The organism is Flavobacteriales bacterium (genome assembly GCA_025210805.1).
In the GTDB taxonomy this organism is placed as follows: Bacteria; Bacteroidota; Bacteroidia; order Flavobacteriales; family CAJXXR01; genus JAOAQX01.
In genome coordinates, this window is record JAOAQX010000016.1 from 1 (window position 1) to 57,671 (window position 57,671).

Genomic DNA, 57,671 nt, shown 5'->3' on the forward strand with positions numbered 1-57,671 from the left:
CATCCGTTTATATTTGAATTTGTATCAGCGTACATTCCAGAAGTCGTAATATTCATTCCACCAAAACTATAAGAAGCATCACAAGTAGAAATATTCATTGTATCTGATGATCCGGTGTTAAACACGATGTTCAATACTTCGATAGAATCACATCCGTTTACATTTGAATTTGTATCAGCATACATTCCTGCCGTAGTGATATTCATTCCACCGAAACTATAAGAAGCATCACAAGTAGATATATTCATCGTATCTGATGATCCGGTGTTAAACACAATGTTTAGAACTTCTATTGAATCACATCCGTTTACATTTGAATTTGTATCAGCGTACATTCCTGCCGTAGTGATATTCATTCCACCGAAGCTATAAGTAGCATCACAAGTAGAAACATTCATCGTATCTGATGATCCGGTGTTTATTGTTAAATTTAAAGTTACCACAGAATCACAACCTGCTATAGAAAGTAATGAATCAACATATATGGTATCATTCATAAAAGTAGTAGAACCATATATATACGACTCACAAGAAACAACTGTTAGTGTTGTATCTACTGTAGCACAAGGGCTAACTGCAGTGGCACACTCTGAAGTATGATTTCCTAAAGAATCGGTAAAATTCGCTCCTAAACTATTCCAATCTCCCACAGAATAAGTTAGCGAACCAATTTTTATAGCTGATTTACGCTGCAAAGTTACATCCTCGATATGATCAGATGAATTTCCAATTTCTCCAACAATATCTACAAGGATATTATTTTTATAGATTCCGACAGGATCATTTCCATTAAAGGTCATCGCTGAGCTTGATGTAACGGTGTCAGAAACAGCTTGTACAGCCGAAGGAGCTTGGTTATAACTAATCAGATAAACATCATGAGCGTTAATGGTTCCCTTAAGATTTAAAGAATTGGTATTCGATTGCGAACCAGAATTATGCTTTTTTAATACATAATCATTCAAATCAATCGCAGAAGAAGTTGGATTATAAAGCTCAATGGCTTTCGTATTTCCTTTTTCTGCATATTCAGAGATAAAGATTTCTGAACAATCTGGAGCAGGTAAAATAACGGTAACACTTGTTGTCACCACAGAATCACATCCCAAGAAACTCGATAGTGTATCTACTGCTGTGGTATCTGTAAAATAGGTTGTTCCGTGTACGATTACCGAATCACTTCCACTTTTTGAATCCGTAATTGTATAACTTGGGTGAACAATAATTTCATTAATTACGATACTATCGCAACCTCCCCCAAGTGGGAAAGTATCCAAAATGGTAGTATTCGTAAGGTAATACACACCGTTAAATTGCGTAGAATCACAATCTGAGAAAGTTAGGGTTGTATCCACATCACAGCTTGGTGGCTCACAAACTGAGTTATGCATTCCTAAACTATCGATATTGTTTACTGAAAGAGAATACCAATCACTAGCATCATAAGTTAGCTTACCTAGCTGTACATTATTTTTTCTAACCAACGTTTTATTTTGAGCAAAATTCGTTGTAGTTCCCACTGAACCTACGATATCCACTAATGCATTTCCTTTGAACAAACCAATAGCATCATTTCCTGAGAATGAAAGAACTGAATTAGTTGTTGTTGCGTCGGCTAAGTTTTTTGTAGTGTTAAATGCTGAATTATGTGCAACCGTATAAGTTCCATAAGCAGGAATTGAAGCGGTTGACCAAGACGAATAAATTGTACTATTGGGTGTGGTATTACTACCATCATATTTTCTTAATGAATAATTTGCTAAAGAAATTGCTGAAGCAGTTGGATTATATATTTCAATAGCACGGTTACTTGAATAACCTTCTAGATATTCTGTAATAAACAGTTCTGTACAAGGATTTGGTGATATATAAACTTCAATACTCGTAGAAATAACACTATCACAACCAAAAATGGAAGCCAGAGTATCTACAACAGTCGTATCTGCATAATAAGTAGTTCCATTAAATATTAAAGAATCTACTCCGTTTTCAGATTCCGAGACAGCATAACTCGGGTGAACAATGATTTGATTATAAATCAAACTATCACAACCCGCAGCGTTTGTTAAAGTATCAGTAATAGTTGTATTCGCTGTATAATACACTCCGTTAAACTGAGTACTATCACAATCAGAAAAAGTAAATGTCGTATCTGTAGCACATGCTGGCAAAGATGATTCACAGTCTGAGGTATGTTGATCTACATCCGAAAGACTCACGACTTCCCATTCAAGAGATGGATTAAATGTTGTTGGATTGGTAGTAACACCTTTTTTGACCGTACTTTTTCGTCTTAGTGTTTTATTAGCCGTTGATACTCCCCCTGAAGACCAAGAACTTCCTGGGTCATACCCTACTTCTCCTATTAAGTCAATCATGGTTGTCCCATTATACAAAGCAATAGCATCATCACCATTCCAAGATGCTCCACCACCAATATTGGTACCAGAACTTCCGTTTCCTACTTGGTGAACTCCATAAGAGGCTATCGTTCCAGAGAGTGCATAATCAACTCCTTCATTAAAGTCATCACCATTTACAAATTTGGTGATTTTATAACCCGAAAGGCTGATTGAGTTCCCTGTTGGGTTATACACCACAACAAATTTAGAACCACTTCCTGGTTCATTATAACCCGAAAAAAACAACTCTGAACAATCAGAGTTTGAATTTGAAGCCATATTCATTGCATCAGCAATAGAGACTTGATTCTCCTGGGCATTTATTTGACATAAAACTGTCTCTTGCCCAAAATCTCCTAAATAACCCTTGCTTGCATATCCTTCGTATGCATAGGAGGAGAAACTAAACGTGGTGAACGCCAACACAATGGCAAACATCTTTTTCATAATTCTGCTTAAATAATATCCGACAAATTTAATTTCTTTGATTCCAATACATTCACTTTGAAAATTAAGTAAAAGTTAATAAACAAAATGGTCTTGTAAATTCCAAATAATCACATCATGAACCCTAATATAGCTTTTAAATATTTTTTTTGTCCAAAAAAAAATGCCCACTGTTGTGGACATTCGTTTGTTCGTATATTTTAATAGATAATTCACCGATAATCAATGATAAACAACTGGAGTTTTCACTCGATCCTTGATCCATTCTCTTACCCCACCATGATCTACACAGTTGTTTCTTTCGATAGTCATCACTTTATGGCCGTCTCTACAATAAGCTCCAACTCTACTGGTTTGTAATTCAAACTTTATATGCCCTTTGGCTATAAAATTTTTCTTTACATACCCTTCTTTATTTCCCACTTTAATTTTAATCCAATTATCATTTGTGCTACCAATAGCATAGACATTTGCATATTTTTTTTGGGTGGACAATACTTCGGTACCCATATCGCTAGGCTCTGCATAAACTTTGGCACTTTCTACAATAATATGGCACTTGGTTTGTGCTTGAACAGAAACCGATAAAACCATAAAAAACAAGAGACTAAATAAGTATTTCATAACAACTCCAATTATTTTTTCTAAAATTTCTTCTATCTGATGATTTTTCAAATTTACCTATAAAATATAAGCTTTTCAAACAAGAAATCAATTTCGAAATTAAATAGTATCATTTTTGAACTAATTTGCTTATCTATATTAAAATTTGATCATGAGCATTTCAATTCCCATTTTGTTTTTTTCCCAGCTTGGATGTTTTTATTTATCTTGGACTAAAAAAACTACCAAATGAATATCGTTCACTATTTTCTACTTTTATTTTGCTTCCAAATACTTCAGTTGAATGCTCAAAATATTAAACAAGCTAAAGAAGATCTTAAAGTTCTTTGTTCAAAGGAAATGAACGGTAGAGGGTATTCTTTTGATGGTGTTCAAAAAGCTGAATTCTTCCTTAGTTCAAGAATTAAAAATATGGGATTGACTGTTCAAAAACATGCATTTGAACTTGATGCCAATGTGTTTGAGTCGAAAGTAAAGTTATCAATAGACGGGAAATGTCAAGTTGCAGGTAAGGATTTTATAGTAAATGCCTCGTCTCCTTCTCTAAAAGGGAAATATTATTTAAAAAAAATTGAGATCCAACAAGGGAAATCTGAGGTCGTTCGCCAAATTCAAAAATTGAAATCAAGCGAGATTGCTATTTTCGATCAAGAAGAAATTAACAGTAGTCCTCATAAAAATGATATTCAAGAAATTCTAAGAGCATTACCTTGGGTTCAAGACATAAAACCCGCTGGAGTGATTCTCTATAATCAATCAAAGCTTACTTTTTCGAGCAGTACAAAACAAGCACTGAGACCGCTTTTTTATACCACAAAAAATATTTCTAAGAATAAAAAAGCAAAAATAAATTTACACGCTAAATTGCTTAAAGATTATCCTACCAATAATATTCTTGTAGAAATTCCAGGAAAAAATACAGACAGTACGTACCTCATTACGGCACACTATGATCATATTGGAAACTTAGGGAAAAAAGTTTATTTCCCTGGTGCCAATGATAATGCTAGTGGTGTTGTTTTTCTATTAAATTTAATGGAGCATTTCTCTAAAAATAAACCTAAATATTCCCTTAAATTCATTCTCTTTTCGGGAGAAGAAATCGGACTTTTAGGTTCTCATGCTTTAGTTGAAGATCAAATTATTGATTTAAACTCGGTAAAATTCTTACTTAATTTTGATATTTTCGGTACAGGAGATGAAGGCGTACAAATTGTCAATTCATCTTTATATAAAAAAGAATATCAACTATTTAAAGAAATCAATAAAGAAAAACAACTAATACCTGCTATAAAAGAAAGAGGCTATGCTTGTAATTCTGATCATTGTGCTTTTGAAAAAGAAGGAGTTAAAACATTTTTCTTTTACACCCTAGGCGGGATAAGAGCCTATCATGATATTTACGATAAATCTGAAACACTACCTCTCACGGAGTTCGAAGATTTACACAAATTAGTAGTCAGTTTTATCGAACGAAATTAAGGGGTAAAAAATCCTTTTAATTCAGATTCCCATTCTTCAATGGTTTTTTGCTCGTATGCTTTATAAAAACTAAACCATTCTCTTGTTCCTTCGTTATAGTAAACAACTGCTTTATAAAAACCCTCGTCTAAAGAATGAACATCAATTTTTAGATCTGTACCCTGTTCTCCCTCTTGTGATATCAAAGAATATTCCTTGATGTCTGTATCTAAATAAGAAAAACGAGAATTTTCAAACTCGATACTTTCAAACATATTCGTGGTTTCTCCAGGTAAAATAAAAACCTTTTCAATAGATACTTCAGGATTCCAAGTATAGATATTCAATTCTCCTATACTAGGATTTGGATAATACTGAGTTAAGTAACCATAATTATTAGGATTTCCTACAGTTGTATGACCATCAGATTGTTTTGGTCTTAACTCTGTTCCTGTTACCATTTTCTCTCCTTGAGAATAACTAAACTGGTCTCCACATGAAATAAGAGACCAGCTAAATAACAATATGATTAAATAGTTTTTTTTCACAAATATCTTTTTATACCGTTTACGTTGTTAATTTACCTATATATTTTGTTTCTTTTTCGAAGTTTTTCGTTGTAGAACATCTCTTAATCCTCCCGAAAAGTCAGAACAAGCTCTGGAATTCAAATCCCTCCCGAAAAGTCGGGACAAACTATTTGAAGGAGGTAAGGGGATGTTGCATATTGTTTCATAATCGAATAGCATTTCTTTAGTTTCTTTTTATAGGGGGTGTTTACTTTGTGTAACATCCCCCTTCCCCTCCCGAAAAATCGGGACAAGCTATTCAAAGGGGCTTATGACAGTGAGTAAATTAACACCATAAATGGTATTACTTGTTTGCATCAATCAATATTTGTAAAATTTCAATAGCGGCTTTGGCAATCACTGTTCCTGGGCCAAAAACACCAGCAACACCAGCTTCATATAAATACTCATAATCTTGCGGAGGAATCACTCCTCCTGCTATTACCATGATATCTTCTCTTCCTAGGTTTTCTAACTCCTCTATCACTTTAGGAACTAAAGTTTTATGACCTGCTGCTAAAGAAGAAACCCCCAGAATATGAACATCATTTTCAACAGCCTGTTTCGCTGCCTCTTGAGGTGTTTGAAAAAGTGGACCTATATCTACATCAAAACCTAAATCTGCAAAAGCTGTGGAGATTACTTTGGCTCCTCTATCATGACCGTCTTGTCCCATTTTGGCAACCATAATTCTCGGTCTTCTTCCGTCAATTTCTGCAAATTCGTCACTCAATTGTAGGGCTTTTTGAAAATACTCATCTCCCTTAGCTTCTTTCATATACACACCTTTTATGGATCTTGTTACGGCTTTAAATCTCCCAAAATGTTTCTCTAAAGCGTCTGATATTTCACCTAAACTAGCCCTTTTTCTTGCAGCATCTACAGACAATGCCAGTAGGTTCCCATCACCTGTTTTGGCAGATTCACTCAGTTTGTTTAGCGCATCTTGCACTTCTTTTTCGTTTCTTTCTGCTCTTAGTTTTGTGAGTCTTTCTATTTGTGCAATCCTTACGGCAGTGTTATCAACTTCAAGGGTATCTATTGCCGTTTCTTTTTCAAGGCGATACGCATTTACTCCTACAATGATATCTTTACCACTATCTATTCTTGCTTGCTTTTTGGCAGCAGCTTCTTCTATTCTCATTTTGGGGAGTCCGGTCTCAATTGCTTTAGACATCCCTCCTAGTTCTTCTATTTCTTGAATGAGTTTCCAAGCTTTATCAGCAATTTCTTTAGTCAGATTTTCTACAAAATAAGAGCCACCCCATGGATCCACCGTTCTACAAGTTTCTGTTTCTTTTTGAATAAAAATTTGAGTGTTTCTCGCTATTCTTGCCGAAAAATCTGTGGGTAATGCAATTGCCTCATCCAATGCATTGGTATGTAGTGATTGTGTTCCTCCAAAAGAGGCTGCCATGGCTTCAAATAGCGTTCTTCCTACATTGTTAAAAGGATCTTGCTCCGTAAGACTCCACCCACTTGTTTGACAATGCGTTCTAAGAGACATCGATTTAGGATTTTTTGGTTTGAATTGACTCATCAATTTTGCCCAAAGCATTCTGGCGGCACGCATTTTGGCAATTTCCATAAAATGATTCATCCCTATTGCCCAAAAGAAAGAAAGTCTTGGAGCAAAGCTATCAATATCCATTCCTGCTGCAATTCCTGTTTTTACATATTCTAAACCATCAGCAAGGGTGTAAGCCAGCTCAATATCAGCTGTTGCACCAGCCTCTTGCATGTGATATCCCGAAATAGAAATAGAATTAAATTTCGGCATATTTTGAGAAGTATATTCAAAAATATCTGCAATGATTTTCATAGAATGCTTTGGAGGATAGATATAGGTATTTCTCACCATAAACTCCTTCAAAATGTCATTCTGAATAGTACCACTGAGTTTTTCTTGAGGTACGCCTTGTTCTTCTGCCGCAACAATATAAAATGCCAAAATAGGTAAAACGGCTCCATTCATAGTCATTGAAACAGACATCTTATCCAAAGGAATTCCATCAAAAAGAATTTTCATATCCAAAATGGAATCGATGGCTACACCTGCTTTTCCTACATCACCCACCACTCTATCGTGATCACTATCATATCCTCTGTGTGTGGCTAAATCAAAGGCTACCGAAAGTCCTTTTTGACCTGCTGCTAGGTTTCTTTTATAAAATGCGTTGGATTCTTCTGCGGTTGAAAAACCTGCATATTGCCTAATCGTCCAAGGTCTTCTCACATACATAGTTGAATAGGGTCCTCTAAGATTTGGAGCAATTCCTGCCACAAAATCAATATGAGAAAGACCTTCTTCATCCTCTTTATCATAGGCGTTTTGATAGGTGATTTCTTCGGGACTTTCCCAAGATTCTTCCTTTTTGAAAGATTTTGATTCTTGAGTTTGATAAGGTATTTGGCTAAAATCTTTTTTCATTTGGCTATTATTTTTCAGAATCCAATCTTTTTTGTTCGTCCTGCCAAGCAATTCGCATCGCTGGAATATGGTAATTTGCAAAAGGAGCAAGTTCTTTTTCCAATTCTTCTTTTAATGAATCATTTGGATTTGGGTAAAGATTCGTCCCTAACAAAGGTTTTTCTTGACACTCGTATCTTTCCACATCTTTGAGATGATGATCGGCTAGCTTGGATTTTAATTTCCCAGAATTACAATATTCTTTTAGACTTTCTTGCTCTAATTCTTGAAAAAATTGATACGCTTTCTTTTCAAGCTCCGATGTTATTGTTTCTATATAATAAGCTCCATTCCCAGCATCTGCAACTTGATGTATATTAGATTCCTCCTTGAGCATTATTTGCTGATTTCTTGAAATATGCGCTGAAAACTCATTAGGATTCTTATACACAATATCGTAAGGCATAGAAACTATTGCTTGAGCTCCACCTAATGCCGCAGATAAAATTTCGGACCCGATTCTTAGCATATTCACATTTGGATCATACAAAGTTTTATTTCTTAAACTATTCTCGACACTAAAAAATGTTTGAGCAGTAGTATCATACTCTTTGGCAAGAAAATGAATCATATTTCTGAATGCACGCTGTTTGGAGATTTCAAAGAAAAAGTTTCCTCCATTGGCAAGTTTTATATGCAAAGAATTGAAAACTTCTTTTCCAAATTCTTCCACATATTCTTGTATCAATGAAGCTCCAATTGCAATTTGCTCAAACATTCTTGCTCCAGAATTCTGTAAATAAGTAAGATCTATACAATAAGTAAAGTTTGCCTTTTCTACTCGTTTAATCCCCTCAAAATACGCCCCAAGATCCATTCTTCCAGATTGAAAAAATGAAGATAAAATATCATAATCTAATCGCAATACAACCGTTTCTTTTTCTTCAGAAGAAAGACCTTGGTAAAAATCGTTTACTAAATGAAAATTATGGGACTTTAATACGAAAGTTAAACCGATGTTTTGCACATAAACATTCTGAAAAAGCAAAGAAAAATCCACATTTGAAGCTCCTCCAAAATCTATTCTTAATCCCGAAACTCCTTTGTTTAAAAGAGATAAAATAAGTCCATTTGTATCGGCCTCATTCTGATAATGAATATTTTCAACAATTTCCCAATTCCCTAATTCAAAATTGAGTCCATTGCTCGTTCTATCTTCTTTAGTGTATGCCGGATTTACTGATATACCTTCATCAGATTGCCAAATAAGAGTTTCCTCAAAATCAGCACCCTTGAGGTCTGTAATAATCTTCTCATGCCAGCTCTTTGCGCTTTGTTTTTCAAAAGTTTCGAACATTTTATCTATTTTGTGGATAATTAGAGAGCTAAAATACTTATTTTTGAGCATTAAAATATTGGTGACTTACCGATTATTCTATAAACTTTACAGAAATACAATGAAAAAAGGACTCATTACACTGCTATTGTTTTTTGTTTCAATCTCTTCTTTTGCTCAATATGAGATCAGACATCATATTACTGCTGGGATTAGTTATTCCAATTTATTTGCTTGGAATAAAGATACTTTTGAATTGGCGGCAAATGAATTTGTTCACGAACACGCAGTCAGTAATCCTAATATAAAACAAAATTATCGCAAGAATGATTTAGCTTTTAAATCAGTGGGGAAAATGAATGGTTTCATCGGTTATAGAATGACTATGGATTTCAACAAAAGATTTAGCTTAGATTTTGGAGCTACCTTAATCAGAAAATCTTATGATACAGAAGTCAATAGGGAAATTTATAATTACGACACACACCGAGACATGTATAGACTCATTCCAGAATTCTGGTTTCCGAGTAAACAGTTAATGGATTATGATGAAGGTTTTGAAGCATATTTCTTAGAATTCCCTGTAAAGTATAAACAAAATATTAATAGTATTATTTCTCTTTACGGAGGAGTCACTTTTGGTGTACTCATGTATAGCAATAACAAAAACAAAGTTTTAGGTGTTAATAGAATAGACAGGACAGTATCTGAAGGAAAAACAAGCTATGTAATCTATCAGTATAACACAAATTTAGCTACAGATATTTCTTCTTCTGTGGGAATCGATTTTAACTTCTATGACAATGTTGCTGTTTTCCTACAGTTAGATTATGGTTTAATGTCTATAGACAATCATAGAGATAGTAGAATCAAATTTGTGGGTCTCCGCTTAGGAACAGCAATTACTTTTGCAAAGGTTCACTAAAAAAATGTGAGAAATATTGCTTTTAATAGGCGAAAATATCTCCCTCTTTTTCCATCAATATAGACTGTAACCCACATCACGGGTTATAACATTTATTTGAGCTAACTTGGATTGATTTTTAACAAAAACACAGAGTTATGCACAGTCAAATATTAATAATTGGTGGTGGTACAGGTGGAATAATGACCGCTACCAAACTAAAAAAGGAATATCCGAAAGCAGAAATTGCAATCATAGAACCTTCTGATAAACATTATTATCAGCCTGCATGGACATTGGTGGGTGCCAATGCTTATTCTTATGACAAAACCGTGCGACCTGAAGCTTCTGTAATGCCCAAATGGGCAAACTGGATTAAGGATTATGCCGAGTCATTTGCCCCAGAAAATAATACCTGTACACTTCGTTCTGGAAAAACTATTACTTATGATTTCCTTATTCTCAGCCCTGGAATCCAAATAGATTTAGATGGGATTGAAGGTTTGGCAGAAACTATGGGAAAAAATGGGGTTTGTTCAAACTATGTTGACCCTAACTATACTTGGGAAGTTCTGAAAAATTTCAAAGGTGGAAATGCCATTTTCACTTTACCCATTACGCCAATAAAATGCGGAGGAGCTCCTCAAAAAATCATGTATTTAGCAGATGATTATTTTGTAAAATCTGGTGTAAAAGAACAAACCGATGTTATTTTTGCCACTCCTGGTGGTGTAATCTTTGGAGTAACACCTTTTAAGGAAGAACTTGAGAGAATTATTGACAAAAGAAAAATACACACTCAATATAATCATGCCCCAATAAAAATTGATGGTGAGAAAAAAGAAATTACTTTCAGGCTCACCGCCGAAGAAGAAGGTGGTTGTATTATTACCTCAGATGGAAAAGAGGTATTTGCCAATACCGAAGGTAATTTTGAAGTAACCGAAAAATTTGACATGCTTCACTTGGCTCCGCCACAATCGGCTCCCGATTTTATTAAAAATTCCCCCTTTGCAAACGAAACAGGATGGATCGATGTAGATATAAACACGCTGCAACACAATAAATATCCGAATGTTTTTGCTCTTGGAGATGCCGCAGCACTACCTACTGCAAAAACAGGGGCAGCAATAAGAAAGCAAGCTCCAGTTGTTGCGGGAAACATCAAACATTTAATAGAATCTGGAAAATTAGGAGAGAAAAAATACTATGGATATTCTTCTTGTCCATTAGTAACTGGATATGGTAAAATGTTATTAGCAGAATTTAAGTATGATAATGTTCGAGACTCAGACCCCATGTTAAGCAAACTAATGGACACAGGTAAAGAATCTTGGTTTATGTGGGTACTTAAAAAATACGGACTTCCATATTTGTACTGGAACCAAATGATGAAAGGTAAAATGATGGACTAATCCATTATGAGTCATCCTTATCCTAGAGCTTTCATTTTCTTGAAGGCTCTTTTTTATTGGTATCTATTTCTCCAATTTATTCTATGTTAAAATATTTTTATTCTTTTTAACCAAAACTACCTAAAAGGAAAGCATATTTTCACTTAATATTAATTATTTTTGGATACCAAAATTATGCCTTGACAGGCCTGCACTGTAAAACGCATAAATCAAGAAAATTAAAATCAAACTATATGAATTGGACTTCTAAAGTTGTTGCATTTTCCCTACTAATGGGAAGCTCAGTAGCCATGGCTCAACATGGAAATACTGAAGTTGACAAAGACATCCTAAACTGGTATAACAACAGTAAAACAGGGGTAAGAACAGACAAGGCTTATGCCGAACTATTGAAAGGAAGAAAATCTAAGCCAACAGTAGTTGGAGTAATTGACTCTGGAGTAGATATTGAGCACGAAGACCTTAAAGGGAAAATTTGGGTAAACAAAGGAGAAATCCCAAATAACGGTATTGACGATGACAAAAATGGATATATTGATGATATTCATGGATGGAATTTCTTAGGAAATGCAGACGGAAGAAATGCCAATGATGCACAGCTTGAAGTAACGAGAATTTATGCTCGTTTGATGAAAAAATTCGATGGTAAAGAAGAATCGGAAATTGCTAAAGCTGATTTGAAAGACTACAAATATTACCTTAAGGTAAAAGAAGTAGTTACCAGTAAAAGAGAAAGTGCAAAAGCAGGAATGGATCGTATGAAATCTATCCAGTCTTCAATAGAAAAAGCACATAGCAAAATGGTAGAAAAATATGGTGAAGACTATACTGCCAAAGATATTACCAAAGAAATGGAAGAGACAAAAATGTCTGATCCTAAACAAAAAATGGCTTTTGCCTCTTTGGAAAACAAAGATGCAATGCTAGAAAGACTCAAAGGTGGTCTAGACTATTTCTCTGGTCAATATAATTACTACTACAACCCAGATTTTACAGGTGATAGAGATATCATCGGTGATAAACCTTCAGATTTCTCTGATACACAATATGGAAATGGCGACGTAGAAGGTCCTGATGCTGGACACGGAACGCACTGTGCGGGAATCATTGGAGCAAACAGAGGAAACGGAATTGGGAATGATGGAGTTGCTGATAATGCAATCATCATGTCTCTAAGAGCCGTTCCTAATGGTGATGAAAGAGATAAAGACATCGCTTTAGCTATTCGTTATGCCGTAGATAACGGAGCGCAAGTTGTAAGTATGAGTTTCGGGAAAGACTACCCAGAAAATAGTGCTGAAGTGATCAAAGCAATTCGTTATGCTGAGAAAAAAGGTGTTTTACTAGTGCATGCTGCTGGTAATGATGGAAAAGATGTAGATGTTGAACCTAAATTCCCAACATCAATGTATCCAAGTATGTCAGAAAGATTTACTAACTGGTTAGACATAGGTGCTGCAACAAGATTTGAAAAACCACAATACAAAAAAATGAAAAGAGATAAGTGGTGGAAAATCTGGAAGAAACGCAAAAAAGTAAAAACATACAACGGTCGTGCAGCTTCTTTCTCAAACTATGGAGATAAAAAAGTAGATATTTTTGCACCAGGAAAAGAGATTTACTCAACAATTCCTCAATCAGATTACGCTACATTCCAAGGAACTTCAATGGCTTGTCCTATGGTGTCTGGTCTTGCAGCTCTTTTGAAATCATATTTCCCTGAGTTAACCATGTTTGAAATTCGTGATATTATCTTAAAATCTGCTAATCGTGATGATTTTAAAGTAATCAAACCAGGAAAAGGAAAAAAAGGTCCTGAAACAGTGAAATTCTCAAGTTTATCAAGAGAAGGTGGAATTATTGATGTTTACAATGCAGTAAAAATGGCTATTGAAAAAACTTCAAAATAGTATCCCTACCATAAAATAAGATTTACCCATTCTCAAAATAATATTGAGAATGGGTATTTTTTTTTCGTCACAAATTTGTTATTTATACCATACGTTTTAGTAAGTAATCAAGTTTTATATTTATCCTACGATATAGTCGTCTTCTAAAATCTTGAACATTCATTAACGAAAAGAACAATTTATATTAACACTTTCTGTATAATTTTATCGAAATAATAAAAACACATGAACCTGATAGTATTTGATATAGACGGAACCCTTACTGATACAAAAAAAGCAGATGATAATTGCTTGGAAGAAACCATGAAAAAGCTTTTTGGAATTTCTTTAGATGGAATTTCTTGGGAAGATTTCCCCCATGCTACAGACTGGTGTATTAGCCAAGAAATTTTCAAAAAACACTTTAATAGGCTACCTTCTGAAGAAGAATACCAAGAAATCAAATCTGTATTTTTAACTTTACTTCATCAACAATTACAAGAAAAACCTTGGCGATTTAAAGAAATACCTGGTGCCAAAAAGTTTTTAGAGATTCTTCAAATGTTGCCCGATTTCCATATTGCATTTGCAACTGGCTCTTGGGAACAGTCCGGTTTACTCAAACTACAAGGGAGTAATATATTAGATAAAAAAACGAGTAGTAATTATGTAATCTCCAATAGTGATTTGTTTATTAGCAGAGAAAATATTGTGTTGAATGCGATTCACCAAATGGAGTATACTCATAAAACAAGATATCAAAACGTATTGTATTTTGGCGATGGATCTTGGGATTTAAAAACCTGTAAAAACCTTTGTATTCCAATAATTGGTGTTGATTTTCATAAAGATAATCAGTTATTAAATTTGGGATTAAGTGAAATCATTCACGATTATATTAATATTGAGATGGTTATGAATACGATTTATCGTAATCTATCAAATCCCGTTATTTGTCATAAAAATTCCAAACAATACCAAATCTAAAAGTTTGATGTTTCCACACATGGTGTGGAGCAATATAGTTTCCATCCTTTTTGACAAATCTGGTTAAGTTTTCATATAGAATATACCCAGTAAAGGATTCTACTTTCATCGTTAAAAAGAAATCTAACATTGGGTAATTTCCTACTTTTATATCATTTTGGATATAAAACTGACTCGTAGAAGGCATGAATTGATTGGCATAATAAGAACTAAAATATTCCAACTGAAAGCCTGCTGTAAAATGAGCTGCTCCAAGCCATTGAAACTTAACTCCTCCTAAAAGTGTTCCATGAAATTTTGGGTATCTTATATAGTTTCCTTCAACCTGCTGAAACCTCAACATACCTTTAGTGACCCAGCGTTTGTTTTCTTTAATATAATTAGCCTCTAGACCTAATATATGTTGATTTTCTGAGGTTTGCTCTGGTCTTTTTGCAGAATTAATAAAGATAAAATCATTAAAAGAATTGAAAAAACCAGTTACCTTCAAGTCTCTAATGGGCTGATAATGCAATATGATATCTGTCCTTTTAGTGGTCTTTAATTTTTGATTCCACTCATAGAAATTTGAACGATATCTGGTGTGAAACCAGCTGGGGTAAGACTCTTTATAAGCCAAAGAAGCAGAAAGATAATCCGTTAAATCATACTGTATATTTCCTTGTAAAATACTTGATTCATTTTCTCTTTGCCGAATTTCCATTTGTCCTGAAATTCTATTTTTCCATCTATAGTCAGCATTTAAGCCATATTCCGTATAAGTTGTTGAAAAATCATTATTAAGATAACGACTTCTTTGTATGAAAAAACCACCCTTGAGCTGCCAGTTTTCATTCTGATAAAAAAGTTTTATATCTTGTGAGAGAACAGAAGTATTGACTGAATCAATTGCGTTCCCTGTACTGTCTTTTACCGTTTCATAAAACGGTTTAGAAATATGTGCACCATAAAAAACACTGGGTTGAAACATTGGATCTCTATCCTGAAATTTTTCATTTGAAGAGCGAATTTTGGTATGCGCTTCTACCCCACTCTTCACCAGACTATCTTTTTTCAAATAGATTCTATTCTCCCACATCCACAAGTTAAAAGTTTGTGTATTTTGTGCTTGATCTGAAAGTAAAACAGGGATTGCTCGTTCGTTTGATTCTAAATCTTCGTTATAAACTGTGTCGTTAGCCAAACCTCCGTTTTCTAACAAAAGTGATTTACGATGTGTGTAAGATAATTTAGATTCATATTTCTTTTGGTATGGATGTAATTTCACTTCCGCCTTTAAAAAGGTATGTTCTTTTGATTCATTTTGAAAGAAACCTTGTGAAGAAATTCTATGATAAAAAACTCCGAAAGAAAAATCTCGAAATAACTGGGTATGGGTTGCTTCAATATTCTGACTTCTTTTATTGGTCTTTTTATAGTGGAATCTTAAAAATTTATAAGTAGGAGAATAAGGTAATGAGTCTTTAGACATCCTGTATAAATCATAAGCACTTTCTTTAAATGGATTCTGATACAGTTTGATTTCCAAAGGTCTTAAAGACTGATATGCACCCCCTATATTTGACATGGCATAATGCCCTTGAAGATTTACATTTCCCACATCACTTTTAAGCAATCCTGCATAGTTTATTGCATTATTTCTCTCCTTAAACTCTAAGCTATCTTGCTGAGCAAAAGCAATATTTGATATTACGATAAGAAATAAAAGTATGACTTTACGGATCATCCAGCTATGACGATTTTTAAGTTTCCTAAAAATAATTTGACCGCTATTGCCATCAAAATAATTCCAAAGATACGCCTCATCACATCAATTCCACCTTTTCCTAATAATCTTTCTAGCTTTTTAGTCGTTTTTAAAACTAAATAAACAAATGCAAGATTGATGAGTACGCCAAAAATAATATTAATCATGTCGAACTCGGCTCTCAATGAAATTAATGTAGTTAAAGTTCCAGAACCTGCTATTAAGGGAAAAGCTATAGGTACAATTTCTCCTGTTCTAGATTCTCCATCTTCCTTAAATATTTCGATATTAAGAATCATCTCTAAGGCAAGAAAAAACATTACAATAGCACCAGCAATGGCAAAAGAAGGAATATCAAGATGAATCAGCTTGAGTATTTTTTCACCCAAAAAAAGGAAGGCAATCATAATTCCACCTGAAACTAAAGTCGCTTTTTCAGATTGAATATGCCCCATTTTGGTTCGTAGATCAATAATAATGGGAACGGAACCCAGAATATCAATAACGGCAAACAAAGTAAGTGAGATCGTAATAATTTCGGAAAAATTCATAGTTTCATGTTTTTAAGACTTAAAATCTCATTCAAAAAAATGGCGTTTTCACCGAGAATCAACAACAAAATAAATAGCTTATTTCGTTTATTAAAGTACTCTAAAATATATCGTTTTTTCGGCTCCAATTTCACCGTCAATTTCTTGTCTCAGAATAAGCTTAAAAGTATTATTTTTCCACTTAACTGCTGTAGGCAAATGTCCTAATAATGTTTGAGCAAAGTATGATCCTTTTTGCTCGGCAACAACCTTAAGTCCAGGAATACCTTTTACTTCTATTGGTGAAGGTACAATTGGGTCCCAAACACCAGTGGGTAATTCTCTGTAAACTAAAGCATCCGTTTTTCCTTCCTTAAGCCCATAATATGAGTGAACTGTTATGGGAAAAACGAAATCGGAACCACTACCTGGAAGTTTAATAACAGAGATCAACTCCCCTTTGTAGGAATTATTATTATAAAATACTTCAATCCTTTTTTCAACAGGTATATCCTTCTCACAAGAAAAGTTTATCGTTAACAAAGAAAATAGAAATACTATGGTGATATATTTTGAGATCGAACGCATGCTTTTTTTTTTTAGATATTTACAAACAACCCTAGAGTGAATCTTCTTTGAGCCAGAGCCCCAAATTCATTATTGACTTCTAATTGTATTTTAAGCCAATCTTTCAAATAATATTCTCCTCCAAAACTCAAGAAAGAATATGCCCATCCTGAAGATTCAAAAGATTTCTGTTCCAATACTCTAGCTCCTATAGTATTTGTATATTCATAATAAATATCTGTACTAATTTGTTTTCTAGATAATTTTATAGGTAAATAAAGTCTAAACTTATAATTTTCTACTTGTGAAGTAGAATACTGTGTTCTAAATCGTAGAAAAGAAGGGGAATATTTTATCCCCGCAGAGATTTCTGACATAGATGCAAATACTTGTTCAAATGTCACAATTCCCTGATTATTTATCGTACCAGCTATCCATTCTGTTGCACCTGTATTCTTGTAACCTTTATACATTGCAAATTCTCCAAGAGCAGAAAAACTAGACGATATATGAGCTTCGGTTTTAGCCCCAGCTCCATACAGATCTATATTTGACGTACCAATAACTTTAAGAAGAACACCTCCTAAAACCTGTTTTTTGGTTGTGAAAATGGCAGGATCTCTAAAGTGCATATAATTCCCTGTAATACCTACAGAAATCATTTTTTTCTTGGGATGGATAGGCTGTGCATTTCCAAAACCAATTCCTAAGCATAGAATAATTAAAACCGAAACAATAAACCGCATAAATCTATTTTTACAATAAAATCAAGTAAAAATCTGCAAAATTATTGACTACACAAAAAATACTGAGGAAAAAATACTTTTGAATTTATATTTATTACTTTTGGTGGTACTAAATTTTAGCTATGTTAAAGATAGGTGTATTGGGTGCTGGTCACCTTGGAAAAATTCACATCAGAATACTCAAAGAGCTCAAAAACTACGAATTAGTAGGTTTTTATGATCCTAATCCTGAAACGTGTATAACCACAGAAAAAGAATTTGGCATCAAGGCATATTCTTCTATGGAAGAACTCATCGAAAAGATTGATGTAGTGGACATTGTAACCTCTACGATCTCTCATTTTGAATGTGCTAAAAAAAGTTTAGCACAAGGAAAACACGTTTTTATAGAAAAACCCGTTACACATACGATAAAAGAAGCTCGTGAATTATCAAATTTAAGAGAACAAGCAGGTACCCGAATTCAAATTGGACATGTAGAACGATTTAACCCTGCTTTTTTGGCTGCTCAAGAGCATATCAAACAACCGATGTTTATTGAATGTCATAGATTAGCAGAATTTAACCCAAGAGGAACCGATGTTTCTGTAATTTTGGATTTAATGATTCATGATCTCGATATACTTTTGCACACCGTAAAATCTGACATCAAGAATGTGTATGCTAATGGCGTTTGTGTGGTTTCTGAAACTCCAGATATTTGCAATGCACGGATAGAATTTGAAAACGGCTGTGTGGCAAATCTTACAGCAAGTAGAATTTCTATGAAAAACATGAGAAAAACACGTTTTTTTCAAGGTGATGCCTATATTTCTGTAGATTATTTGGATAAAAAGGCGGAAATTGTCACTATGAACGAAGTAGATAAAACAGAAGAACACCCGTTTAAAGTCTATTTTGAAAACGACAAAACCAAAAAAGAAATCAACTTTCATCAACCAGAATGTGCACCAAACAATGCCATTCTTGAAGAACTTAAAGCCTTTGCCAACTCTATAGAAAACAACACAACACCTGTAGTTAGCCTTACAGATGGAACTAAAGCTTTAGAACTTGCTTATCAAATTACAGAACAAATAAGCCATATACATGTATAAAAACATTTTTACTTTACTTTTTATTATTGGAGGAATTATTTCTTGTAACAAAGAAGCTGAAATTCCTGCTTATATTTATATAGAAGACATTAAACTAGAAACCACTAGTGAACAAGGATCTGACAGAGATAATATGGTAGATATCTATCTTTCTGCAAATGATCAAATAATTGGAGGTTTTGAATTTCCTTGTACGATTCCTGTACATCATTTTGGAGATGAAGTGGAACTCTCGGCAAGAGGTGGAATAAAGCTTAATGGTCAAGCAGGAACAAGAGCTCCTTATGATTGTTTTGATATTGCAGAACTCTATAATTCAAAGGGTGAAAAAACCAATAAATTTTCATTAAAACCAGGGGAAGTTACTACGGTAAAAGTGACTCAAAAATACAAAGAGAATCTAGACTTTATAGAATTAGAAGATTTTGAAGGACCGGGAATCTCTCTCGAAAGTATAGAACTTAAAGACACCACAAAAACTCCAGCTATTTATAATGCAGAAGTAAAAAAAACCGAAAATGATGTATTCGAAGGAGATTTTTCGGGAACTGTAACGCTTACAAAGGAAAAAAGTGGAATTTTCTTAGCGACTTCAAAAGAATTTGAAATCCCTGAGCTAAACAGTAGAAATTATTTAGAATTGGACTATAAATCGGATATACAAATTGCATTTGGAATTTGGTACAACACTGGTAGCGGTTCCCAAACTTTTATTATGGGAGGAGTAAATGCAAAAGAGGATTGGAACAAGATCATCTTTAGAATAATTCCCGAAAAACAAAAAGATCCGAATGCGGGATTACCTGCGGCAGATAAATACAAGTTTTTTATATCCGCATCTCTACCCGATGGAAAAGATCAAGCGAGTTTCTCTATAGACAACCTTAAACTAATTCACTCTAAGTAATGAACAAAACCCTTCAGGTTTTAAAATATCTTGGTTTAGACTACCTTGGCTCAGCTGTGGCTTGGGGGCTGTTTTTTATTTATAGAAAGGTTTGTATAGAAAAAATGAACCTTTTGATGAGTGAATATATTTCTGATGAAAATTTCATTAAAGGTATTCTAGGGGTTTCAGGAATATGGATACTTATTTATGCACTTTTAGGAAATTATCGTCATATCTACAAGAGATCTCGTCTTATTGAGTTTGGAAAAACGATTGCACAGCATTTTGTTGGGGTTATTATTATCTTTTTTCTTTTCTTAATTGATGATCAGGTTGAAAAAACCAGTCAGTACTACTCTGCTGTTTTTATTTACTTTTTACTTCAAACATTCTTTGTGTTTCTTTTTAGATACCTTCTTCTTAGAAGTACCAATAAAAAAATACATACAAAAAAAATAGGCTACCCTACACTTCTTGTAGGCGGTGGAGACGAAGCTGTAGATCTCTACGTTAAAATGGAAAATAACTTTCGCTCTTCAGGAAATATTTTTAAAGGCTATCTTTCTGCAAAAGAAGGAGAAGAACAAAGACTTTCAAATTATCTTCCTAATCTAGGTAATATTTCAGACCTTTTTCACGTTATCAAAGAGAAGAATATTCAAGAAGTCATTGTGGCAACTGCTGAAAAAGATCATAAAATAGCACTCAATATCATTGAAAAGCTAGAGGATACCCCCGTGGAAATTAAAACAATTCCTACGATGTATGATATCTTGAGCGGTTCTGTGAGAATGTCTTCTATGTTTGCCGTTCCTCTAATCACAATAGAAACAAAGCTCATGCCCGTATGGCAATCTGTGGTTAAAAGAATTCTTGATATCATTATTTCAGCTTCCGTTTTACTACTTCTTTCACCTTTCTATATTTTTACAGCTATTTTAGTAAGAATGTCTTCCAAAGGACCGATCTTTTATAAACAAAAAAGAATTGGAATTCATGGAAAACCTTTTAATATCATCAAATTTAGATCCATGTATGTGGATGCCGAAGCTTGTGGACCACAACTTAGTAAAGATGATGACCCCAGAATAACTCCTTGGGGAAAAATCATGCGAAAATATCGCATAGACGAAATGCCCCAGTTTTTCAATGTTTTAATTGGAGAAATGAGTATCGTGGGACCTAGACCAGAAAGGGATTTCTATATCCAACAATTGGTAAAAAAAGCACCCTATTATCGTCAACTTCATCGAGTAAGACCTGGAATCACCTCTTGGGGAATGGTGAAATTTGGCTATGCCGAAAATTTAGAAGAAATGCTTGAAAGGTTAAAATTTGACCTTATTTACATAGAAAATTTATCTTTGCTGAATGATTTTAAGGTTTTGGTCTATACCATCCTTATTGTCTTGCAAGGACGTGGAAAATAAAAACACAACAAAAATGAAGAATATTAGCGTTATTGGAGCAGGAACCATGGGAAATGGAATCGCTCATACTTTTGCGCAGTTTGGGTATCAAGTTTCATTGATTGATATCTCACAAGATGCTTTGGATAAAGCAGTAGCAACTATTGGTAAAAACCTTGACAGAATGGTTGCTAAAGAAAAAATTAGCGAAGCAGATAAAAATGCAACTCTCGGAAATATTACCACTTTTACAGCCCTAAAAGATGGAGTTGTAGATGCCGATTTAGTAGTAGAAGCAGCAACAGAAAATATCGATTTAAAATTGAATATTTTCCGTCAAATGGATGAATTTGCTCCTGAAAAAGCCATCCTTTCTACCAACACTTCTTCGATTTCTATTACAAAAATTGCTTCGGTTACCAATAGACCTGAAAAAGTGATCGGAATGCACTTTATGAACCCTGTACCGATTATGAAATTGGTAGAAGTAATTAAAGGATATTCTACTTCTCAAGAGGTATGCAATCAAGTTTTTGAAATGTCTAAAAACTTGAAAAAAGTTCCTGTAGAAGTAAATGACTATCCAGGATTTATCGCAAACCGTATCCTAATGCCTATGATCAACGAAGCTATTTATAGTTTGTATGAAGGTGTAGCGGGTGTTCAAGAAATAGATACTGTAATGAAGCTTGGAATGGCACACCCAATGGGACCACTTCAACTAGCTGACTTTATTGGATTGGATGTTTGTCTTTCTATCCTAAATGTACTTCATGAAGGATTCGGAAACCCAAAATATGCTCCATGTCCATTATTAGTAAATATGGTAACAGCTGGTAAAAACGGAGTAAAATCTGGTGAAGGATTCTATGATTATAGTGAAAGCCGTAAAGCTGAAAAAGTGAGTAAGCAGTTTGCTTAATCCTTTCTAAAACGGAGGAATTGCTCCAAAATAATGAAACGCAAAAAGTCTTTCTTTGACTTTTTGCGTTTTTTATCTAGATAATAGTAAATTAGAACAAAAAATAAATTATAATGAAGATAATCTTACACCTTTTAATTATAGGTCTGTTATTTCCCTTTGCTCTCAAAGCCCAAAAAGACACTTTAGAAGTAAATTCTAAAATAGAATCTGTTGTTGTATTTCCCAATGGAGCACAGATTACGAGAAAAGCCCAAAAATTTATTCCTGCTGGTAAATCACATTTAATAATTAAAGGCTTACCCCTACAAACAAATTTAAAAACACTTCAAATTCAATTTCCAAAAGGACTTGAACTGGTTTCCTTAACACCACAAGTTGATATTGGAAACAATTTACTGATACTCAACAAATCTAAAAAGCTGAGGGAAAAAATCGAAAATATAAAAACCGAAATTTCCAAACAAAACAGCAAGCTAGTTGTTTTGAAAGACAAAAAGGAAGTTCTGAAGAAAAACAATAAAATTGAAACTGGTGAAAAAGGTCTGAGTTTAACTCAGCTGCAATCTATTGTAGATTATTACGAAAAACAAATAACAGGTATTGAAAATAGTAAAATCATTATTAGAGAGAAAATCAAACAACAAGAGAAAGAGATCTTTGATTTAAAACAACAACTACATACAAATACCACAAAAAAGAGCCTACAAACTTTAAATCTTATTTTAAAAGTCAATACATCTAAAGCATTAAAAAGGCATTTTTCTTTGACTTATACAAACCCAAAAGCAGGATGGATACCTAGTTATGATTTCGTGGTGAAATCTACATTCAAACCCTTAGAAATAAAATATAAAGCTACCGTTTTTCAATCTACACAAGAAGACTGGAACAATATAAAAATGACCTTATCGACTTCTGATTTGTACAGAGACAAAAGTATCAGAAAGCTAACGCCTTGGTTATTTGAAAGAGGAAATAGTAATCATCCATTAGACAAGGAAAAAATATCTTATGGGAGTTTGAATGTAAAAGTTATTGATAGTAAATACCAAGAACCTATTTCTAATGCAAAAGTTTCTATTTTTCATGGTTCAAAACTCGTACACCAATGTTTTACAGATAATTTAGGGAAATTCAAGGTTCATCCACTATTAGACAACAGTATTTATACCGTAAAAGTGGAATCTCATGGATACCAAACTAACTCAAAAAAGATGTATTCCAATGGGGAACTCAACTCTGTTCAGCTGAGTAAAGAAAACCATTATGCCCAAGTAAAAGCAGAAATCATTGAGAGTGAATACAAAGAAGAGTTCATGGCTGATGAAATGGAGCTAAAAGAAATTGTACCAAGTATAGATAATGGTCTGAGCGTAAGAGGTGGAAGAGGTGGCGAAGTAGTCTATTATGTGGACGGAGTAAAGGTAAATGGAAATTCTTATAATCAAGCAAAATCCACAAACACCATCTCACTCTCAGCCCTAGAACATAATGACAAAATAGAAAGTGATTTCACCTATTCATTAAAACAGAAAATGACTGTTTTAAGTAACGGAGAGGCTCATAATTTTGATTTACAAACCACCAAGGCCGTAACAGATTATGAATACATAGTAGTACCAGAGCTCAAAAAAATCGCTAACCTACAAGTGTTATTACCCGATTGGGAAAGTTTAAGACTTCAAGATGCTCCCGTGCATTACTATTACGAAAACAGATTAGTGAATCAGGCTGATTTTGTAAATGAAAACTTCCAAGATACACTAGCCTTAGATTTCACTGAGGATAATGGAATCATTACAAGAAAGAAAAACATTAAACTACAAGAATCCAAAAAGTTCTTTAGTGGAAAAATCAAAGAATTCCGATCAATAGAATTGGAAGTAAAAAACAATAAAAATACCCCTGTTCAAATCAAATTACAAGATGTGCTTCCTATTTCAGAATTTGAAGATATCGTGATAGAAATTGAAGAAATGACTCTGGAACCGAACGAAAAAAGCGATCAAGGAATCTATACTTGGAAATTTTTGCTACAGCCAAAAGCAAAGAAAACAATCACTTACAAATACTCTGTAAGATATCCTAAAAAAATGCTCAGGTAACTCCTTTTTAGGTAGAATATAAAAATTTCTTGATAATCTTGCAGAGAATTATCTAAAACTATGAAACCTAAAAAAATACAAACTACTGGTAGAAAAGTGTTTTCTACCAGTAGTTTTTCATCCTTTGTTTAGCTTTAACCTTATCTGCAACAGCTCAAGAACAGGAAGTGGTGAACCCCAAAATACCCAGAAGTGGCGCTCTTTAGGAATTGTGTATAATTTTAATAGCAATTAAAAAACTTTACAAATTCTGTTGGCTTTCAACACCTAATAACTAGAGAAGTATACAAATTCTGCAAACTCATCTCTGTGAATTTATTTTTTTATAGACAAAATATAGCAATTAGTAGATTTTCATTATCCAAAATTAACAGAACACAATGTCAAATTGACTAAATAGTGTACTTTTGCACCAATTATCTAAAAAAACCTTGGATGGATTTATTCGAAAAATTAAAGGGAAATAGAGGTCCCCTAGGACAGCATGCTAAAGATGCACATGGGTACTTTACTTTTCCAAAATTAGAAGGACCAATTTCTAATAGAATGCACTTTAGGGGAAAAGAGGTTCTAACTTGGAGTATTAACAATTACTTGGGATTTGCGAATCATCCAGAAATAAGACAAGTAGATGCTGAGGCATCAAAAGAATGGGGATTATCTACTCCTATGGGATCTAGAATGATGTCTGGAAATACAGCCATTCATGAAAAACTAGAAAGAGAACTAGCAGATTTTGTTCAAAAAGAAGATGCTATCCTCCTGAACTTTGGATACCAAGGAATGCATTCAGCAATAGATGCTTTGGTTGACAGAAATGACGTAATTGTTTACGACAGTGATTCGCATGCTTGTATTATTGATGGAGTACGCCTACATCAAGGAAAAAGATTTGTTTTTCCTCATAATGACATCGAAAACTTAAAAAAACAACTCGAAAGAGCCACAAAACTTGCTGAAAAACAAAATGGAGCAATCCTATTAGTTACAGAAGGAGTTTTTGGAATGAGAGGAGATCTTGGAAAGCTTAAAGAAATAGTTGCATTAAAAGAACAGTATAATTTCCGTCTTTTTGTGGATGACGCTCATGGTGTAGGAACTATGGGAGCCGAAGGAAGAGGAACAGGAGAACATTTAGGAGTTCAAGATGGAGTGGATATCTATTTTGGAACATTTGCTAAGAGTTTTGCCAGTATCGGAGCATTTATTGCATCTACAGAAGATGTTGTAGAATTTTTGAGATACAATACCCGTTCTCAAATATTTGCAAAATCACTCCCAATGCCACTTGTTGTGGGCGCTAGAAAAAGATTAGAAATGATGAGAGATGACCTTTCTCACAAAGAAAATCTTTGGAATATAGCCTCAAGCCTACAAAATGGACTTGAAGAAGCTGGATTCAATATCGGAAACACAGAGTCTTGTGTGACACCTGTTTACCTACAAGGAGGACTCGGAGAAGCTACAAACCTTACGGTTGATTTGAGAGAAAACTTTGGTATATTCTGCTCAATAGTAACATATCCAGTAGTGCCAAAAGGAGTTATCTTATTAAGATTAATCCCTACTGCCATTCATACAGAAGAGGATGTAAAATATACTATAGAATCTTTTACCAAAATAAAAGACAAACTAGAAAATGGAGAATATGTCTCTGATTCTATTGCAAATATCAGTGAGTAACACTACCCACCTATAACCATAAAAAGACCATTCAAAAATAAAATTTTGAATGGTCTTTTTTTTGATTCTTTATGAGCGATCAACTATTCACTGTCGTGGTAAAAATGGTAGATATTTTTTTTAATAACATCACTTCAACAATTCTGGAAATAATTTAATTGCCTTCTCATACCTTGGGATAGAAACAGCCTTTACATAAGAATGATTTGGATGTTTCTTTACATAATCCTGATGATATTCCTCTGCTCGATAGAACTTCCCCTCTTTTTGGACTTCTACTGCTAGTGGCTTTGAATAATTTCCAGAATTGTTCAGTTGTTCAATCCATTTATAGATGCGCTTCTTTTGTTTTCTATTTTTGTAGAATATCATAGAACGATATTGTCTTCCCCGATCATTACCTTGTCCATTAACCTGTGTAATATCTCCCGAATGGAAATAAACACGAAGTAAATCCTCATAAGAAATTTCTTTAGGATTATAGTACACCTGAACCGCCTCTGCATGATTTGTTTTTCCTGCTCCTACTTCTTGATACGTCGGATTTGCTCTTTCGCCCCCACTATAACCTGATATCACAGCTTTCACACCTTTGATAGATTCAAAAATTTCTTCTACACACCAAAAACAACCTTGTGCAAAAACGGCGGTTTGAATATTGGATTTCTCTACAAAATAAAGACTTTCACCGTTAATACAATAGCGTAATCCTGTGGGTTCTGGTCCATCATGAAAAACATGACCCAAATGGCCATTACATCTTTGACAAACAACCTCATCACGAGTCATTCCATGAGAAAAATCGGCACCTACTTCAATACTTTTTTTCGTCATCGGTTGCCAAAAACTTGGCCAACCTGAACCCGAATCAAATTTATGACGAGAAGAAAACAACGCATTATTACAAGCCGCGCAAATATAAGTACCACTACCTTTGTTATCGTTATAAGAATGTGAAAATGGTCTTTCTGTACCTTTTTTTCTTAGTATATGAAACTGGGCAGGGCTCAATTCTTTCTTCCATTGCTCTTCAGATTTGAATACGGGATTCGACCAATCTTTGACAATTTCAATTTTCTGAGAGTTAACGGTTTCTTTCTGATGCTTCTTCACTTCTTGGGCACAGCCAACCATTACATATACAGAAGACAGCAAAATAAGTACGATATTTTTCATTCTACTTATGAGTTTTAAAATTACCCTTTTGTAATCTACAATTAGGTTTCCTTACCAAAAAAAGTAGTTATTTTTAATAAATATCTATCAAACTAGATTCTTCAAAATGCTTTCGTAGAAAAGTATCACTTAATTCAGAAAAGCTATAAACAGCTAAATTTCGATGATTCTCTTAGGAATTTCTGTTTCATTTCACTTTATAATGAGTATTGAAGTGTCTTTGATAAATGAAGTGCAGTCAGAAAATTTATCAAAATCGACATGTGTTAATACAGTAAAACTACTATTTCCAAATTATCTCATTCAAAGCTAACAAAATATCAATAAAAATATTAAATTTGCAGACTATTTTAAGTGTAATGCGCCCATTGGCGTTTTAACAAACTAAAAATCAGATATTGTGGATACATTAAGTTACAAGACAATTTCTGCTAATAAGAATACCGTTTCAAAAAAATGGGTTCTTGTAGATGCAGAAGGACAGACTCTAGGACGTATGGCATCAAAAGTAGCCAAGATCCTAAGAGGAAAGCACAAGGTGGATTTTACACCTCACGTGGACTGTGGAGATAATGTTGTTATTATCAATGCAGAGAAGATTGTGCTTTCTGGGAACAAAATGGAAGAGAAGGTTTACCTTCGCCATACAGGTTACCCTGGAGGACAAAGAGAAAGAACTGCCAGAGAGATTATGGATAAATTCCCTACTCGATTGGTAGAAATGGCAGTAAAAAACATGTTGCCAAAAAACAAATTAGGAGCGCAAATGTACCGTAACCTAAAAGTTTATGCAGGAACAGAGCACAATCAAGAAGCTCAAAAACCTGAAATGATTAACCTAAACGACTACTAAAAAAAGATGGAAAGAATTCACACAATCGGTAGAAGAAAAAAGGCTATTGCCAGAGTGTACCTTTCACAAGGAACAGGAGCAATCACTGTAAATGGAAGAGATTTTAAAGAATACTTCCCAACAGGTACTTTACAATACAAACTTGAGCAAGCTCAAGCTTTGGCCGGTGTTGCAGGACAATTCGACGTAACAGTAAATGTTATCGGAGGAGGATTAACAGGGCAAGCTGAAGCAATCCGCCTTGGTATTGCTAGAGCACTTTGTGAAGTGAATGAAGAAAATAGAGCAATGCTCAAGCCTTATGGATTACTTACTAGAGACCCAAGAATGGTTGAACGTAAGAAATTCGGACAAAAGAAAGCGAGAAAGAAATTCCAATTCTCGAAACGTTAATTCGGTGTTTAGCATCCAAATTGTCGAGACCTTATTATTTAAGCTACTAGGCAATTGGCAAATTATGTTAACAGGAAAGTAAACCCAAAAAGAAATTATGTCAGTAGAAATCAAAAAATTACTAGATGCAGGTGTACACTTTGGACACCTTACCAGAAAATGGCATCCTAATATGGCGCCATATATCTTCATGGAGCGAAATGGTATCCACATTATCGACTTAAACAAAACAGCAGTAAAACTAGAAGAAGCAATTAATGCACTTCAAGTTATTGCACGCTCTGGAAGAAGAGTTCTTTTCGTAGCAACGAAAAAGCAAGCAAAAGAATTGATTGCAAACAATGCCAACGAAATGAACATGCCATATATTACAGAAAGATGGCCAGGTGGTTTGTTGACAAACTTCGTAACTATCCGTAAAACCGTTAAGAAAATGACGGCTATTGATAGAATGAAGACCAACGGAACTTTTGAAACTCTTTCTAAAAAAGAAAGACTTCACGTAACTCGTCAAAGAGAAAAACTAGAGAAAAACTTCGGGTCAATTAAAGATATGAACCGCTTACCAGGTGCAATCTTCGTAATTGACATTAAAAAAGAGCATATCGCTGTTGCCGAAGCAAAAAAATTGGGTATTAAAATCTTCGGAATCGTAGATACAAACTCAAACCCTCTAGATGTTGATTACGTAATCCCAGGAAACGACGATGCTTCTAAGTCTATCGGAGTAATTATGGAATACGTGAAAAACGGAATCCTTGAAGGTTTAGCAGAAAGAAAAGCTGAAAACGAAGCCAAAGAGCAAGCGAAAGCTAAAGCTGAAAAAGCCGAAAAAGAAGCAACTGAAGCGAAAGCTGAGGAACCAAAAGCAGAAGAAAACAAATAATTAATCTTAAAAAAATAACCATTTAATCTCGAATGGTTATTTTTTTAAGCAATTCAAAAAAACAAACAAAATGGCAAAAATTACTGCAGCAGAAGTAAATAAGCTAAGAAAGCAAACAGGAGCTGGAATGATGGATTGTAAGAAAGCTCTTGTAGAAGCAGAAGGAGATTTCGAACAAGCAATTGATATCCTTAGAAAAAAAGGACAAAAAGTAGCCGCTAAGAGAGCTGACCGTGAAACAATGGAAGGTGCTGTTTTAGCAGGAACTACTGAGGACAATTCTAAAGGATTTGTAATCTCTTTGAACTGTGAAACAGATTTCGTTGCTAAAAATGATTCTTATGTTGCTCTTGCAAAATCTATTCTAGATGTAGCAATCGCAAATGACCCAAAAAGTTCTGAAGAACTATTGGCTATGAACATCAACGGAATGACTATCGCTGATAAACTTATTGAACAAACAGGGGTTATCGGAGAAAAACTTGAAGTGAAGTTCTTCGAGCGTATTGAAGCTGGTTTCGTAGGATCTTATATCCACGCTGGAAACAAAATTGCAACAATCGTTGGACTTAACAAATCTGTTGACAATGCAGCTGAGTTAGCAAAAGATGTAGCGATGCAAGCTGCCGCTATGAACCCAGTAGCATTGAACAAAGATGGTGTAGATCAAGCAACAATTGACCGTGAACTAGAAGTAGGTAAAGATTTGGCTCGTCAAGAAGGGAAACCTGAAGCGATGTTAGACAAAATCGCAATGGGACGTCTAAACAAATTCTTTAAAGAGAATACTTTGGTTGCTCAAGCATTCATCAAAGACAGTAAAGTAACTGTTGAACAATATCTAAAATCAGCTGACAAAGAATTGGTAGCTGTAGATTTCAAAAGATGTAGCTTGGTATAATTTAAACCAAAAAACACAATTTATAAAAAGCCTTTTCAGTTTCTGAAAAGGCTTTTTTTTTATCTTATAATTGGAGGATTCAAAGTTTATCAATAGTGCTATTGCTATTGAGCTTCGTTACGCATTAGGTTTTCTCGACATCATTAATCTCATTGAAGCTTAGTGTTAAGCCATCTTTAAAATAGCTTATTTCAGAACAATATGAAATGTTAAATTTAGTGTTATACAAATTATAATACTCAACATGAATCTTAAAACTTGGAAAATCACTGGATATTTCTGAAGCAATCTGTACTACACAACTTAAATAGGCGAGTATCTGTTTGTTCATAGGTACTGTTCTACTTTCCCTTAGAGGAATAACTTGAGAAGTTCTTACTCCATTAAGTTTTTCAATATTATTGTGTATTTTAGAAAGAGTTATTTCAGTAGAGCTTTCTCCAAGTAATGCTTTAGTGATTATTAATTTTTCCGTATCATTTAATTCTGTTTTATAAATTTTAGTTTGTAGCATTTTATCTTTATCTATTTTTTTTAAAAAATCATCCAATTCCAACTTTTCGTATTCAAACCATAATTTGATTTTTTTTGCATTTCCATTTCCGATATTATGTAACTCTAAAAAGAAGTACCTACCTTCATCATCAAGCCATTCAAGTTTATTATGTTTCTTTTCAAGATGCATGAAATATTCATCAGAAAGCACAAGTTCTGGTCGATGAGAATCCTCCATTAATGCAGTTTGTCTTTTCATAACTTTGTAACTCATGAAAGCTACTATAGTTGTCAAAACCGCAATCAATAGATTTATCCAAGTACTCAAATCTACAGAGGCGAATTGAGGGAATATTATCACTATATTTTCAAAAATTGAATCAAAATTCATAAAATGTTACGTTTTTTAGAACTCAATATCTAGGAATCTTCTTAATTCTCATTTAAAAGATTTTTGAGTTTTATGTATATAATGTCCACTTATTATTATCCTTTTTCTTCCATGATTAATGAAAGAAAATCGATATCAAATCTGTTATAGCAACACAGTTGATAGATATCTTAAACGAAACTTCGTTAAAGAGCAACCATTTTTTAGTGTTTCAAACTATTCTTGATAAATCAACTCTATATTATTGATTTTCAACAATAATCCTATGTCTTTTCTTGATTTTTTTAAATCGATTTTTTGAATTGATTATCTGTTTTACTATTCAAATACAATATCTTACTTGATATGTTTACAAAATTACAACATTGCAAATAAAATTGTATGCTCAAGAAAATATTATAGAAAAGCTTTTTAATTTTTGGGATATTTCAAAAGAAATATCCGTAGAAACCTACCTTAATCAAAGAAATAAAATAGAACAAAGCATTGATGATCTAAGAAACGAATTGGCTCAAATAAAATATAGCAAAAACTATCATGAAATAACAAGGGACTTAAAAAATGACATAAATTCTTCAATAGGATTTCATTACTATGAAAGATTAAAAAATTAATAGAATCGTAATTTCAAACAGTTAAAGTAATAAACCACACTCAGAAAAAAGTCTATTTGGATTGAAAATTGTATAACTTTATCTTTCAAAACTTATTTCTGGACTATGAAACCATTTCTTATTTTAGCATTTTTCTTTTTGTCATTTCTCGGTATTCAAGCACAACCCTATTTCGGACAAAGATTTTACCCAGATATAGAAGTAAATAATCAAGATAAATACATTCCTTGGACAGGTGGTTTAAATGCGCCCCAGTTCAATGAAATGGATCTTAACAAAGATGGAATCAAAGATCTTGTGATATTCGACAGAGCCGATAATCAAGTCATCTGTATGCTTTATAATCCATGGAATCCAAACAGCCCATATAGTAGAAAACCTGAATTTGAAAAAAACTTTCCAAAGTTAGAAAGCTGGATGCTTACCGCAGATTTTAATAATGATGGTTTAATGGATTTGTTTACCAATTATTCAGGAAGAGTACTCTACTATCGTCAATTGGCTACAAATCCCATTACATGGTCTGATCCCGATACTTTAAGAACCAAAAGAGGTCCTACAACAACCAGTAAGCTCTTCGTTTCGGCAATTGATGTACCTGCTATTGAAGATGCCGATGCAGATGGTGATTTAGACCTCTTAACATTTGGCGTGTTAGGTACAAAGCTAGAATTCCATGAAAACATAGGAACAGCCAGTAATTATGAACTCAAACTAACAGATAGATGTTATGGAAGGTTTACAGAAAACTTCTCAGACAATAGTGTTACCTTACATGACTGCGATGACGGAAATGCAGCCCCTCCCCTCGCCTCAAGACACTCGGGTTCTACCGTTACTATTTTTGATATAGATGGCGATAATGACAAAGATATGTTTCTAGGCGATGTTTCTTTTAACAATATTGTTATGCTAAAAAACACCCCAAATGCTGGTGTGGCAACCATGACTGAACAAATTTTCACTTTTCCGAATAACAAACCTATAGATGTTCAACTTTTTCCATTAGTAAAATTCATTGACCTTGATAAAGATGGAGATCAAGATATGCTTGTTACACCCAATAGTTCAAATAATTCTGTAACCAAAAACAGTGTTTGGCACTATAAAAATACAGGGAATGAGATCGTACCACAGTTTGATTTTCAAGAGGAAAATTACCTTCAAAAAGATATGATCGATATAGGAAAATTCTCTATTGTTAGATTATTTGATTTTGATCAAGACGGAGATAAAGACCTTTTTGTAAGCAGTGGTGAACGTTTTGATGCTTCCAAAAATTTTATTTCCTCAATATATTATTATAAAAATATAGGAAATAATATAACTCCTAAATTCAAACAGATTTCTAATGATTTTGGAGGATTTTTATCAAAAAACATTGGTTTACAACTTGCCCCAAGCTTTGGAGATCTAGATTCTGATGGGGATTTTGACATTATCATGGGAAATAAAAATGGGCAAGTCATTTATTTTGAAAATACCACTAACAATGCTGCACCCAGCTATATTTACAATAATTCACTGTTCAACTCTGTAAATGTAGGGGTTTCTTCAAAGCCTTTTCTCTATGACTTAGATGGGGATTTTGATTTAGACTTACTCGTGGGAGAAAAAGATGGGAATATCAATTATTATGAAAATACAGGAACGCAATCAAATCCACAGTTTTCACTAAACCCAGATACAAATAAATTTGGCGGTATAGATCTAGTGGACAACTTTGGAAACGGATATACAGATCCTACAATTGTTGAGATGAATAATAAAATGCACCTTATTATTGGAACAGCAGAAAGAGGAATCCATGTTTTTGATAGTTTAGAAAACAATCTCAAAGGCAATTTTAGAAATAAAACACTTACTGAAAATCTTCAAAAGTTTGACAATAAAAGATATCTAAGTCCAACAATTGCGGATATAAACCAAGATGGGAAAATGGATATGATTCTAGGGAATATCAAAGGCGGATTGGAGTATTTTGTTGGAATTGACAAGAATCAAATCAGTGTAGTAGAAATAGATAACCCACAAGAAGTTATCATATATCCTAACCCTGCAAAAACTCATTTATCTATCCAGAGTAATCATTCATTTGAAAGTTTTCTGATCTATTCTATTTCAGGAAACTTGATTCAAAAAGGAAACTATCAAAAAGAAATTTCTGTAGAAAACTTATCTCCTGGATCTTATCTCATAGAATTAAGAAACAATTCAAAAAGAGCACTTCTAAAATTTATCAAGATCTAATTAAGAAACAATTCAAAAAGAGCACTTCTAAAATTTATCAAGATCTAGTAAGTTCTTCTTCTACGCCGTCTTGTTTTTTTGATTCCAAGAACGCCCATAATTCCACGAGTAAATTCTCTAACAATAATTGTAGTTGCTTTACTTAGGAGGCTTTCGCCAAGAGATTGTCTTTTTCTTCCTCCAGATCGCCTTCTAGAACTCGCAGCTTTCTCTTTTTCCTTTTGTTTTTTGAGTGCTGCTTTGCGTTCTTCTTCTTGTGCTTTTTCTATTTTTTCTGAAAGAATTTCATACGCACTTTCTCTGTCAATATCCTCGGCATATTCTTCTACCAGTTCAGAATGATCAATGATTTTATCTATTTCCTTTTCGGTAAGAATATCCATTCTAGAAATCGGAGCTCTCAAAAGCGTATGTACCAAAGGTGTAGGGATTCCTTTTTCGTTTAGACAAGTAATCATTGCCTCTCCAATTCCCATTGAAGTCAAGAGTTCATCGGTAGTATAAAAAGTAGTTTCGGGATAATTTTCAGCTGTTTTCTTAATCGCTTTACGATCTTTTGCCGTAAATGCCCTAAGCGCATGTTGAACCTTTAGCCCTAGTTGACTCAGAACTTCTTCAGGAACATCTGTGGGCAATTGAGTACAGAAAAATACACCCACCCCTTTTGATCGGATAAGCTTAATGATAATTTCGATTTGATCGAGCAATTCATTTGTAGCTTCCTTAAAAACAAGGTGTGCTTCATCTATAAATAAACAAAGTTTAGGTTGATCGTCGTCCCCAGATTCTGGAAGGGTTTCATATATTTCTGCTAACAGACTCAACATGAATGTTGAAAATAATTTTGGTTTATTTTGGATATCTGTTAGACGGATAATAGAAATCTGTCCTTGTCCATTTCTTTCCTGTAACAAATCTTCAATATCAAAAGATTTCTCTCCAAAAAACTTCTCTCCTCCTTGTTCTTCTAGCTCTACTATTTTTCTTAGAATGGCGCTTACAGATCTCCCTGAAATATATCCATATTCTTTTTCTATTTCCTTTTTCCCTTCAGAAGTGAGGTATTGGAGTGTTTTCCTAAGATCTTTTAGATCCAAGAGTGGTATTTTTTGGTCATCGCAGTATTTAAACATTATACTCACAATACCCATTTGAGTTTCATTTAAGCCCAATATTTTGGATAGTAAAATGGGACCAAACTCTGATACGGTAGCTCTTAGCTTCACGCCTTTTTCATCAGAAATACTCATGAGTTCCACAGGTAATCCTTGGGGTTCATAAGGTTCTCCGATCGCTCCGTGTCGCCAAACAATATGATCATTAGAACTACCAGGTTGTGCTAAACCGCTCAAATCACCCTTGATATCCATTAATAAACTAGGAATCCCTTTTAAAGAAAGTTGCTCTGCAAGTACTTGAACAGTTTTTGTTTTCCCTGTACCAGTAGCCCCAGCTATTAAACCGTGTCTATTAAGTGTTTTTAGGGGAATTTTCACTTTGGTTTCAGCTACAGGCTCTCCATTGAGCATTCCACCACCAATAGTAATAAAATCTTTCTTATAGGTATATTTAGTTTGAATTTCTTTTTGAAATTCAAGGGTGATTTGATCCTTCTTTTCCACGAAATTATTTTAGGGTTTTGAACACTTTATTCAGTTCTTCAATATTCTTTGCTTGGCTAATGATTTCATTCTTTTTGTTTAGAATAAAAATAGCAGGTGTACCTGTTACAAAGTAATTTTTGACATTTTCAGATTCCCATTTTTTAAACTCCGAAGTATGTTTAAAATTTGGAAAACTTATGATGGTGTTTTTATAAGAAGTAGGATCTGTATCTAAGCTTACGGCTATTGCCTTGGCATTTGGATGCCAGTCAAACCATTTATTTAACTCAGGCATCATTTGCATACAATGTGGACACCAAGACGCCCAGAAAACAACAATTTTATAATCAGAATCTAAGGAATTTAACATATTTTCTTGCCCTTCACCTGTAATGGCAGGAGCTATATTTCCTTTTTTCATTCTTTTATATCCTTCAATTCTTCGTTCTCTTTTGTGCTTTATTTCATCGTTATCACATGATCCCTCTTCTCCATAGACAAGGTCGATATGTCTAACTACAATATCAAAACCAGATGGAATAAACAATTGGGTAAGCAAATTTACGGCTTTACCTTTTACCTCTGTATCGGTAATTTGATCCATTATTTCATCTACTCCAGTCACCATTTCAAGTTCTAAATCTTCTCTCTGTAGATGCTTATTCTTATTATAAACCATCCCTAAATACCTATTAAATAGGTTTTGGTAAGCAGGAGAATTCCATAATTCTGGCTGATTTAAATCATACATTTTAAGACTGTTTAAAAACAATAAACTATCTTGATGTTCTCTTTTAGCAGAAATATCTACATACAATTTTGGCTTCATGCTCAATAATGCACCCAAAAATTCATGATCTGCTTTTGCTCTTTCGATAATTTGATCATTTCTTTTAGATAGAACTTTGAGTTGTTTTTTGATTTGTTTCAAAAATTTCTCGTCTCCTTCTAGCGGATAAGTCAACCATGTGTTTCTAAGCAAACTAAGTGCCTCAGAATTTTTCAAATTTTCATCTGAATATGATTTCCATTTTAAATTAATGGGATCTTTTGTCTCAAAAACTTTATTTGGTTCTATTCTTCTAGCATTCACATCTCGTTTATGAATAAACAATTCTACATCGTTTTCTCCCGTAATAATTACATCAAAAACTAGCTCTACACCATGTTCTTCTTTTAGATACAATTGGTACATTCCTTTTTTGCAATTATTTGGAATGGCTGTTTTAAATTTATTATTATCGACTTTGATCTCTGTAACCACATCATTTGTAACACCGTATTTCTTCAATGACAATTCCTTTATGGTGTATCCTTTTTCTACAGCTCCTTCAATAAAATGTTGTTTTTGCCCACAGGCGACATTAAATAGTAAAAATAGTAATGAAGTGATCCAAACACTTTTTTTCATTTCTCCGATTTTATTAGTTGTTTATAATTTTTTTTATACCAAATAAAAATCAAGACAAGGGACTTAAAATTAATTAATGGTTTCTTATCTCTTATTCAAGAATTTATTTAGCAATAGTTTCAATAGTTTATTTTTCTTTTTGTAGCGTCAAATAAAGTTTCTTAGATTCTTGATCGACTCCTTCAAACCTCAAGACTGTATCTCCTTGAGCAATTGTGTCTAAGTATATTCTTCCTTCTTGGTATGAGTTTGTGAAATCTAAACGGTAATATCCAAAATCAAATTTTTCGTCCTGCCCATGCATTTCAAGATAGTCTCCTGGAAGTCTTTCTAATTTTCCTGAGTATGTTTTTATTTTATTGCAATTTGGCAAATCTTCCAAGGCTTCGATTAAAGTTATACTTCCATTTTTATTGAAAATATATCCTGATTTTTTCAAATCACAAACATGATAAATAAGAGGTTGACCATCATAAAAACCTGCACTTACAATCCATTTATTATAGATTCGTGTATCGGGTTCTAATGTTGGGATTTGTTTTTCGCAAGAAAGTACCCCCACAAAAACTAAAAATGTCACTAAAAAAGCTGAAATATATCTCATGATGTATTTTTTTGTAAAAATAATAATTTCTACGGATTTTTCGGTTTTGATATTACTTGCATGTTCTCTATTTTCCCTTGATCTATAGAAAATTTAAGCATTGTTCTTTCTTGGTGAAAACCACTTTTGCCAAAAGCCCCTGGATTGATATGTAAAACAGAAAAATTGTTATCATACATAACTTTCAGAATGTGTGAATGTCCACAAATAAAAATATCGGGTTGAATTTGCTTGAGTAGCATCTGTATTTTGGTATTAAACTTAGGTGGATAGGCTCCTATATGTCGGATCCAAATTTTTTTACCTTCACAAAAGAAAATTTGATCTTCTGGACAACGAACACGAATATCCTGTCCATCAATATTCCCATAAACAGCTTTTACAGGTGCAAAAGTTTCCAAATAATCTAACACTTCTTGACTACCGATATCACCTGCATGCCAAATTTCGTCTGCGTTTTGATAATGTGCTGCCGCCTCTTTATCTATAAAGGCATGAGTATCCGAAAGAAGAAGAATTTGCTTCAAGACTATTTAATATCTGATGAGATCAGTTGATACGTTTTCTCCGCTAATAAATCATTGTGATAAACCATCCCTATTCCAACGCTATACGCATTTTCATATCGCAACATTTTAACAGACTGAATAACCACATCCTCTCCAGAGGTAACAAGTTTCACATTATAAGGCGTACCCTGGAAATTGTTTAAAAAGCCCCCTACATCATAAGCATAAATAACGTCTCCATGGAATGCGTTATTATCAGCATTATAACTGCTATAAGTGGGTCCTTCTATTTTTGAATAATACGTTCCAAATTTACTTTCTACTTTATATACTCGAAGATCTTTTTTCTCAATTGGCAATTTATTTCCACTATCGTCAATATAGAAATTAGACTCTAAATAAGTGAAATTTTCATCCGTAATCGTTCTTGTAAAAAATTCATTTTCATGATAATCAAAATACGTTTCGGTTCTTTTCTTTACCCGATTTTTACCATCTTTACTCTCTACTATCTCTGTCTTAATATCTTGTAATTCTATCCTAACAGTATAAGGAACTAGAGCAATTGTATCTGAGACCTTATAAGTCCAACTAGAACCAATATCAAAAAGCATATATCTTTTCATATCAGAATCAAAATCCTCAAGAGGAAGAGTCTCTTCATCTTTATAACACGAGGTCAAAATCAAAAAAACTAAAAACGATAAAACGACTTTTATTTTCATAATACATAACTATTTTCGCTAATTTACAACAAAATTTAATACTGCTACAAATTTTATAAAGTGATTCAGAAAAGGATATTTTGATGCAAAAAAAACAATTTTTGATGATTTTTCCCACAATATTTCGACTAAAAATACGATAAACAATATAGTTTCGTAAAATCACAAGCAAGCTTGGTTCAAGTCTGTTTTGGTTTATGAGTGGTATTAGTTATCTTGCATGATATTTTGTAGGAATTGTGATCTAAAGAATGAAAAAACGTTTTTTCCCTTTTATACTCTTAGTACTTTTATTTATTTCTAATGGATGTTCGGTAAAAAAGAATAAATTTTTAAACCGTAATTATCATTGGGTTACAGCTCGATATAATAAATGTTATAACGCTCAAGTCTTGTTTGATAAAACGATGGAATCTTATCAGAATCAAATTAAAGAGGACTACGGAAGCACCTTACCTATTAGAAAATTAGGAAGTGAAGAGGAAGCAAAAACGCTACATACCCCTTTTGAAACAGTCATAAAAAAAACGAGTGAGGTTGTTCAACGTCATTCTATGGTTATAAGAGGAGAAGAAAGAAATAACTGGATGGATGAGACATTTTTACTCCTCGGAAAAGCTTATTTCTATCGTCAAGAGTATGAAAATGCAGCTCAAATATTTAATCACGGAAAAAAATACAAGAATCTAAGTGAATATGTAAGTCTGAAGATATGGGCTGCGGAAACTCAAGTTATGCTTGGAAATTATGGAATTGCAGAAAGGCAATTGCAAGAAATTGTGGAAACAGACGATCTTAAAAAGAAACACAAAATACATATTTTAGAGACTCGAGCGGAGCTTTTTTATCGTGATGATCAAATTAAGAAAGCGATAACGGCACTGGAGAAGACCATTAAGTATTTACCAAACTCTGGAGATCACATCGGAAGAAATTTCTATATTTTAGGGCAATATGCTTTAGAAAATGACCAATTAGAAGAGGCAACAACTTTTCTTTTTGAAGCCGAAAAAAGAGGAAAAGATCCTATTTTGGTCTTTAATTCTGTGCTTGCTCAAACAAAAAGCTTTAATCCCGAAACTCATTCAGCTTCAGAACTTTTTGCAAGTATTAAAAAACTTGAAAACAACAGCGTTTATAAAACACTGATGGATCAAGTATATTATGCAAAAGGTGTGCTGCATGAAAAAATTGAAAATTATGACCTTGCTCTAGAAAACTATCAAAATTCTTTGGATACCAATTTTGACAACGGAATTCAATTAGCAAGAACACACCTAGCCAAAGGAGACCTTGAATTTCAATTAAAAAATTATAATCAGGCACAAGAACACTACGATGCCGTTATGAATATAATAGATGAAAAATTCAAGAATTACGAACAAATTGAACAAAAGTGGAAATCCCTTTCGGATCTAGCAAAGCATTATCAGACCATTGATCTCAATGATTCTTTACTTATCGTAAGTGCCTGGAATGAAGATCAACAATATTTGTGGGCAAAAAATAGAGCCTTGAGGGAACTGAATGCACAAAAGGAAAAAGAAGCCGAGAAACTGGCAACTTTAGAGAAAATAAAATCGAAAATAAACCTTGAAAACGGTAAGAAAAATATTAATTGGTATTTTGATGATAAAACCCTTATAGAGAATGGGAAAAAGCTTTTTAGCAATGTTTGGGGTATCAGAAAACTAGAAGATAATTGGCGAAGAAAAAACAAAGGAACCATAAATCCAGACGAAGAAACAGAAATTACTGAACAAGAGGAAAACGACCTTAGTACAACTACTGAGGAAAACGCACTGATGCAAAAAGATAGTCTCACCGAAGAAGAAGCGATAGCAATAGGTGATTTAATGGCGAAAATTCCAAACTCAACTAAAAGGAAATTCAAATTGCAAGACGAAATTGTGGAAGCTCATTTTGCCTTAGGAATGATTTATAAAGAATACTTAAAAGATATTCCAGAATCAGTAAATCAGTTTAGAATTATTGTAGACAAATATCCTAATTCTAAACATAAGCCTGCCTCCTATTATCATTTAGTCCGACTGCATGAAGCGGATCATAAAATGGAATTTGCCAATAAATACCGCTTAAAAGTTGCTCAAGAATATCCTGAAAGTATTTACCATAACTTATTAGAAGGAAAAATGGTGAAAGAACAAGAAGACCCAGCACTGACATTGTACAAAAAAGCATACAAAAATCTGAAGAAAGAAAAGTTTGTAACAGTTTTTTCTCTTTATGATGAATTTTCAAAACAATTTGAAGACCACAAGCTACATCCTAAATTCAAATTAGCTGTAGCAGAAGCACATGCGGGTAATGGCAGTAAAGATTTCTATATAAATAGCTTGAAAGACCTTGTGAAGACTTACCCAGAAACTACAGAAGGAAACGTTGCGAAAAAGAGATTAAATTTATTCTTAAAGAACAAGCAAAAAAATGATCAGAAAAAAAGTATTTATAATGAAAGTACTGATGATGTTTTCTTTGCTCTTTTTCTCTGTGAAACCAGTAATGCTCAAGCACTACAAAGTTTTTTATCTGACTTTAGTTCACGTGCCTATCAACAAAAAAATATTGTGGTAAGTGCTATCATTTTTAAAGATGGAAAAAGTTTAGTGAGTGCCAAAGTATTTAGTGGACCAAAAGATGCTAAAAAGTTTATTGAACTCATGGAACTTGATCAAGATTATGCCAGTGTTCAAGGATTTATTGCTCAACCAATGACCATGGCTGCCAAGAATTACCCCATATTTTACAAAAGAAAAAATATCCAAGAATATTTGGATTTCGAAAAACAATATTTTAACAACTAATAGATGTTCTCAAAAGTAGGTTTAAGAACCAAAATCCTTTTGGCAAACTTGAGTTTGCTTCTTTTCTCTTTTCTCTTTATTGGGATATTTACTTATCTAAATTTCAACAAACAAAATGACACTTACCACAGAAAAAGGTTGAAAAGAAAAGAACTCTCTCTTGTAAAACAAGTAGAATATCATCTGGCGAAAATCTCTCAATTTGTTAATCAAAAAAACTTTGTTCTTCATTTTGAAAATCACACAAAAGAACTCACAGACATCAATAATATAGATGTCAATTATTATAATTTGAAAGGGGAAGTCATTATACAATCTGATCCTGAAATTTTCACAGAAAAAAGACTTCCTAAAAAACTTCCGACCAAAATTTTAAAACAAGTTTTAGAGAAAAATGATTATACCTTAGAGCATTCAGAAGGAGTTCGTTTTTTCTCCTCCTATTTTCTTATAAAGAATAAAAAAGGTGAAAATATTGCTATATTAAACATTCCATATTTCGATTTTGACAAAACCAAAAGTAACGACATAGAAACCTATCTTGGAGAATTATCTATAATCTATCTGTTTCTGCTGATTCTGGCTGTAGTAATGGTCTATATTTTGGCAAAATACATTACAGAACCGCTTAGAACCTTATCTGAAGACATCAAAAAAATGGAATTAGATAAAGATGCTCCACCACTTGAATGGAATGTAAATGATGAAGTAGGCTTATTGATAAAAGAGTATAATAAAACAAGAGAAAAGCTAAAAGCAAGTGCCGAACTCCTCGCTCAAAAACAAAAAGAAGAAGCTTGGAAAGAAATGGCAAAACAAGTAGCCCATGAAGTAAAGAATCCGCTTACTCCTATGAAACTTCAGGTACAGTTTCTTCAAAAAAATCTAGATCCAACAGACGAAAATTTTAAAGAAGAGCTCGATGAATTTTGTCTTTCTATGGTAGAACAAATTGATAATATGACCAATATTGCCAATGCTTTTTCTGATTTTGCTTCTTTACCCAAATTAGCCATTGAAAAAATTGAGATTCACAATATTCTTCATCCCGTTGCAAAATTATACCAAAGTCAAAATCTAGATTTCACAACTTACAAACAAGAAATCTGTGTAATGGCAGATAAAAATCAGCTTCATCAAGTTTTTATCAATCTTATAAAAAATGCCTACCAATCGATCCCTAATAATAAAGAACCAAAAGTGGTGATGAGTTATGAATCGGTGAATGATTTCTTGTATATTTACATCAAAGATAATGGTAGTGGAATTCCAACAAGGATTCAATCCAAAATATTTGAACCGAAATTTACCACCAAAAATTCTGGAAAAGGATTAGGTTTAGCAATGGTGAAAAACATAATTTTGGCACACGGAGGGAAAATAAAATTCCAGACTCAAGAAAATATCGGGACAACCTTTATCATTAAATTACCCATCGAAAAATAAACGAGAGATGAACTATAATAATCTTTTGATCTCTATAGAAGATCATATTGGAACTATCACAATTAACAGACCGAAAAAACTTAATGCACTAAACAAAGAAACAATCTCTGAGTTACATGAGGCATTTAAAAGTTTAGCAAGCAATGATGAAGTTAAGGCAATTATCCTTACAGGAGCAGGTGAAAAAGCTTTTGTAGCTGGAGCTGATATCAGTGAATTTGCGAATTTTTCTGTTGAACAAGGTGAAGAACTCAGCCGTGTGGGACATGAAAGTCTTTTTACTTTCGTAGAAAAAATTGAAAAACCTATTTTGGCAGCCGTAAATGGTTTTGCCTTAGGAGGTGGTTTAGAATTGGCTATGTCTTGTCATATTCGTGTTTTTTCTAGCCATGCTAGAGTAGGTCTACCAGAAGTAAGCCTTGGGGTTATACCAGGATACGGAGGAACACAAAGACTGGCACAAATAGTAGGGAGAGGAAAAGCTATAGAAATGATTGCTACAGCAGGGATGATAGATGCAGAACACGCTTTGCACATCAACCTTGCAAACCATGTTGTAAGCCCAGATGAGCTTATGGATGAAACAAGAAAAATGGCGAGTAAAATCATTAAAAACTCTAGTACTGCCATTGCCGCAGCACTAAGATGTGTTCAAGATTGTTTTGACAAAAACACTGATGGTTTTGAAACCGAAATTAAAGAATTTGGAAAAGCATTTGGAACACCTGATTTTAAAGAAGGTACTACGGCATTTTTAGAAAAAAGAAAACCAAAATTTCAATAGATACAATCTTGAAATAAATTGAAAATGAAAGATTGTCTGTTCTTACGGCTGGCAATCTTTTTTATTTTTGAAAATACCGACAATTTTAGTTTCTTTGTCTAGTAATCATACCATTTATAATCCCCACTTTAAAGGGAGATTTGAATTACAGAGCTTGTCCTGACTTTTCAGGAGGTCTACAACGAAATACTCCGAATAAAGAAACAAAATATATGGATAAATTAACACCGAAAATGGTATTAATCACTGAATAAGCCCCCTTTGAATAGCTTGTCCCGATTTTTCGGGAGGGGAAGGGGGATGTTTCACAAAGTAAACACCTCTTAAAGTAACTATAACCTAAGGGTAAAATTAACACGTAAGTGTTATCACCTATGAATCTTTTTGAATAATGACAAAAAATCTTCTTAAAAGAAATCTTATTCACACAGCTATTTATACCTTGAGTATCATTCTTTCTAAAGGAATAAGCGTGATTCTCACTCCTTGGTTTACCAAAGAATTAGATAAAGAATATTTTGGTCAAATGACCTATCTCTATACTTTTATTGCCTTTTCTACAGCAATCATCAGTATTGGGTTTGAAACAGGTTATTTTTACTTCAAAAATAAAAACAAACAAGAAAATGTTGAAGGAACCATGCATCTTAATCATGGGCTATTTCTACTATTTTTTTTAGTTCCTGCATTTATTTGGGCAGAACCCCTTTCTATTCTTCTAATTGATTCAAAAGAATTTGTGAATCACTTTAGAACGCTTTTAGGAATTATGGCATTTGATATATTGAGTTTAATTCCCATGGCAGTACTTAGATATAAAGAAAAAGTACTCAGATATAGTCTTATAAGAATTCTCAATGCGCTTATCATTCTACTTTTTACTTATATATTTCTTAAATATCTTCCTGATCAAAAAGCTTTACCCTCTTGGATCCCCTTCAACACATTTAGTCAGAATGACTTGGTTTTCTATATCCTATTAGCAAACCTGATAGCCTCTGGGATACAGTTAATCCTTCTTTTACCAGAAATAATTAAATTCCGTTGGAAATGGAAATTTGAGCTCATAAAAAAATATTATCAATATGGAATTCCCATTGCTATAGGAAGTATGGCATACCTCATAAATGAACAAGCAGACACCATTTTCCTCAAAAAAATGCTTGAAGATGGAGAAGCTCAAATAGGAATCTACAAAGCAAATTATCGTGTAGCCTTACTCTTAGGAATTATCATAACAGGTTATCGCATGGGAATAGAGCCTTTTTTCTTTAATCAAGCGGATAAAGCAGGGGCTAAAAAAAACTACTCCATAGTGATGAATATTTTTGTAATCATCAGTTTATTAGCAGGCTTATTCATAGTTTTTAATGAATTCTGGATTAAAGAGCTATATATAAAAGATCGGAGTTATCATGAAGGATTTAAAATTGTTCCTGTTCTCATTTTAGCCATTGTCTTTTCTGGAATATACAGTAATCTTTCTGTTTGGTATAAAATAAATAACCAAACAAAATACGGCATGACATTTACTTTGATTGGGGCAGGAATCACTGTTTTACTCAACTATATTTTGGTTCCAAAGTACGGTTATATTGCCTCGGCATGGATAACCCTATTCTGCTATTTTATTATGGTGCTTCTCTCCTATTCCTTTGGACAGAAAAACTACCCCATTGACTATAAAATTAAACGCATTTTAACGTATATTTTGCTTGCATCTGCATTATATTACCTTAGTTTGCATATTGAATATACCCAATGGTATTATAGAAATCTATTGTTAATTCCTTTTTTAGGTTTAATTTTAGGTTTTGAAAGAAAAACGTTGAAAAAAATTAGAAAATGATAACGGACCAAGTCGAAATTATCAATAAATCGAAACATCAAAATCCTGAATACAAAACAGAAGATTCTGCAGGAATGGATTTGTATGCAAATATCGAAGAGGACATTATTTTGAAGCCTTTAGAAAGAACACTTATCCCAACAGGATTATTTCTAGCGATTCCACAAGGATATGAAGCACAAATAAGACCTAGATCTGGATTAGCCCTAAAGAAAGGTCTCACTTGCCTGAATAGCCCAGGAACGATAGATGCCGATTACCGTGGAGAAATTGGAGTAATTATTGCCAATGTTTCTAACGAAGATGTTACCATAAAAGATGGTGAAAGAATTGCTCAAATGGTATTCGCAAAGTATGCCAAAATGGAGCTAAAAGAAGTAAACACACTTTCCGAAACAGTTCGAGGAACAGGAGGTTTTGGAAGCACAGGAGTATAACAAAAACAATAACTTGTAATAAAAATTCAACATGAAAATTATCATCCCAATGGCTGGACGTGGTTCTAGATTGAGACCACATACCTTAACTGTACCAAAACCATTAGTACCAATAGCGGGAAAATCAATTGTAGAAAGATTGGTAAAAGATATCACAAGTGTTTGTGGTTCACCAATTTCTGAAATTGCTTTTATCATTGGTGATTTTGGAGATGAAGTAGAAGCTGAACTAAAGCAAATAGCTCAAGACATTGGAGCAAAAGGTCATATTTTTCATCAAGAAGAAGCATTAGGAACAGCACATGCCATTTTGTGTGCAAAACAATGCCTTGATGGAGAAGTAATTGTTGCATTTGCCGACACCCTTTTTAAAGCAGATTTCCAACTAGATCTCACAAAAGATGGAGTGATCTGGGTACAAGCTGTAGAAAACCCAGAGGCCTATGGTGTTGTAAAACTAGATAAAGACAATAATATCACCGATTTTATTGAAAAACCCAAAAAACTCATCTCTAAAGATGCAATTATTGGGGTATATTACTTTAAAGATGGAACATTCTTGAGAGAAGAATTACAATATCTCTTGGATAACGACATCAAACAAGGTGGAGAATACCAGCTTACTCATGCTCTTGAGAACATGAAAGAAAAAGGGGCAAAATTTGGTGTAGGAAATGTAAAAGAATGGCTAGATTGTGGAAACCCAAGAGCGGCTATTCATGCCAATAACCGTATCTTAGAAATGAAATACGAAGAAGGATTAAATCTTGTTTCTTCTAAAGTAGAACTGATTAATTCTGTGATTATCCAGCCTTGTTATATAGGCGAGAATGTAGTTTTAGAAAATTCTTGTGTAGGACCGAACGTTTCTATCGGAAAAAATTCTAAAGTGAAAGATTCTATCATTAAAAATAGTTTGATTCAAAAAGAAACTACCATTCTTCAAGCGATACTTAGAGACTCTATGATAGGTAATTTTGTGGAATTCAAAGGAGGATCCGACAAAGTGAGTATTGGTGATTATAGTAGAATGATCAATGACTAAAGAAGCCTTATATCATATATTTAGACCTTTGTCCAATTCTTTTGGCAAAGGTCTTCTTGTATATTTACTATTGGGCGTAAGTACCCCATCTTTTTCACAAAAAACAACTTTCAAGTCTCAAAAAGACAAAATAAATTTTGAAAATCAGTTTTTTGCTTCATTAGATCACAAAGTAAAAGGTGACCTAGAAGAAAGAGAAACTATACTAAAAACTGCTTCTGAGCAATTTTCTGAAATGGCTGTTATCGATTTTGAGTTATCCAAACTTAATATCTCAAAAAATGATTTTGGGAAAGCTCTAGAATACGCAGAAAAAGCCGAAAAAAAAGAAGCAAAAAATATTTGGTACAAAATTCATTTGGCAGATTTATACAACCATGAATATCTCTACTCCAAAGAAGAAAAGCTTAGAGAGCAAATTGTACATAAATTCCCCCAAAGCACTTTACACTTAGGGAATTATATAGAATGTTTAAAACTCAATAAGAAATATCAAAAAGCCATTGAGCAAATCAAAATCTTTGAAGAAAATTTTGGGCAAGATTTATTAACTACCAAAGAGAAAGTAAGCCTTTACAAAACTTTAGGTAAAGAAGACAAAGCATTAGAATCTATAGAAAAATTAGTCTCAAAAATACCCAACAACACAGAGTACCAAAGCTTTTTAGCCGATTATTACTTTAAACTAGGAAAGCTTGAACAAGCTAAAAATATTTTTGAAAACATTCTTAAACAAAACCCCGAAAACGGTAATGCAGCACTCGGACTTTTTCGATATTATTACAACAAAAAAGAAATTGAAAATACCGATAAATATTTATTACAAGCAATCAAGTCTAAAGAACTCAACGAACAGGAACGAAACACGGTAATTGAATACTACCGTCATGCCGTACAAAAGGGTACAAAAAGCAATAAAGAATTTCAAACCATTGTTAATATATTCTTAGAACAATCTCCAGAAAACTTCACATTGTATGAGTTGAAAGGAGACTTAATGAAAAATGTTTCCGAAAAAAATCATTGGTATAAAAAGGCCCTTGAAAAAGAGGAAAACATCAATCTATATGGCAAAGTAATTATCTCAAACCTCGTGGAATTTGAGCTTCAAGAAGCCTATGACTTTTCTCAAAAGGCAATAGAGAGTTACTCTTATGTCCCTAATACCTATTTATGGAAAGCACTTGCATGTCAAGGTTTAGAAAAAAACAACGAAGGTTTAAACACTCTAATAGAAGGTCTCGATTTCATTACCGATGAAACCGATATTGCTTTCAGGATGCATAGCTTAGCGGCTGAATTGGCAAGTATTCTATCAAAAAATAAAATAGTGTTATCTCATTATGAGCAAGCATTAGCGCTTAAACCCAATGATGCAACAACACTCAATAATTATAGTTATTTCCTTGCCCAAAACAACCAAGAGCTAAACAAAGCACTCAAGTTGATTGAGAAAGCTTTAGAATCACACAAAATTAGTCCTTCTTTTCTAGACACTTACGGTTATGTTTTCTATAAAATGGGAAAAAAAGAAAAAGCTTTGGAGCAATTTTTGAATGCCAAGAAGGCGAAAAGAGCGTTTGATTTTGATATTGAAATTCAAATAGCCAATTGTTATATTGATTTACAGAAAACTGCCGAAGCTAAAAAACAGTTGAATTTCATGAAGGAAAATACCGAAAACGCGCACCAACTCGCAGAAATTGAGCAAAAAATAAAGAACCTATGATTTTTACCAAAAGAATATTTTATCTCATGAGCTTGCTGTCTCTTCTAGCTTTTGAGTCTTGTAATATTTTTAAATCCAAAGAAAAAAAAGAGAGAGAAAAGATTTATGTGAAATTTGAGGAACTCAACAAAAAACTTACGGAAAACCACAAAGCATTCAAAACCTTAGAAATAAAAGGAAAACTTGTGGCAAAAAAACCTATAGGGATTACGCTAAGACAAACAATGAGAATTCAAAACAATGAGAAGATTTGGATCTCAGCTACCTTTTTAGGTATGGAGGTTTTACGTGCCAAAATTGATCAAAAGGAAATATCTCTTTTAGATAAAAAGAATAAAAAAAATTATGTGTTGAATTTTGAAAAATGGAATAAAAAATACCATACAAATTATAATATTCAGCATTTTCAAAAACTCATTCTAGGTCAGATATTAAACCCTATTTCGAAGAATAGCTCTTATGAAATAAACGATAATTCTTTCAAAATATCTCAAGCAAATGAGCACTTAAAAATGACTTATTTCATTGAGAATGCGATTTTGAATTCACAAAGTTTTGCAGATTTTAAGGGTAAAATGAGTGCGAGTTTCCAATATTCTGATAACTTTATCGAAGGTTTTATTCCAGAAGAGAGTTTATTTGAGTTACAAACCAAAAGTATTTATAAAGGAAGCCTTGTCTCTCAAAGTGTTAAAGTAGATTCTGAAATTAGTATGCCTTTTAAAGTAAGTTCTAAATATGAAAAGATTGAGTTATAAATTATTGACACTTGTCTTGGCAATTTTGCTAAATAGTTCTTGGGCAATTGGGCAAAATAAACAAAGCTTAAAAAACGAACTGCAATCTATTCAAAAAGAACTGACTAGAATAAACAAACAACTTAAAGAAAACAAAAAAGAAAGGAGAAGTTTTGAGCAAAATTTAAAACTCATCAAAGATAAAGTTGGCTACCGAAAAAAACTGATAAACACCATTGTAAAAGAACTTTCGGTGTTAGAATATCAAATAAAAACCAAAGAAAAAAATATTAAAACTTCAAAACAAAGTCTTGATGTTTTAAAAAAAGATTTTGCAACAACACTACAAAGTCTTCAGAAACAAAGTAAGAATTCAAATAATTGGGTTTTTATATTTAATTCAAAAAATCTACAAGATGCCTATAAAAGATATTATTATCTAAAACAATATGGTGATTATCGTAAAAACCAGAAAAAGGCATTGATTGAAGAACAAAATAAACTACAGCAAAAAATCTTGGTGCTTAACAAAAAAGTAAATGAAAAAGAAGCATTAAAAGAGAAAAACCAACAAGCTAAACAAGAGTTAGTATCAGATCAAAAAGAGCTTAACAAATTACTCTCTAAAAATAAAAAGCAAGAACAAGATCTATATGCTCAGTATCTCAAAAAGAAAAAACAAAGAGATAGTTTAAATAAAAAAATTAGGGAAATAATAGCAGCAGAACGTGCTAAAAGAAAGAAAAAGCCTAAGAAATCGGGAAAAAAGGCCGTGGACTATTTAGATCTACCCGAAACAAAACTGGTTTCATCAAGGTTTGAAAAAAACAAAGGAATTCTGCCCTGGCCTGTTAGTAAAGGTAGAATCAAAAATAGATTTGGAAAACATCGTCATCCTACGCTCCCCAATATCTTTCAAACCTTCAACGGGATCGAAATAAGCACAAACGAAAAAGAATCCGTAAAGAGTGTTTTTGGCGGAAAAGTGAGCTCGGTAATCGTGCTACCCAACGGAACAAAAGGTGTAATTATCAGACATGGAAAATATGTTACGATCTATGCAAACCTAAAAGATACCTCTGTTAAAAGAGGACAAAAAGTAAAAGCAAGACAAATCATAGGAAGTGTATTTGGGACAAAAGCACAAGAAGCTGTTTTAAATTTCCAAATATGGAAAGAAAACAAAAAAGGTGAAACTAAAGTAAACCCAGAACACTGGCTCAAGAAAAAGTAATATGTGGTTAAGAAATCTTGTAAATATCATCAAAGAAGCTTTTAATTTTGCAACTTATTCCTTAATTGCTCACAAATTAAGAACTTCACTATCTTTATTCGGTATAATTATCGGAATATTTTCGGTGGTAATCATATTTGCAATTGTAGATTCTTTAGAGCGAAATATTCAAAATGATATAGAGCAAATAGGTAAAGATGTCATTTTTGTAAAGAAAATGAGTTTTTTTGACATCAAAACAAGAGCCGACTTTATTAAGCAAAAAGGGAGGCCTGCACTTTCTATTTCAGAAGCAAAAAAATTGGAAAAGCTCTGCACATCTGTGGAAGCCATTTCTTTTCTAGCTGGAGAAGAAGGAATTACTATTAAAACGCCAAAAACGTCTGTAGAAAATGTGGTCGTTATGGGCGTTACCCAAAATTTTTCTCAAACAAGTACAATCAATGTTGAAGAAGGTAGATATTTCTCAGAACTAGAACAAAACACTGCTGGAAATGTTGCCATTATTTCCAAAGAAATAAGTGATATTTTATATCCTATTAGAGGAGCTCTCAGCCAAGAAGTACACTATCGAGGAAAAAAATATACCATCATTGGAATCCTTAAAAGACAAGGAAAATCTATGTTCAATCAAAACGGGGGTTCTATGCTGTATTTACCAGCAAAAACACTTGGAAAAATTATCAACCTAGAGTCTGATCGTTTTGATGCCTCTTATATTGCAAAACCAAAAGAAGGTGTTAGTTTAACGCTATTAAAATCTGAAATAGAACAAAAATATCGTTCTATCCGAAAATTAAAACCCTACCAAAAGAATAATTTTTCGACGATTTCTTCGGAAATGATTCAGGAAATGATCGGGCCTGTATTTGCAATCATGAACTCTGTGGGTGGAATTATTGGATTATTTGCACTTTTAGTAGGAACCTTTGGGATTTCTAATATTATGTCGGTGTCAGTAAAAGAACGTACAGGTGAAATAGGAATTCAAAAGGCATTGGGAGCCCCAAAGATTTATATATTAATACAGTTTTTATTTGAATCTATTATTCTCAGTTTCCTTGGAGGTGTGCTCTCTCTCCTATTTGTTCAGCTTGTATTCAATTACTCAAATAATCATCTTGATATTCCATTTAATTTAATCCTAAGTAACAATAATGTTTACCTTGGAATAATAATCTCGTTAATTGTAGGTGTTTTATCAGGTGTTTTTCCTGCGGCAAAGGCCGCTAATATGCACCCTGTGAAAGCCATTGCTTCAAAATAAAAATTCGATACTTTTTTCGATCTCCATTTCGAGGGTTTTGTACAACTAATATCTTTTATAAAAAATAAAGTTTCCTTATCAATTTCTTCATATAGCATTCTTTAACATTTATATTCCATTATTTTTTACATAAATTTGAGGATTATTAATCAAAAAGAACGAAAAGATGAAAAAACTTTTATTAACTATGTTTGCCATGGTATCTATGGTAACTTTTGCTCAAAAAGATGTGGAAGTAATTATGTTTTCACCTACAGGTAACACAACGTATAATGTAGGAGATACAATCCTAATGCGTGGTGGAGTAATCAATACAGGTACTGTAGATTTAGACACTAATACTGTATTTAACTACGGTTTAGAAATGGGACCTTACTACTTTAACATTGGACAAAACAACACAAGATATAGAAATGTACGTTTTGCAAATACTTTGACAGTAGGTGATACATTTGCTTTACCAGCTCATTTTGTAATTGCAGATCAAAATATTGCTGATAGTGTAAGCGTTCACTGGCAAATTTGTAAAGATGTTGTATTATTTGAGCTTGTTCAACCAGTAGATACTCTTGCAAGAATCACTGAAACAGATAACAACAATAACAAAGCTTGTTCTAAACTTTACAATGTAGAAGTAAGCGAAGTTTACTATGCACAAGTAGATGTTTACCCAAATCCAGTACAAGATGTATTGAATATCAACATCACAAACGATGCTGCTATTCTTGAGATCAGCGATATGTCTGGTAGAGTTGTAAAAACTGTAGATGTTGTAAACGGAGTAAACCAAGTAGATGTTTCTGAGTTAGCTTCTGGAAACTATGTATTTACTTTGAATGCCAACTACAGAATTATGGCAAGAGGTAAATTCTCGAAATAATTTTTGATAGAAATTAAGTCATAATTTCTATTTATTCCATATAAATCCCTTAATTCAAAAAGAATTAAGGGATTTTTTTTATTCTAAAAAATCAACTATTTTTGCTAGAACCAACCAAGAAGATAATGAAAATTAGTAGCTCTAGTATTCCTAGCTGTGATAATTGCAAGCACAAAAAACACTCAGTATTTGCAGACTTACGAAAAGATGAGGTAGATCAACTCTCAACTATTAAATCATGTGGTTTTTATAAAAAAGGACAGATTCTATTTCAAGAGGAAAGCCGAATACCTGGAGTTTATTGTATTCATAATGGAAAAGTAAAGTTATCCAGAATAGGTGTAGAAGGTAAAGAACAAATTATCCGATTTGCAAAAACATCGGATATGATTGGTTATAAATCTATGCTTTGTGATGAGCCACTTTCTGTGACAGCCACAGCCTTAGATGACACCTCGGTATGCTTTATCCCTAAAAGCTTTATTTTCAATACTATTGCGAGTAATAATATGTTTTCGAGGAAAATTATGGAAATTGCTTGTCATGAAATAGGTGAAGCCAATAAAATCATAACAAACTTAGCTCAAAAAACCGTTAGAGAACGCTTAGCTGAAGTTTTATTGATATTAGAAGCGACCTTTGGAAACAATGAAGAAAACTATCTTGATATTAAATTAACAAGAGAAGAAATTGCCAGCTTTGTGGGTACAGCTACAGAATCTGTCATACGCTTGTTATCAGAACTCAAGAAAGATGAAATAATAGAATTAAAAGGGAAAAATATCCGAATTCTAAAGCCGAACAAGCTCGCTAGAATCGGAAATGTTTACGATTAATTTTTTAGACACTTGATATTCTGGAATCCAAACAACGTTTGGATTTTTTTCTGCCCAATATTCTGCTAAATATTCTTGCTCTGTTTGTCCAGGTGTTGGAATCAGAATAATTTTTTTCTGTTTTAAAAATGGATAAATATCCATAAGACTTGAATATCCACTTCGGCAAATTATTATATCAGAATTTGTCAATTCAGCTGCCAATTCATCAGCATTCATAAAAGCATGATACTGGATTTTAGAACTTTTTACTTGATTCTTCTTAGACTTCTTTGATTTACCTACTTTTCCTCCTGCTACAACAATTGTATCAATTTCGTTTAAAAGTTCTTCATTATCCATTACCTTCAGAACTCTTTTTTCAAAACGAGTCCGCTTAGGTTCGTTTCCAGATATCAATACAAAAATACGTTTCCCCTCTTTTTTAGGAATCGATACTTCTTTTTGATTGAGATGAGACAAAGGCCCTATATAATTAATCTTTAGGTGTGGAAAGTGACCATGTGTTAGATATCCTCCTAAAGAGGTCTGTTCCTCTTTAAAATCTGGCACCCATAATTCATCAAAATATTCCCTTAAATATTTTTGATGAATCCCATTAACAACTCGATCAATTAGTCGCCACTTTGTAGAGATATTCACTTGATGAATAAGCATATTAGACGGAACACCTTGAAGCCAAATTCCATAACGATTGTCTGAAATTATCTTTGAAAATTGTAACTGCTTATTTAAAGCTTTTAAACTTCTATGCTCGTTATAAACTGTTTTTACAATACGTGGGAATTGAAATACTATAGACAACCAAACTGGAAAATTTTTATGGTATCTAATTTGATAATCGGGTAAGTCTATAAAAGGAATATCTGGAAAACGATTTAAAAGAAATTCCAAAGCAACTCCAGAAGAGGCTATGATGACTTCTTGGTTTTTATTTTCCAGTTCTTTTTCAATTATCGGGACGCAACGAGTTGCGTGACCTAAGCCCCAGTTTAAAGATGCGATTAATGTTCTTTCCATAGTATTATTGCTTACGCTAGACTATAAAGCAATGCTATTAGTCCAACGATAAGGCAATATACAGAAAAATAAACTAACTTACTATTCTTAACAAGCTTTATCATCCAATTACAAGCCAACAGACCTGTAAAAAAGGCGGCTATAAATCCTACGCCCAAATAAGCATAATCTACCTCTATATGAGAAGAGTTTAAATCAAGTGCTTTTTTTAACATCGCACCTAGAATTAAAGGAATTACCATCAAGAAGGAGAATCTTGCAGCTTTTGCTCTGTCATTTCCTAATAATACAGAAGTAGAAATGGTTGCACCAGATCTCGATATTCCGGGTAAAATTGCAATCGCTTGAGAAACGCCAATAATTATTGCATCTTTGGTAGATACTGGTTTCCCCGTATCTTTAGCTTTATCTGCAAAATAAAGAAGTACAGCAGTTATTATCAGCATAAGACCAATGAGAGGAAGGTTTCCTGCAAAGGCTTTATCAAAATATTCTTCTAAAAACACTCCAACACTTGCTGCTGGAATCATAGATAAGACTACTTTCAAAGAAAATTGAAAAGATTCATTGTTTTCAAATTTTAGGAGTCCTTTAAAAATATCCAAAATATCTTTTCTAAAAACGACTACTGTTGAAAGAGCCGTTGCAAAATGCAAGATAATGGTGAATAATAAGTTTTTGTCTTCGTCTAATGTGGTTCCAAAAATTGCCTTTGCAAGTTCTATATGACCACTTGATGAAACAGGTAAAAACTCTGTTAACCCTTGAATAATTCCAAGGATAATTGCTTCCAATAATTCCATTGAAAATTATTTCTTATTGTCAAAATTTTTCAGAACAGCTACTACTTTCACAACCAATCCTACAAGGATAATAATAGGCGCCAAAGTGATTCTTCGGAAACTAAAAATATCTTCATTAAAAGACACTCCGTCTTCTGATCCACCTCCGATCATTAGGATGAACCCTATGGCTGTGATAATAAGTCCTAAAAATAATAATTGATAATTTCTTTTTCCAAATAATGGGGTGTTATTTTCTTGGTTTTCCATTTTAGAATGTGTTTTTGTTTAAAGATAAAGTTCAGATAATTTTGCATGCAAATACTTGCGTACTGCAAAAAAAGAACTGACTAAAAATAATAAAGTTCCGAATACAAAGATAACAGAAGCACTCAGTAGAAATTGGTTAATATTCGATAAAAAAGTGAAACTCGGTACTTGTTTATTGATATATTCAAGTGTCAAATATCCTAGTCCGATAGCCAAAAGTGCTGAAACGATCCCTATAGCGATACTTTGCTTTAAGAATGGCTTTTGAATAAAGCTGCTGGAAGCTCCCACAAGCTGCATCGTTCTTATTGAAAACCGCTTTGAGTAAACTGCCAAACGGATAAAGTTATAAATCAGAACTACAGCAATGATTAATAAAAAAACGGATACACCGATAAATATCAAACTTATTTTTCCAATATTTTTAGTGACACCATAAAGAATTGACTTATCATATACGATATCCTGTACAATAGATTCTTTTTTGAGTTTATTTTCTATTGTTTCGAGTCCTTCAATACTTACAAATGAAGACTTAAAGCGAATATCATAGGCATCAAAAAGTGGATTAAAATCCAAAATTCCGATAATATCTTCTCCTAAGTTCTTTTTCATCTCTACGGCAGCATCCTCTTTGCTCACGTATCTGACTTCTTTTACACCTGTGAGATTTTTGACCTTTTTTTCAAAAGACTTTTTTGCCAATGGTTTAGCATCTTGCTTTACGAAAACTGTGAATACAATTTCTTCCTTGATGTCTTGAGAAAATTTTTGGGCAGAAAACATAAAATTCACCCAAAGCAAAAGCATCAATAACAAAATAGTACTACTCACCACCACAATGATGGATGCCCAAGTAACTCGTTTGGATGTTCTTTTGGATGTTTTCATATTATTATGCTTCTTCTATTAATTCAAACTCAAAGAGTGCTGTAAGCTTGTCTATAAGTTTTTCGGCTACTTCTTTCATATCTACTTTTTTTCTCAGTTCGATATCTAAAGAAGTCACCGCCTTATCTGTTATACCACATGGGATGATATTATTAAAATACTTCAGATCGGTATTTATATTAAATGCCAATCCATGCATGGTAACCCAGCGACTTGCACGTACGCCCATGGCACAAATTTTTCTGGCATTGAGTGTTCCCACATCTAGCCAAACTCCTGTTTCTCCCTCACTCCTTTCTGCAGAAATTCCGTAGTCTGCTAAAGTTTGAATAACAGCCTCTTCTAGGAATCGTAAATATTTATGGATATCTGTAAAATAATTATCCAAATCGATAATAGGGTAAATAACTATTTGCCCAGGTCCATGATAGGTAATATCACCACCACGATTTATTTTAAAAAATGTAGCGCCTGCTTCCTTTAGTTGTTCATTGTTTATCAACAAGTGATTGAGATGTCCACTTTTTCCTAAGGTATAAACATGAGGATGCTCACAAAGCAACAAATGCCCTGGTGTAGGCTTTTGTTGTTCTGTGGGTAGTTTTCTATTTGCAGATTTTTGATCTACAATTTCTTTAAAAAGTTTTTCTTGTAAATCCCAGGCTTCTTGATATTCAATTTTCCC

The 57,671-nt window shown here is 33.3% G+C and carries 50 protein-coding genes (1 of these 50 running past the window's edge); 29 read left to right on the top strand and 21 right to left on the bottom strand.

The window, feature by feature from the left end:
* Positions 1-2,849, bottom strand: a 2,849-nt coding sequence (locus tag N4A45_06360) for a lamin tail domain-containing protein (GenBank protein ID MCT4664840.1), incomplete at its 3' end; no start/stop codon positions are given.
* Between the two features lie 222 nt (positions 2,850-3,071).
* Positions 3,072-3,473, bottom strand: coding sequence for a hypothetical protein (locus N4A45_06365; GenBank protein MCT4664841.1), 402 nt, complete (start codon positions 3,471-3,473; stop codon positions 3,072-3,074).
* Positions 3,474-3,701: 228 nt separating this feature from the next.
* Between N4A45_06365 and N4A45_06370 the strand changes: the two genes are divergently transcribed.
* Positions 3,702-4,955, top strand: a complete 1,254-nt coding sequence (locus tag N4A45_06370) for a M28 family metallopeptidase (protein ID MCT4664842.1) — start codon at positions 3,702-3,704, stop codon at positions 4,953-4,955.
* Here the strand turns inward: N4A45_06370 and N4A45_06375 are convergent.
* The 3 genes from N4A45_06375 to N4A45_06385 all read right to left on the bottom strand — a co-directional run bounded on the left by N4A45_06375 (position 4,952) and on the right by N4A45_06385 (position 9,270).
* Entirely contained in the window at positions 4,952-5,482 is a 531-nt protein-coding gene (locus tag N4A45_06375; protein MCT4664843.1) for a hypothetical protein, read from the bottom strand. The two genes, N4A45_06370 and N4A45_06375, sit on opposite strands and share 4 nt — an antisense overlap.
* 325 nt (positions 5,483-5,807) lie before the next feature.
* Complete coding sequence (gene scpA / locus N4A45_06380) at positions 5,808-7,934, bottom strand: methylmalonyl-CoA mutase (GenBank protein ID MCT4664844.1); 2,127 nt, start codon at positions 7,932-7,934, stop codon at positions 5,808-5,810.
* A gap of 7 nt (positions 7,935-7,941) precedes the next feature.
* Positions 7,942-9,270, bottom strand: a complete 1,329-nt coding sequence (locus N4A45_06385) for a methylmalonyl-CoA mutase family protein (GenBank protein MCT4664845.1) — start codon at positions 9,268-9,270, stop codon at positions 7,942-7,944.
* Positions 9,271-9,370: 100 nt separating this feature from the next.
* On the opposite strand from N4A45_06385, the gene N4A45_06390 reads away from it, so the two are divergent.
* From N4A45_06390 to N4A45_06405, 4 genes are all read left to right on the top strand, one after another.
* Positions 9,371-10,174 (top strand): outer membrane beta-barrel protein, encoded by an 804-nt coding sequence (locus tag N4A45_06390; protein ID MCT4664846.1) that lies wholly within the window; start codon positions 9,371-9,373, stop codon positions 10,172-10,174.
* Positions 10,175-10,311: 137 nt separating this feature from the next.
* Positions 10,312-11,568: an NAD(P)/FAD-dependent oxidoreductase gene (locus N4A45_06395; GenBank protein MCT4664847.1), complete on the top strand. Its 1,257-nt coding sequence runs from the start codon at positions 10,312-10,314 to the stop codon at positions 11,566-11,568.
* Between the two features lie 233 nt (positions 11,569-11,801).
* Positions 11,802-13,478 carry a S8 family serine peptidase gene (locus N4A45_06400; GenBank protein MCT4664848.1) on the top strand — a complete coding sequence of 559 codons (1,677 nt, stop codon included), beginning with the start codon at positions 11,802-11,804 and terminating at the stop codon, positions 13,476-13,478.
* 225 nt (positions 13,479-13,703) lie between these two features.
* Positions 13,704-14,444 carry an HAD hydrolase-like protein gene (locus N4A45_06405; GenBank protein MCT4664849.1) on the top strand — a complete coding sequence of 247 codons (741 nt, stop codon included), beginning with the start codon at positions 13,704-13,706 and terminating at the stop codon, positions 14,442-14,444.
* On the opposite strand, the gene N4A45_06410 is transcribed toward N4A45_06405, so the two are convergent.
* The 4 genes from N4A45_06410 to N4A45_06425 form a co-directional block, all read right to left on the bottom strand.
* Positions 14,407-16,170 carry a putative porin gene (locus tag N4A45_06410; GenBank protein ID MCT4664850.1) on the bottom strand — a complete coding sequence of 588 codons (1,764 nt, stop codon included), beginning with the start codon at positions 16,168-16,170 and terminating at the stop codon, positions 14,407-14,409. The two genes, N4A45_06405 and N4A45_06410, sit on opposite strands and share 38 nt — an antisense overlap.
* Positions 16,167-16,742, bottom strand: a complete 576-nt coding sequence (locus N4A45_06415) for a MarC family protein (protein MCT4664851.1) — start codon at positions 16,740-16,742, stop codon at positions 16,167-16,169. Before N4A45_06415 ends, N4A45_06410 begins: the two co-directional genes overlap by 4 nt.
* Positions 16,743-16,832: 90 nt before the next feature.
* Positions 16,833-17,309, bottom strand: coding sequence for a hypothetical protein (locus N4A45_06420; protein ID MCT4664852.1), 477 nt, complete (start codon positions 17,307-17,309; stop codon positions 16,833-16,835).
* 11 nt (positions 17,310-17,320) lie between these two features.
* On the bottom strand, positions 17,321-18,034 hold the full coding sequence (locus N4A45_06425; GenBank protein ID MCT4664853.1) for a hypothetical protein: 714 nt from the start codon (positions 18,032-18,034) through the stop codon (positions 17,321-17,323).
* A 122-nt stretch (positions 18,035-18,156) separates the two neighbouring features.
* Between N4A45_06425 and N4A45_06430 the strand changes: the two genes are divergently transcribed.
* The 6 genes from N4A45_06430 (at position 18,157) to N4A45_06455 (ending at position 26,142) form a co-directional block, all read left to right on the top strand.
* On the top strand, positions 18,157-19,131 hold the full coding sequence (locus N4A45_06430) for a Gfo/Idh/MocA family oxidoreductase (GenBank protein MCT4664854.1): 975 nt from the start codon (positions 18,157-18,159) through the stop codon (positions 19,129-19,131).
* Positions 19,124-20,038, top strand: coding sequence for a hypothetical protein (locus tag N4A45_06435; protein ID MCT4664855.1), 915 nt, complete (start codon positions 19,124-19,126; stop codon positions 20,036-20,038). The genes N4A45_06430 and N4A45_06435 overlap by 8 nt, the downstream gene beginning before the upstream one ends.
* Entirely contained in the window at positions 20,038-21,450 is a 1,413-nt protein-coding gene (locus N4A45_06440; GenBank protein MCT4664856.1) for a sugar transferase, read from the top strand. The genes N4A45_06435 and N4A45_06440 overlap by 1 nt, the downstream gene beginning before the upstream one ends.
* Before the next feature lie 13 nt (positions 21,451-21,463).
* Positions 21,464-22,351, top strand: a complete 888-nt coding sequence (locus tag N4A45_06445) for a 3-hydroxybutyryl-CoA dehydrogenase (GenBank protein MCT4664857.1) — start codon at positions 21,464-21,466, stop codon at positions 22,349-22,351.
* 113 nt (positions 22,352-22,464) lie between these two features.
* Positions 22,465-24,459, top strand: a complete 1,995-nt coding sequence (locus N4A45_06450; protein MCT4664858.1) for a mucoidy inhibitor MuiA family protein — start codon at positions 22,465-22,467, stop codon at positions 24,457-24,459.
* A gap of 435 nt (positions 24,460-24,894) precedes the next feature.
* Positions 24,895-26,142 carry an aminotransferase class I/II-fold pyridoxal phosphate-dependent enzyme gene (locus N4A45_06455; protein ID MCT4664859.1) on the top strand — a complete coding sequence of 416 codons (1,248 nt, stop codon included), beginning with the start codon at positions 24,895-24,897 and terminating at the stop codon, positions 26,140-26,142.
* A 129-nt stretch (positions 26,143-26,271) separates the two neighbouring features.
* Here N4A45_06455 and N4A45_06460 read toward each other — a convergent pair whose 3' ends face one another.
* The gene (locus N4A45_06460; GenBank protein MCT4664860.1) at positions 26,272-27,318 is read right to left on the bottom strand and encodes a bifunctional methionine sulfoxide reductase B/A protein; all 1,047 of its coding nucleotides are present in this window, start codon (positions 27,316-27,318) and stop codon (positions 26,272-26,274) included.
* A 400-nt stretch (positions 27,319-27,718) separates the two neighbouring features.
* Between N4A45_06460 and rplM the strand changes: the two genes are divergently transcribed.
* The 4 genes from rplM to tsf all read left to right on the top strand — a co-directional run bounded on the left by rplM (position 27,719) and on the right by tsf (position 30,351).
* A complete protein-coding gene (rplM, locus tag N4A45_06465; GenBank protein MCT4664861.1) occupies positions 27,719-28,171 on the top strand; it encodes a 50S ribosomal protein L13 in 453 nt (150 codons plus the stop codon).
* Positions 28,172-28,177: 6 nt separating this feature from the next.
* Positions 28,178-28,564 (top strand): 30S ribosomal protein S9, encoded by a 387-nt coding sequence (gene rpsI / locus N4A45_06470; GenBank protein ID MCT4664862.1) that lies wholly within the window; start codon positions 28,178-28,180, stop codon positions 28,562-28,564.
* Positions 28,565-28,661: 97 nt separating this feature from the next.
* Positions 28,662-29,450: a 30S ribosomal protein S2 gene (gene rpsB / locus N4A45_06475; protein MCT4664863.1), complete on the top strand. Its 789-nt coding sequence runs from the start codon at positions 28,662-28,664 to the stop codon at positions 29,448-29,450.
* Between the two features lie 70 nt (positions 29,451-29,520).
* Complete coding sequence (gene tsf / locus N4A45_06480) at positions 29,521-30,351, top strand: translation elongation factor Ts (protein MCT4664864.1); 831 nt, start codon at positions 29,521-29,523, stop codon at positions 30,349-30,351.
* 124 nt (positions 30,352-30,475) lie between these two features.
* Here tsf and N4A45_06485 read toward each other — a convergent pair whose 3' ends face one another.
* The gene (locus N4A45_06485; GenBank protein MCT4664865.1) at positions 30,476-31,237 is read right to left on the bottom strand and encodes a hypothetical protein; all 762 of its coding nucleotides are present in this window, start codon (positions 31,235-31,237) and stop codon (positions 30,476-30,478) included.
* Positions 31,238-31,602: 365 nt separating this feature from the next.
* On the opposite strand from N4A45_06485, the gene N4A45_06490 reads away from it, so the two are divergent.
* Together N4A45_06490 and N4A45_06495 are read left to right on the top strand one after the other, a co-directional pair.
* Entirely contained in the window at positions 31,603-31,851 is a 249-nt protein-coding gene (locus N4A45_06490) for a hypothetical protein (protein MCT4664866.1), read from the top strand.
* A gap of 105 nt (positions 31,852-31,956) precedes the next feature.
* Positions 31,957-34,101: a T9SS type A sorting domain-containing protein gene (locus N4A45_06495; protein ID MCT4664867.1), complete on the top strand. Its 2,145-nt coding sequence runs from the start codon at positions 31,957-31,959 to the stop codon at positions 34,099-34,101.
* A gap of 44 nt (positions 34,102-34,145) precedes the next feature.
* On the opposite strand, the gene N4A45_06500 is transcribed toward N4A45_06495, so the two are convergent.
* The 5 genes from N4A45_06500 to N4A45_06520 form a co-directional block, all read right to left on the bottom strand.
* A complete protein-coding gene (locus N4A45_06500) occupies positions 34,146-35,723 on the bottom strand; it encodes a DUF853 domain-containing protein (protein ID MCT4664868.1) in 1,578 nt (525 codons plus the stop codon).
* Positions 35,724-35,727: 4 nt separating this feature from the next.
* Positions 35,728-37,116, bottom strand: a complete 1,389-nt coding sequence (locus N4A45_06505; GenBank protein MCT4664869.1) for a TlpA family protein disulfide reductase — start codon at positions 37,114-37,116, stop codon at positions 35,728-35,730.
* Positions 37,117-37,243: 127 nt separating this feature from the next.
* Positions 37,244-37,720 (bottom strand): hypothetical protein, encoded by a 477-nt coding sequence (locus N4A45_06510; GenBank protein MCT4664870.1) that lies wholly within the window; start codon positions 37,718-37,720, stop codon positions 37,244-37,246.
* 29 nt (positions 37,721-37,749) lie between these two features.
* Positions 37,750-38,247: a metallophosphatase family protein gene (locus tag N4A45_06515; GenBank protein ID MCT4664871.1), complete on the bottom strand. Its 498-nt coding sequence runs from the start codon at positions 38,245-38,247 to the stop codon at positions 37,750-37,752.
* Positions 38,248-38,249: 2 nt separating this feature from the next.
* Positions 38,250-38,954, bottom strand: a complete 705-nt coding sequence (locus N4A45_06520) for a hypothetical protein (GenBank protein ID MCT4664872.1) — start codon at positions 38,952-38,954, stop codon at positions 38,250-38,252.
* A gap of 251 nt (positions 38,955-39,205) precedes the next feature.
* On the opposite strand from N4A45_06520, the gene N4A45_06525 reads away from it, so the two are divergent.
* The 12 genes from N4A45_06525 to N4A45_06580 all read left to right on the top strand — a co-directional run bounded on the left by N4A45_06525 (position 39,206) and on the right by N4A45_06580 (position 54,023).
* Positions 39,206-41,779 (top strand): tetratricopeptide repeat protein, encoded by a 2,574-nt coding sequence (locus N4A45_06525; protein MCT4664873.1) that lies wholly within the window; start codon positions 39,206-39,208, stop codon positions 41,777-41,779.
* 3 nt (positions 41,780-41,782) lie between these two features.
* Positions 41,783-43,225, top strand: coding sequence for an ATP-binding protein (locus N4A45_06530; protein MCT4664874.1), 1,443 nt, complete (start codon positions 41,783-41,785; stop codon positions 43,223-43,225).
* 7 nt (positions 43,226-43,232) lie between these two features.
* Positions 43,233-44,009, top strand: coding sequence for an enoyl-CoA hydratase-related protein (locus N4A45_06535; GenBank protein ID MCT4664875.1), 777 nt, complete (start codon positions 43,233-43,235; stop codon positions 44,007-44,009).
* 391 nt (positions 44,010-44,400) lie between these two features.
* Positions 44,401-45,858: an oligosaccharide flippase family protein gene (locus N4A45_06540; GenBank protein MCT4664876.1), complete on the top strand. Its 1,458-nt coding sequence runs from the start codon at positions 44,401-44,403 to the stop codon at positions 45,856-45,858.
* A complete protein-coding gene (dut, locus tag N4A45_06545; GenBank protein ID MCT4664877.1) occupies positions 45,855-46,295 on the top strand; it encodes a dUTP diphosphatase in 441 nt (146 codons plus the stop codon). The genes N4A45_06540 and dut overlap by 4 nt, the downstream gene beginning before the upstream one ends.
* 31 nt (positions 46,296-46,326) lie before the next feature.
* Complete coding sequence (locus tag N4A45_06550) at positions 46,327-47,340, top strand: sugar phosphate nucleotidyltransferase (protein MCT4664878.1); 1,014 nt, start codon at positions 46,327-46,329, stop codon at positions 47,338-47,340.
* Positions 47,333-49,069 carry a tetratricopeptide repeat protein gene (locus tag N4A45_06555; GenBank protein ID MCT4664879.1) on the top strand — a complete coding sequence of 579 codons (1,737 nt, stop codon included), beginning with the start codon at positions 47,333-47,335 and terminating at the stop codon, positions 49,067-49,069. Before N4A45_06550 ends, N4A45_06555 begins: the two co-directional genes overlap by 8 nt.
* Before the next feature lie 26 nt (positions 49,070-49,095).
* The gene (locus tag N4A45_06560) at positions 49,096-49,827 is read left to right on the top strand and encodes a DUF4292 domain-containing protein (protein MCT4664880.1); all 732 of its coding nucleotides are present in this window, start codon (positions 49,096-49,098) and stop codon (positions 49,825-49,827) included.
* A complete protein-coding gene (locus N4A45_06565) occupies positions 49,808-51,040 on the top strand; it encodes a peptidoglycan DD-metalloendopeptidase family protein (GenBank protein ID MCT4664881.1) in 1,233 nt (410 codons plus the stop codon). The genes N4A45_06560 and N4A45_06565 overlap by 20 nt, the downstream gene beginning before the upstream one ends.
* Position 51,041: 1 nt before the next feature.
* Positions 51,042-52,307 (top strand): ABC transporter permease, encoded by a 1,266-nt coding sequence (locus N4A45_06570; GenBank protein ID MCT4664882.1) that lies wholly within the window; start codon positions 51,042-51,044, stop codon positions 52,305-52,307.
* A 166-nt stretch (positions 52,308-52,473) separates the two neighbouring features.
* Positions 52,474-53,187 (top strand): T9SS type A sorting domain-containing protein, encoded by a 714-nt coding sequence (locus N4A45_06575; GenBank protein MCT4664883.1) that lies wholly within the window; start codon positions 52,474-52,476, stop codon positions 53,185-53,187.
* Between the two features lie 125 nt (positions 53,188-53,312).
* Positions 53,313-54,023: a Crp/Fnr family transcriptional regulator gene (locus N4A45_06580; GenBank protein ID MCT4664884.1), complete on the top strand. Its 711-nt coding sequence runs from the start codon at positions 53,313-53,315 to the stop codon at positions 54,021-54,023.
* Here the strand turns inward: N4A45_06580 and N4A45_06585 are convergent.
* The 5 genes in view from N4A45_06585 to lipB are tightly spaced (at most 18 nt apart) and all read right to left on the bottom strand, a layout consistent with a single transcriptional unit that may run on beyond the window.
* On the bottom strand, positions 53,979-55,043 hold the full coding sequence (locus N4A45_06585) for a glycosyltransferase (GenBank protein MCT4664885.1): 1,065 nt from the start codon (positions 55,041-55,043) through the stop codon (positions 53,979-53,981). The two genes, N4A45_06580 and N4A45_06585, sit on opposite strands and share 45 nt — an antisense overlap.
* Positions 55,044-55,054: 11 nt before the next feature.
* Complete coding sequence (locus N4A45_06590; protein MCT4664886.1) at positions 55,055-55,846, bottom strand: undecaprenyl-diphosphate phosphatase; 792 nt, start codon at positions 55,844-55,846, stop codon at positions 55,055-55,057.
* A gap of 6 nt (positions 55,847-55,852) precedes the next feature.
* Positions 55,853-56,095, bottom strand: coding sequence for a DUF3098 domain-containing protein (locus N4A45_06595; GenBank protein MCT4664887.1), 243 nt, complete (start codon positions 56,093-56,095; stop codon positions 55,853-55,855).
* Between the two features lie 18 nt (positions 56,096-56,113).
* Complete coding sequence (locus N4A45_06600; GenBank protein ID MCT4664888.1) at positions 56,114-56,986, bottom strand: permease-like cell division protein FtsX; 873 nt, start codon at positions 56,984-56,986, stop codon at positions 56,114-56,116.
* 4 nt (positions 56,987-56,990) lie between these two features.
* On the bottom strand, positions 56,991-57,671 hold the 3' portion of the coding sequence (gene lipB / locus N4A45_06605; GenBank protein MCT4664889.1) for a lipoyl(octanoyl) transferase LipB. It continues 27 nt past the right edge of the window; 681 of the gene's 708 nt are visible here — the last part of the coding sequence; the start codon falls outside the window, past its right edge; it ends in the stop codon at positions 56,991-56,993.

Excerpts from the sequence above, each read along its gene's own strand:
- N4A45_06365 (MCT4664841.1), bottom strand. The coding sequence starts at position 3,473 with ATGAAATACTTATTTAGTCTCTTGTTTTTTATGGTTTTATCGGTTTCT.
- N4A45_06370 (MCT4664842.1), top strand. The coding sequence starts at position 3,702 with ATGAATATCGTTCACTATTTTCTACTTTTATTTTGCTTCCAAATACTT.
- scpA (MCT4664844.1), bottom strand. The coding sequence starts at position 7,934 with ATGAAAAAAGATTTTAGCCAAATACCTTATCAAACTCAAGAATCAAAA.
- N4A45_06385 (MCT4664845.1), bottom strand. The coding sequence starts at position 9,270 with ATGTTCGAAACTTTTGAAAAACAAAGCGCAAAGAGCTGGCATGAGAAG.
- N4A45_06390 (MCT4664846.1), top strand. The coding sequence starts at position 9,371 with ATGAAAAAAGGACTCATTACACTGCTATTGTTTTTTGTTTCAATCTCT.
- N4A45_06395 (MCT4664847.1), top strand. The coding sequence starts at position 10,312 with ATGCACAGTCAAATATTAATAATTGGTGGTGGTACAGGTGGAATAATG.
- N4A45_06400 (MCT4664848.1), top strand. The coding sequence starts at position 11,802 with ATGAATTGGACTTCTAAAGTTGTTGCATTTTCCCTACTAATGGGAAGC.
- N4A45_06405 (MCT4664849.1), top strand. The coding sequence starts at position 13,704 with ATGAACCTGATAGTATTTGATATAGACGGAACCCTTACTGATACAAAA.
- N4A45_06410 (MCT4664850.1), bottom strand. The coding sequence starts at position 16,170 with ATGATCCGTAAAGTCATACTTTTATTTCTTATCGTAATATCAAATATT.
- N4A45_06415 (MCT4664851.1), bottom strand. The coding sequence starts at position 16,742 with ATGAATTTTTCCGAAATTATTACGATCTCACTTACTTTGTTTGCCGTT.
- N4A45_06420 (MCT4664852.1), bottom strand. The coding sequence starts at position 17,309 with ATGCGTTCGATCTCAAAATATATCACCATAGTATTTCTATTTTCTTTG.
- N4A45_06425 (MCT4664853.1), bottom strand. The coding sequence starts at position 18,034 with ATGCGGTTTATTGTTTCGGTTTTAATTATTCTATGCTTAGGAATTGGT.
- N4A45_06430 (MCT4664854.1), top strand. The coding sequence starts at position 18,157 with ATGTTAAAGATAGGTGTATTGGGTGCTGGTCACCTTGGAAAAATTCAC.
- N4A45_06435 (MCT4664855.1), top strand. The coding sequence starts at position 19,124 with ATGTATAAAAACATTTTTACTTTACTTTTTATTATTGGAGGAATTATT.
- N4A45_06440 (MCT4664856.1), top strand. The coding sequence starts at position 20,038 with ATGAACAAAACCCTTCAGGTTTTAAAATATCTTGGTTTAGACTACCTT.
- N4A45_06445 (MCT4664857.1), top strand. The coding sequence starts at position 21,464 with ATGAAGAATATTAGCGTTATTGGAGCAGGAACCATGGGAAATGGAATC.
- N4A45_06450 (MCT4664858.1), top strand. The coding sequence starts at position 22,465 with ATGAAGATAATCTTACACCTTTTAATTATAGGTCTGTTATTTCCCTTT.
- N4A45_06455 (MCT4664859.1), top strand. The coding sequence starts at position 24,895 with ATGGATTTATTCGAAAAATTAAAGGGAAATAGAGGTCCCCTAGGACAG.
- N4A45_06460 (MCT4664860.1), bottom strand. The coding sequence starts at position 27,318 with ATGAAAAATATCGTACTTATTTTGCTGTCTTCTGTATATGTAATGGTT.
- rpsI (MCT4664862.1), top strand. The coding sequence starts at position 28,178 with ATGGAAAGAATTCACACAATCGGTAGAAGAAAAAAGGCTATTGCCAGA.
- rpsB (MCT4664863.1), top strand. The coding sequence starts at position 28,662 with ATGTCAGTAGAAATCAAAAAATTACTAGATGCAGGTGTACACTTTGGA.
- tsf (MCT4664864.1), top strand. The coding sequence starts at position 29,521 with ATGGCAAAAATTACTGCAGCAGAAGTAAATAAGCTAAGAAAGCAAACA.
- N4A45_06485 (MCT4664865.1), bottom strand. The coding sequence starts at position 31,237 with ATGAATTTTGATTCAATTTTTGAAAATATAGTGATAATATTCCCTCAA.
- N4A45_06495 (MCT4664867.1), top strand. The coding sequence starts at position 31,957 with ATGAAACCATTTCTTATTTTAGCATTTTTCTTTTTGTCATTTCTCGGT.
- N4A45_06505 (MCT4664869.1), bottom strand. The coding sequence starts at position 37,116 with ATGAAAAAAAGTGTTTGGATCACTTCATTACTATTTTTACTATTTAAT.
- N4A45_06510 (MCT4664870.1), bottom strand. The coding sequence starts at position 37,720 with ATGAGATATATTTCAGCTTTTTTAGTGACATTTTTAGTTTTTGTGGGG.
- N4A45_06520 (MCT4664872.1), bottom strand. The coding sequence starts at position 38,954 with ATGAAAATAAAAGTCGTTTTATCGTTTTTAGTTTTTTTGATTTTGACC.
- N4A45_06525 (MCT4664873.1), top strand. The coding sequence starts at position 39,206 with ATGAAAAAACGTTTTTTCCCTTTTATACTCTTAGTACTTTTATTTATT.
- N4A45_06530 (MCT4664874.1), top strand. The coding sequence starts at position 41,783 with ATGTTCTCAAAAGTAGGTTTAAGAACCAAAATCCTTTTGGCAAACTTG.
- N4A45_06535 (MCT4664875.1), top strand. The coding sequence starts at position 43,233 with ATGAACTATAATAATCTTTTGATCTCTATAGAAGATCATATTGGAACT.
- N4A45_06540 (MCT4664876.1), top strand. The coding sequence starts at position 44,401 with ATGACAAAAAATCTTCTTAAAAGAAATCTTATTCACACAGCTATTTAT.
- dut (MCT4664877.1), top strand. The coding sequence starts at position 45,855 with ATGATAACGGACCAAGTCGAAATTATCAATAAATCGAAACATCAAAAT.
- N4A45_06550 (MCT4664878.1), top strand. The coding sequence starts at position 46,327 with ATGAAAATTATCATCCCAATGGCTGGACGTGGTTCTAGATTGAGACCA.
- N4A45_06555 (MCT4664879.1), top strand. The coding sequence starts at position 47,333 with ATGACTAAAGAAGCCTTATATCATATATTTAGACCTTTGTCCAATTCT.
- N4A45_06560 (MCT4664880.1), top strand. The coding sequence starts at position 49,096 with ATGAGCTTGCTGTCTCTTCTAGCTTTTGAGTCTTGTAATATTTTTAAA.
- N4A45_06565 (MCT4664881.1), top strand. The coding sequence starts at position 49,808 with ATGAAAAGATTGAGTTATAAATTATTGACACTTGTCTTGGCAATTTTG.
- N4A45_06570 (MCT4664882.1), top strand. The coding sequence starts at position 51,042 with ATGTGGTTAAGAAATCTTGTAAATATCATCAAAGAAGCTTTTAATTTT.
- N4A45_06575 (MCT4664883.1), top strand. The coding sequence starts at position 52,474 with ATGAAAAAACTTTTATTAACTATGTTTGCCATGGTATCTATGGTAACT.
- N4A45_06580 (MCT4664884.1), top strand. The coding sequence starts at position 53,313 with ATGAAAATTAGTAGCTCTAGTATTCCTAGCTGTGATAATTGCAAGCAC.
- N4A45_06585 (MCT4664885.1), bottom strand. The coding sequence starts at position 55,043 with ATGGAAAGAACATTAATCGCATCTTTAAACTGGGGCTTAGGTCACGCA.
- N4A45_06590 (MCT4664886.1), bottom strand. The coding sequence starts at position 55,846 with ATGGAATTATTGGAAGCAATTATCCTTGGAATTATTCAAGGGTTAACA.
- N4A45_06595 (MCT4664887.1), bottom strand. The coding sequence starts at position 56,095 with ATGGAAAACCAAGAAAATAACACCCCATTATTTGGAAAAAGAAATTAT.
- N4A45_06600 (MCT4664888.1), bottom strand. The coding sequence starts at position 56,986 with ATGAAAACATCCAAAAGAACATCCAAACGAGTTACTTGGGCATCCATC.